This window comes from Streptomyces rugosispiralis (assembly GCF_024505145.1).
Lineage (GTDB): Bacteria > Actinomycetota > Actinomycetes > Streptomycetales > Streptomycetaceae > Streptomyces > Streptomyces rugosispiralis.
In genome coordinates this window covers 113783-170258 of record NZ_JANIAA010000014.1, presented here as the reverse complement: position 1 = coordinate 170258, position 56476 = coordinate 113783, and the positions used below count along the sequence as shown (strand labels likewise).

Sequence of the window (56476 nt, the reverse complement as noted above, 5' to 3'; positions counted from 1 at the left end):
GCCTACGACCTGGGCGCGGACCTGGACCTGAGCTGGCTCGCCGTCTTCCCGCGGCTGGAGGTCCTGCGGCTGAGCCACCGCAACGCGGAGGTGACCGGCGTCCCCGAGGGCGTCCAGGTCATCGTGGCGGGCGCGTGAGGGACCCCCCGGAGGGGAAGCCGTGCCCGGCCTCCCAGGGCGTCACAGGGCCGCTCAGGGCGCGCCTGCCCGGCACCCCGCACAAAGCGAAGCGGCATCTGCGCGAAACGGGCCGCCCCGAAAAGCCGGACCTGCGCGAAACGGGCCCCCGGAAGCGGCACCCGCGCAAAACCGGACCTACGCGAAACGGGCCGCCCGGAAGCGGCACCCGCGCAAAAGGGGCCGCCCCGGACCGGGATACGGTCCGGGGCGGCCCCGAGGCGATGGACGACCGCGCGTCACGCCTCCTTGCTGAGGTTCGGGCCCGCGCCACCGGCGGCGGACTCGATCGGCGGGGTGTCCGGCAGCGCCGACTTCTCCTCGCCGCGGAAGGTGAACTTCTTCTCCTCACCCTCGCCCTCGGTGTCCACGACCACGATGTGGCCCGGACGCAGCTCGCCGAAGAGGATCTTCTCCGAGAGCACGTCCTCGACCTCGCGCTGGATCGTCCGGCGCAGCGGCCGGGCGCCCAGGACCGGGTCGTAGCCCCGCTTGGCCAGCAGCTTCTTGGCCTCGCCACTGAGCTCGATGCCCATGTCGCGGTCCTTCAGCCGCTCGTCCACCTTGGCGATCATGAGGTCGACGATCTGGATGATGTCGTCCTCGGTGAGCTGGTGGAAGACCACGGTGTCATCGACACGGTTCAGGAACTCGGGGCGGAAGTGCTGCTTCAGCTCCTCGTTGACCTTGGCCTTCATCCGCTCGTAGCCGGTCTTCACATCGCCCTGGGCGGCGAAGCCCAGGTTGAAGCCCTTGGAGATGTCCCGGGTGCCGAGGTTGGTGGTCATGATGATCACCGTGTTCTTGAAGTCCACGACCCGGCCCTGGGAGTCGGTCAGCCGACCGTCCTCCAGGATCTGCAGCAGCGAGTTGAAGATGTCCGGGTGGGCCTTCTCGACCTCGTCGAAGAGGACCACGGAGAACGGCTTGCGGCGCACCTTCTCGGTGAGCTGGCCGCCCTCCTCGTAGCCCACGTATCCGGGCGGGGAGCCGAAGAGCCGCGAGACGGTGTGCTTCTCGCTGAACTCCGACATGTCGAGCGAGATCATCGCGTCCTCGTCACCGAAGAGGAACTCGGCGAGGGTCTTGCTGAGCTCGGTCTTACCGACACCGGACGGGCCCGCGAAGATGAACGAGCCACCGGGGCGCTTGGGGTCCTTGAGGCCCGCACGCGTGCGCCGGATGGCCTGGGAGAGCGCCTTGATGGCGTCCTTCTGGCCGATGACGCGCTTGTGCAGCTCGTCCTCCATGCGCAGCAGCCGGGAGGACTCCTCCTCGGTGAGCTTGAAGACCGGGATGCCGGTGGCCGTGGCCAGGACCTCGGCGATCAGCTCCTCGTCGACCTCGGCGACGACGTCCATGTCGCCGGCCTTCCACTCCTTCTCCCGCTTCGCCTTGGCGGCCAGGAGCTGCTTCTCCTTGTCGCGCAGGCCCGCGGCCATCTCGAAGTCCTGCGAGTCGATCGCGGACTCCTTCTCCCGGCGCACATCGGCGATCTTCTCGTCGAATTCGCGCAGGTCCGGCGGTGCGGTCATCCGGCGGATCCGCATCCGGGAACCGGCCTCGTCGATCAGGTCGATCGCCTTGTCCGGCAGGAAGCGGTCCGAGATGTAGCGGTCGGCCAGGGTGGCGGCCGCGACCAGGGCCGAGTCCGTGATCGAGACGCGGTGGTGCGCCTCGTAACGGTCCCGCAGGCCCTTGAGGATCTCGATGGTGTGCGGCAGCGACGGCTCGGCGACCTGGATGGGCTGGAAGCGGCGCTCCAGGGCCGCGTCCTTCTCCAGGTACTTGCGGTACTCGTCGAGCGTGGTCGCGCCGATGGTCTGCAGCTCACCCCGCGCCAGCATCGGCTTCAGGATGCTCGCGGCATCGATCGCGCCCTCGGCGGCACCCGCACCCACCAGGGTGTGGAGCTCGTCGATGAACAGGATGATGTCACCGCGGGTGCGGATCTCCTTGAGCACCTTCTTCAGGCGCTCCTCGAAGTCACCGCGGTAGCGGGAGCCGGCGACCAGGGCGCCCAGGTCCAGGGTGTAGAGGTGCTTGTCCTTGAGGGTCTCGGGCACCTCGCCCTTGACGATGGCCTGGGCCAGTCCCTCGACGACCGCCGTCTTGCCGACGCCGGGCTCGCCGATGAGGACCGGGTTGTTCTTGGTGCGGCGCGAGAGCACCTGCATGACCCGCTCGATCTCCTTCTCGCGCCCGATGACCGGGTCGAGCTTGGATTCGCGGGCGGCCTGGGTGAGATTGCGGCCGAACTGGTCCAGGACGAGCGAGGTGGAGGGAGTGCCCTCCGCGGGGCCGCCGGCGGTGGCGGCCTCCTTGCCCTGGTAGCCGGAGAGCAGCTGGATGACCTGCTGCCGCACCCGGTTCAGATCGGCGCCCAGCTTCACGAGGACCTGGGCGGCGACGCCCTCGCCCTCGCGGATCAGGCCGAGCAGGATGTGCTCCGTGCCGATGTAGTTGTGGCCGAGCTGAAGGGCCTCGCGGAGCGACAGCTCCAGGACCTTCTTGGCACGGGGGGTGAAGGGGATGTGCCCGGACGGGGCCTGCTGGCCCTGCCCGATGATCTCCTCCACCTGCTGGCGGACCGCCTCGAGCGAAATCCCGAGGCTCTCCAGGGCCTTAGCGGCGACACCCTCACCCTCGTGGATCAGGCCCAGGAGGATGTGTTCGGTGCCGATGTAGTTGTGGTTGAGCATCCGGGCTTCTTCCTGAGCCAGGACGACAACCCGCCGCGCGCGGTCGGTGAACCTCTCGAACATCGTTAATCGCTCCTCAGAGCGGTCAGAAAGATCGGGGACGATCCCCTCCCTGTCCTTCCGCATGCTAGTCCCGCAACCCGGGACAGCTCATTCCAACTGCCGACAACCGTCCGGATCACCCCCGCTCGCACGGGGCAAACAGCACTGGCCTCCTGCCCGAACAGCCGACAACTGCTTCAACCCGATGGTGCGAGACGATGTTCCCGCAGGCCAGGCATCTACGCCCACCGTCAGTACGCCGATGGCGAACGCCGCTTTCTCCCGACACGCGGACCGCCCCTCCCCACTAGGGATGTCTTACCCGCAAGCACAGATACTCCATGCCGTGGGGGCCGGTTCCATCCGCTATGGGCGAACAACCTTGCGCCCGTTCACCGGCCCTGCAGGACCCCTTACGGGTACGGGGCGCGCACGATCCGGTACGGAACGTCATCACGCACGGAGATCGCCGCGTACGGAGATCATCACGCATGAACGTCACCGTCCGCGTAACCAAGCGGGCGGGCGGGGAGTTCTGCCGGGCATGATCCTCGGGGCCCACAGCGCGGAGCCGTCCGCACCGGCCGCCAGGTCACGCCGGTACGGCTGGTACGAGCGGGAGCTGGGCTGGCCGACGACCGGCAGCGATCCCGTCGAATTGCTCACGGGGGTGGCCTTCGACGTCATCGAACTGCCGGCCGTGGCCGGTTTCGCGATGCTGCGGCGCGTACCGCGGACCGGTCCGGTCGCGGTGGAGGGCGCCTGGATGCGGCTCCTGGTGGCCGCCGGCAGCGCGGACGAGCTTCCGGGGCTGCTCGACTGGCTGGAGTGGGGCGGTGTGGCCCTGGACCTGGGCGCGATCGGCGCCGGAGGCCGGATCACCGCGCCATGCCCCGTCCGCTCCTGGCCACCGTCCCTGGCCGCCGGGGCGCCCGGTGAGCGATGCCCGCAGGAGGCCGCCGTATGGCTGCGACCTCCCGACGCCAAGGGCGGGGTGGAGCCGACGCTGCCGAGGGCAGGCTTCGGGGGCGATGGGGGCGCCCCCGATCTCGTACGGCTCGTGAGCGCGGCGGCCACGGAATGCCACCGAGCCCGGTTGGTGCGCGCCCTGCCACTGCCCAGGCAGCGGCGAGCCGGGGAAGGGTGACGCGCTCAGCCGTTGGCCTTCTCATACGCCTCACGGACGGTCGCCGGAACACGGCCGCGGTCGTTGACCTCGTAGCCGTTCTCCTTCGCCCAGGCGCGAATCTTCGCGGTGTCCTGACCGGCGCCGCCCGCCGCCGCCCGCGCCTTGCCCCGGCCGCCGGAGGCCCGGCCACCGGTGCGCCGGCCGCCCTTGGTGTACGGCTCCAGGGCGTCACGGAGCTTGTCCGCGTTGGTGGTGGTGAGGTCGATCTCGTAGCTCTTGCCGTCCAGAGCGAACGTCACGGTCTCGTCCGCCTCGCCGCCGTCGAGGTCGTCGACAAGAAGGACCTGAACCTTCTGTGCCATGGGGTTCCTTTCAGGGAAAACGGGGGGCTCGGGGGCGCGGCGTTAGCCGCTGATGACTCACCCCCCAGGTAATTACACTACGGGAGAATAGGAAACCGCTTTTCCCGGAAAAACACAAACCCCCCGCGAAGGTTCGACCGATCCACCAAGCGGGAAGCCTCATGGAAGGTCATGTTCCGGAGCTATGTGATAGGGGAGCGATTCGGACATAGGGCCCGCGATCACAGTTGCAGAAGCATCCGGCTGTTGCCAAGGGTGTTCGGCTTCACCCGTTCGAGACCCAGGAACTCGGCGACGCCCTCGTCATAGGAACGCAGGAGCTCGCTGTAGACATCGCCGTCGACCGGCGTCTCGCCGATCTCCACGAAGCCGTGCTTGGTGAAGAAGTCGACTTCGAAGGTGAGGCAGAAAATGCGCCGCACGCCCAGCCAGCGCGCGGTCTGCAGCAGCTTGTCAAGCACCAGATGCCCTACACCGGTGCCCTTGAGAGTCCGATCGACGGCGAGAGTGCGGACCTCCGCGAGGTCTTCCCACATGACGTGCAGCGCTCCACAGCCAATGACCTCAGCGTCGTCGTCGCGCTCGGCGACCCAGAACTCCTGGATGTCCTCGTAAAGCGTCACGGTGGCTTTGTCGAGCAGGATGCGATCGTCCACGTACGAGTCGATGAGGCGACGCACCGCCCGAACATCGCTGGTCCGGGCGCGGCGGACGGTGACTACTTTTGATAGTGGGGAGGACATGACCGGACGCTATCGCCCCGGGTCATCGCCCCGACTCACCGGGGCTCTCCCCCGGCTCCCCCAGTTGTGCGACACGCATGGCATCCCGTAGTGCGTCGCGCTGCTCTTCGGACATCATCCCGAAGAACGCGACGAGTGCCGCCGCCGGGTTGTCACTGGTCGACCACGCTTCGTTCATCAGTGCGGCCGAGTAGGCGGCGCGCGTGGAGACCGCGGCATATCGATAGGCGCGCCCTTCCACCTCACGGCGCAGCCAGCCCTTGTGATGCAGGTTGTCCATTACGGTCATGACCGTCGTGTAGGCGATCGAGCGTTCCCGCTGAAGGTCTTCCAGGACTTCCCGGACCGTGACCGGGCGGTTCCACTTCCACACCCGCGTCATGACCGCGTCTTCGAGATCTCCCAATGGCCGAGGCACACCGAGAATAATAGTGGTAGATGTCCCGAATGTCCGGAGGATTGGGCGGTTGGACGGGAAAAGCCACACGCCCCGTGGACGCGACGCGTCCACGGGGCGTGTTCCGGCGTGATCGATCCGATCAGGAGGTCTGGCGCTCCGGCGCCGGGCGCTCGGCCTCGGCGTTGGCCGCCAGCGCGGCGTCCACCGCGGCGTCCTCCTTGGACTTGTTGGCGCCGCCCTGGCTCTTCACCATCGTCACGATGAGCGCGGTGAAGGCCACGGCCATCACGATGGGCGGGATCAGTGCGGAGACATAATCCATGGCTCTCGGCCTCCTTTTGCTCGAGACCACCAGATTACGCGGCGCGCCGCGGCCTCCCGGAGCCGGGCACCGGTCCCGGGCGGGGCGCCCCGGGGCCGGCCGGTCAGGCGGAGCGGACCCCGGCGCCGGGCGCGAGCCCCGACTCGCGCTCCGGGGGCGGCGAGGGGCGGCGGCGCTTGGGCGGGAAGACCTCCGCGGGCGTGGGCACCGGACGCCCCGGGCGCGGCGCCCGGCGGCCCGGCTCCCTCCGCTTCGGCTCCTCGCGATCGCCGTGCTCCGGCGGCGTGGGCTTCTTACGGGGCTCACGCCGCTGCTCGTCGGACTGGAGCACGGCCTCCCGGGCGCCCTCGGCCCCCTTCCGGGCGGGCCCCCGCACGGCCGCCCCGGACGCCGCCGAGACCCCGCCGGACAGGGCGCGCAGCCGGGGCGCCGCGGGGCGCGCACGCGGCTCCACGACGGCTCCGGCGCGCTCCGCGAGCCGGGCGCGCACGCCCCGCTCGGCAAGGCGCTCGCAGTGGCTCAGCAGCGCACGCCGGCGCGCCGCCTCACCGCCCCCGGCGGCCGACCCGCACAGCGCGCGGAGCGCGGCCAGATCCTCGGCCAGCGGCTCGTAACCGGCCGCGAGGGCGCCCTGGAGCTGCTCGAGATAGCCGACGGCGGCGCCGGGCAGGGCGGCGCGGTAGCGGGCGAGCTCGTCGAGCACGAACGCTCGCAGCCGCCCGCCCTCGCGGACCGCTTCGTCCATGGCCTCGGCGAGCCGGAGACAGTCCTGGACCTCCTCCGCCCGGTCCGGGCCGAGGGGGCCGGCAGAGGGGGTGACGGGGTCGGGTTGGAGGGCGATGGCGAGGGCGCGTCGGAGCACACGCAGCTCATCCGCACTGAACGCCATTCCGCCGCGGGATCCATATGGCGTGGGCATGGGGCGACTTTAAGTGCTAAGCGGACAAATTTCGCTGAGCGTCGGACGGTGCGGCGCGTTGCGGACGCCGAGCCGCCATATGGGGGAAGCGCCGGACGGGACCGCGCCGAGGCGGTCCCGTCCGGACCCGGCACCCGGGGGCGGACCGTCGCATCCGGGTGCCGGTGCACATGGTCGACGGCCGTTCCGCTTGTCAATACGGAATTCGATGTGCCGTCTTTCTCTTGACCGCTCCTTGACCCATTGGCGAAGAGCGATCAGTTGCGCATGACGAATCCCGAGTGCGGGAATTCGTTTCGGAATGCCGTCAATGCGGTCGAGCACCCGGGTGAAGAGCAGGTGAAGAGCTGATCGCCGGTGCTCAGCCGCGCGAGACGTTCCGCTCGTAGACCAGTCTGAGGCCGATCAGGGTCAACCAGGGCTCATGTTCATCGATCACTGAGGATTCTCCTAGCACCATGGGCGCCAGCCCACCGGTGGCGATCACGGTGACGTCCTCCGGGTCCTGGGCGAGTTCGCGCGCCATACGGCGGACGATTCCGTCCACCTGGCCCGCGAAGCCGTAGAGGATGCCGGACTGCATGGCCTCCACCGTGTTCTTCCCGATCACGCTGCGTGGACGGGCCAGCTCGATCTTGCGCAATTGCGCCCCGCGTACGCCCAGCGCCTCGACCGAGATCTCGATGCCCGGCGCGATCACCCCGCCCACGTACTCCCCGCGCGCACTGACCGCGTCGAAGGTCGTCGCGGTGCCGAAGTCGACCACCACGCACGGACCCTCGTACAGCTCGACGGCGGCCAGCGCGTTGATGATCCGGTCGGCGCCGACCTCCTTGGGGTTGTCCACCAGGATCGGCACACCGGTCTTCACGCCCGGCTCGACCAGGACGGACGGCACATCGCCGTAGTAGCGGCGGGTCACCTCGCGCAGCTCGTGGAGGACGGAGGGGACGGTGGAGCAGATGGAGATGCCCGCGATCCCGTCGCCCAGCTCCTCGCCGAGCAGCGGATGCATGCCCATCAGGCCCTGCAGCAGGACGGCGAGTTCATCGGCGGTGCGGCGGGCGTCGGTGGAGATCCGCCAGTGCTCGACGATCTCGTCGCCGTCGAAGAGGCCGAGCACGGTGTGGGTGTTCCCGACGTCGATGGTCAACAGCATGGGCGGCACCGCTTCCGGTCGGGCTCACGGCCGAGGGCGCGCCCTGGGGTGGTGGGTGGGGCGACGGGCGGGCCGACGTCGATGGTCAGGAGCATCGCTTACTTCTCCTCGGCCTCGCGCAGGTCCAGGCCGATGTCCAGGATCGGGGAGGAGTGGGTGAGCGCGCCGACCGCCAGATACTCGACGCCCGTCTCGGCGTACGTACGGGCGTTGGCGAGCGTCAGCCGCCCCGAGGACTCCAGCGCGGCGCGCCCGGCGACCAGCTCGACGGCCTGGCGGGTCCGCTCCGGGGTGAAGTTGTCCAGCAGGATGAGGTCCGCGCCCGCCGCCAGGACCGGCGGGATCTGCTCCAGGGTGTCGACCTCCACCTCGATCGGCACATCCGGGAACTCGGCCCGTACGGCGCCGAACGCCTCCGCGACGCCGCCCGCCGCGATCACGTGGTTGTCCTTCACCAGCGCGGCGTCCGAGAGCGACATCCGGTGGTTGACCCCACCGCCGCAGCGCACCGCGTACTTCTCCAGGGCGCGCAGCCCCGGGGTGGTCTTACGGGTGTCACGAACCTTCGCCTTCGTCCCGTCCAGGGCGTCCGCCCAGGCACGGGTCGCCGTCGCGATCCCGGAGAGCCGGCACAGCAGGTTGAGCGCGCTGCGCTCGCCGGTGAGCAGGTCGCGGGTGCGGGTGCGGACGCTGAGCAGCTTCTGGCCGGGCTCCACCCGGTCGCCGTCCTCCACATGCCGCTCGACCTCGAACTCGTCCGTGCAGACCACGGACAGGATCGCCTCGGCGATCCGCAGTCCCGCGACGGTGCCCGCCTCACGGGCCGTGAAGTCGCCGGTGGCGAAGGCGTCCTCGGGGACAGTGGCCACGGTGGTGACGTCCACGCCCTGGTCGAGGTCCTCCTCGATGGCCATATGGGCGATGTCCTCGACCTGGATGGGGTCGAGTCCGGCGCGGATCAGCAGCTCGGCCAGATCGGGGTCCAGACCGCACTCCATCGGGTCGAGTTCACCGTCGCCACCGCCGCAGCCGCAGGCGTCGCCGCAGCCGCCCCCCTCATCGGGGCCGCCGATCTGGAGCAGCGGCAGGGACACGGGTGGCTGACGGTCTTGGGAAGTGCTGCTGCTCACGGGCGGGACTCCGTCTCGGCTCGGGGGGTGGTCGATGGGGGAAACGCTTCGGAGTCCGTGGAACGGACATCGAGGGCGCCGTCCGGGCGGAGGGTGACCAGCAGATGGCGGCGCCAGGCGGCGTCGTCGCGCTCGGGGCGGTCCTCGCGCCAGTGGCAGCCGCGGGTCTCCTCGCGGCGGAGCGCGGCGGCCACCAGGACCCGGGCGACGAGGTGGAGGTTGGTGGCCTCCCAGGTCTCGACCCCGGGCTCGGCCGTCTTGCCGTCCCGCCGCAACTGCGCCACGGCGTCGTCCTGGACGCGCTCCAGCCGTTCGGCGGCGCGGGCCAGGCTCTCGGCGGAGCGGAGCACTCCGGCGCCGTGGGTCATGATGTGCTGGATCTCGTAGCGGGCCTCAGAGGCGAACAGGGGCGCCTCCGAGGCGAGCGGGGGCGCCTCGCCGGAGGCGCCGCCGGGAGCCGATGGCCCGGTCTGCTCCGCAGGCGGCTCGCGTCCCGCGGACTCCGCCCCCGCGGTGACGTCCTCCGCGATGCGCTCCCCGATGTCCTCCGCGATGCGCTCCGCGAAGACCAGGCCCTCCAGAAGGGAGTTGGAGGCCAGCCGATTGGCCCCGTGGACGCCGGTGCAGGCGACCTCCCCGCAGGCGTAGAGACCGGGGACCGTGGTGCGGCCGCGCAGATCGGTGCGGACCCCGCCGCTCGCGTAGTGCGCGGCCGGGGCGACCGGGATGGGCTCGGTCACCGGGTCGATGCCATGGGCGCGGCAGGCGGCGAGGATGGTCGGGAAGCGCCGCTCCCACATCGCGGCCCCGAAGTGTCGCGCGTCCAGGTACATGTGCTCGGCGCCGCGCTCCCGCATCCGCCGCATGATGCCCTTGGCGACGATGTCACGGGGCGCCAGTTCGGCCAGCTCGTGCTGCCCCCGCATGAACCGCACCCCGTCGGCGTCCACGAGATGGGCGCCCTCGCCGCGCACCGCCTCCGAGACCAGCGGCTGCTGGCCTTCCGCCTCCGGGCCCAGCCACAGCACCGTGGGATGGAACTGCACGAACTCCAGATCGCTGACCTCGGCCCCCGCGCGCAGCGCGAGCGCGACCCCGTCGCCGGTGGAGACGGCGGGGTTGGTGGTGGCGGAGAAGATCTGGCCCATGCCGCCCGTGGCGAGCACGACCGCGCCCGCCCTTACGGCGCCCACGCCGTCCCGCCGGCCCTCGCCCATGACGTGCAGGGTGACCCCGGCCGCCCGGCCGGAGCCGTCCTTGAGCAGATCGAGCACCAGGGCGTTCTCCACGGTGTCGATACCGGCCGCGCGGACCGCCTCGACCAGGGCCCGGGAGATCTCCGCGCCGGTCGCGTCGCCGCCCGCGTGGGCGATCCGGCGGTGGTGGTGGCCGCCCTCGCGGGTCAGCAGGATCTCGCCCGTGGTGTCGTCGGCGTCGAAGCGGGCGCCGGTGGCGATGAGCCGGCGCACCGCGTCGGGCCCCTCGGTGACCAGTGCCCGCACCGCCTGCTCGTCGCAGAGCCCGGCACCGGCCACCAGGGTGTCGTCCAGGTGCTGTTCGGGGGTGTCGCCCTCGCCGAGGGCGGCGGCTATGCCGCCCTGGGCCCAGCGCGTGGAGCCGTCGTCCAGGCGGGCCTTGGTGACCACGGTGACCTTCGCCCCGGCCGCGGCGCAGCGCAGCGCCACGGTCAGCCCGGCGACCCCGGAGCCGACGACCACGACATCGGCCTCGGTGGCCCAGCCGGGGGCGGGGGCGCGCAGGGCGGGGGCGGCGGCCAGGGCCGCCGGGCGCCCGGTCGGGCGGGTCATCGGGCGGCTCCGATCCACAGGCGGATGTTGTCTATCAGGCGGGTGGCGCCGACCTTGGCGGCGACGGCCAGCACGGCCTCGCCGGTGTGTCCGTCGGAGACCTCGGTGAAGTCGACGGGGTCGACCAGGCCCAGATAGTCCAGGACGAGCGGCGGTTCGAACCCCGCCGCCTCGTCGAGCACCGCCCGCGCCGCGGACCGCACCGCGGCGGGCGACGCGACCCGTATGAGCTCGTGCTCCTCGGCCCCGGCCGCGCCCTCCCCGGCCGCCAGCAGCCCCGCGTCGCGCCCCGCGAACAGCGCGCGGGACAGGGCCAGCGCGGTGTCCCGCTCCTCGGCCGTCAGATAGCGGTTACGGCTGGAGAGGGCGAGCCCGTCGCCCTCCCGGACGGTGGGGACGCCGACGATCTCCACGGGGAAGTTCAGGTCGCGGGCCATCCGGCGGACCAGCGAGAGCTGCTGGGCGTCCTTCTCGCCGAAGAAGGCGATATCGGGACGGGTGAGATGGAGCAGCTTGGCGACGACGGTGAGCATCCCGTCGAAGTGGCCGGGGCGCGAGGCGCCCTCATAGCGCTCGCCGAGGGTCCCGGCGGTGATCCGGACGCCCGGCTCACCGCCCGGGTAGACCTCCTCGGCGGTGGGGGCGAAGACGATGTCCGCGCCCGCCTCGGCCGCGACCTCGAGGTCGGCGTCGAGGGTGCGCGGATAGCGGTCGAGGTCCTCGCCCGCGCCGAACTGCAGCGGATTGACGAAGACGGTGACGGTCACCATGCCCTTGGCGCCCACCCGGGCGCGGGCGGCGCGGATAAGCGAGGCGTGCCCGTCGTGCAGCGCGCCCATGGTCATCACGACGGCCGTGCGCCCCGGCACGGCGAAGTGGGCGAGCGCCGCGTCCAGCTCCCGGCGATGACGGAACAGCTCCACATCCGGCTCCCCTGGAAGCGCCTTGGTCCACAGCCTCGGGCTCATGCCTCACTACCTCCCCGGCCCCGTGCGTCGGTCACGTCCGAGAGCACGCCCAGCAGGTCCTCGGCGAGCTCCGGCTTGAGCAGACCGTGCGCGAGCGCCCGGTCCGCGGTCGTACGGGCCATGGCCAGATAGCCGGCCACGGCGTGCGGGGCGTGCCGCCGCAGCTCGGCCACATGGGCGGCCACCGTGCCCGCGTCGCCGCGCGCGACCGGACCGGTGAGCGCGGCGTCGCCGCTGCGCAGCGCGTTGTCCAGCGCGGCGCCGAGGAGGGGGCCGAGCATCCGGTCGGGGGCCTCGACCCCGGACGCGCGCAGCAGCTCCAGGGACTGGGCGACCAGCGTGGTGAGGTGGTTGGCGCCGATGGCGAGGGCGGCGTGGTAGAGCGGACGGGACTCCTCCGCGATCCACTCGGGCTCCCCGCCCATCTCGATGACCAGCGCCTCGGCCGCCAGCCGCAGCTCCTCGGGAGCGGTGACGCCGAAGGAGCAGCCGGCCAGCCGCTGGACGTCCACCGAGGTGCCGGTGAAGGTCATGACGGGGTGCAGCGCGAGCGGCAGCGCACCGGCCCGCAGCGCGGGCTCCAGCACGCTGACGCCGTACCGGCCGGAGGTGTGCACCAGCAGCTGGCCGGGGCGCACCGCGCCGGTTTCGGCGAGGCCGCCGACCAGCTCGGGCAGGGCGTCGTCGGGGACGGTGAGCAGCACCAGCTCGGCCCGCGCCAGCACCTCGGAGGGCGGCACGATGGGGACTTCGGGAAGCAGCGCGGCGGCCCGGCGCACGGAGGCGTCGGAGACACCGGACGCGGCGACCGGGCGGTGCCCGGCCAGTCTCAGCGAGGCGGCGAGGGCCGGGCCGACGCGGCCCGCGCCGACGACCCCGACGGTGAGCCGGGCAGGTCGGTCCTGCGGCTCAGGCAGTGGTTGAGCGTTCACGCGGCAACGGCCTTCCGTTCCAGTCCTCGGGGGGTACCGGACGATTCCCCGCCATGCTACGCGAGTGTTTCCGGGGGGTTTGGCCGCACGTCCGGGCCTGTGGACAACTCTGTGGTCCGACGGACAGACGTGCGACATGATCAGCTCATGACGGACAGGACGGACGGGACGGACGGGACGGGCGGGACGGACGGGACGGACGAGGCGGACGAGATGGACGGCACGGGCGGCACGGACGGCGAGACGGAACGGGCCGCGCGGGCGCGCCGCCTCGCGGCCTGGCACGGCGCCGAGCGGACGCTCGCGCGCGGGCCCGCCGAGGTGCGGATCGCCGAGCGGCTGGCCGCCCTCACGACCGCCCTTACGGCCGACACCGCGTCGTACGACGGGGACGGCTGGGTGGACATCTACGGCGGCGGCATCGTCGAGGAGCTCGAGCGGCGGGTCGCCGAGCTGCTCGGCATGGAGGCCGCCGCGTTCTTTCCCACCGGCACCATGGCGCAGCAGGTCGCGCTGCGCTCCTGGGCGGGGCGGACCGGCAGTCCGGTGGTGGCGCTGCATCCGCTGGCCCATCTGGACATGCATGAGCGGGACGCGTATCTGACGGTGAGCGGGCTGCGCGCGGTGCGTCCGACGAGCGAGCCGCGGCCGCCCACGGCAGAGGAGATCCGGGGCCTGGACGAGCCGTTCGGCACCCTCGCCCTCGAACTCCCGCTGCGCGACGCCGGATTCGTGCTGCCCGAGTGGGACGAGCTGGTCGCGGCCGTGGCGGCGGCCCGGGAGCGGGACGCGGTGGTGCACTTCGACGGGGCGCGGCTGTGGGAGTGCACGGCGCACTTCGGCCGGGAGCTGCCGGAGATCGCGGCCCTGGCGGACTCCGTCTACGTGTCCTTCTACAAGTCGCTCGGCGGCCTCTCGGGAGCGGCGCTGGCCGGGCCCGAGACCCTGGTGACCGAGGCCAGGGCGTGGCGCCACCGGTACGGCGGCCAGCTCTTCCAGCAGTGGCCGGTGGCGCTGGCCGCGCTGGACGGCCTGGACCGCGAGCTGCCGAGGCTGCCGTCGTACGTGGCGCACGCGCGGGTCGTGGCCGAGGCGCTGCGGACGGCGTTCACGGCCGCGGGGGTGGGGTGGTCCCGGGTGCACCCGGAGGTGCCGCACACCCACCAGTTCCAGGTGTGGCTGCCGTATCCGGCGGCGGTGCTGGACGAGGCGGGGGTGCGGCTGGCGGAGGAGACCCGGACGGTGCTGTTCCGTCGCTGGCGGGAGCCGGGGCCGCCCGGCCTGGCCATGACGGAGCTGACGGTCGCCTCATCCGCACTCGAGTGGACGGCCGACGACGTCACGGCCGCGGCCAACGCCTTCCTCGACCGCGCCCGGGAACTCATGGCGGTCCGCGAGCTCACGGACGGGGACGGCTGACCGGCGCCGCGCGAACACCTCCCGGATCGCCCTTACGGAGCGCAGGGCGTCCGTAAGGCGGCCATGGCGGCCGCCGCGGCGGACCGGGCGGCCCGCCACCACGGCCCGGAAGTCGCGGTACTCCCGCAGCTCCCGGAGGGTGCGCCAGTCGTGCCGGCCCGGTGCGGGCGGGGCGGCTTCGCCGCGCTGGGCGGCCCGGTACAGGTCGAGTGCGTACTGCTCGGTGAGGGACATGGCTCGACCGTCCGCCCGGCCCGGGGCGCCGGTCACGCCGTTTGACGATGGACGTCAAACGAGGGGACGCCGGGCCGGGGCTCCCCGCACCATGGGGTCATGGCCAATGTCATCGACATCGCCGGGCTGCCGCCCGAGCGCATCGTCTTCAGCCCGTCCCCGCTCGCCGAGCTGGGCGCCGCGCTCCATGTGCTGTCCGAGCCCGGCCACCACCCCGGGCTGCACGGCTGGGCCACCGCCACCGCCTCGGCGCTCAAGCCGGACCTGGCGGACCGGCTCTGCGAGGCGGACTTCCTGTGGCGCACCGCCCGCTCCGATCTGCTGCTCCCGGCCGCCCCCGGGGCGACGCTCGCCGAGGAGCTGGACGCGCTGGACCGGATCGACGACGAGACGTTCGTGGCGGCCGCCTTCGAGATCGCCTGCTCCACCTCGTACACCCGGCACACCCCCTCGCCGCTGGTGGACGCGGACGAACGGGCCCGGGTCCGCGAGATGGCGGCCGCCCGGGGGCCGCGGCAGGCGGCCTTCACCGACCGCATGCTGGAGGACCCGGACGGGCTGCGGGTCTGGCTGCGACGGCTGCTGGAGGACTGCGACCAGGCGTTCTTCGCCGACACCTGGCGGCGGGTGCGGATCCAGCTGGCCGCCGACGCCCGCCACAAGGCCGAGCTGCTCCAGCGCAAGGGGCTCGCGGAGGCGCTGGCGGCGGCCTCCGCCGCGCTGTCGCTTTCGGCGGACGGGGACAGCATCCTGGTCGACAAGCTGGCGGGCGGCCGTACGACGGCGTACGGCGACGGCGTCACCTTCATCCCGACCGCCTTCGGCTGGCCGCACCTCATCGTCCTGCACGCCCCCGGCTGGCGCCCGGTGATCCAGTACCCGGTCGCCACGCCCGAGCTGCCCCCGCCCGCCGCCCTGGAGCTCGTCCAGCGCCGCCTCGAGGCCCTGGCCCACCCGATGCGGATGCGGCTGTGCCGCACCCTGGCCCGCGGCCCGCACACCACCGGTGAGCTCTCCGAGTCGTACGGCATCACGCCCCCGGAGGTCTCCCGCCATATCGCCGTGCTGAAGAAGGCCGGTCTGCTCACCACCCGCCGCCGCGGCCGCTATGTGCTGCACCAGCTCGACCTGCCGTCGGTCGCCCGGCTGGGCAGCGACTTCCTGGAGAGCGTTCTGCGCTAGGGCGCCGGCCCCGCCTAAAATGTTCACCGCACAGTGAACGCGGTCGGAACCGGAGCAGCGAGCGGCGGAGGAGCGGCGATGAGCAACCGAAGCCACCGGTCCGCGCCGCGCCACACCCACCCCGACGACGTCCCCGTGCAGACCGCGCTCGCGGCGCTCGCCGACCCCGTACGGCTCCAACTGGTCCGCGAACTCGCCACGGCGGCCGACTGGGAGCACGCCTGCGGCACCTTCGACGTCCCCGTGGGCAAGGCGGCCCTCAGCCACCACTTCTCGGTGCTGCGCGCGGCCGGTCTGATCGAGCAGCGCGACCTGGGCCCCAAGCGGGTCAACCGGCTGCGCCGCCCCGAGTTCGACCACCGCTTCCCCGGACTGCTCGACCTGGTCCTGCGCGAGCGGCCACAGAACGGCGAGGACACACGGTAGGACGGCGGGACGAACGGCAAGGCGACCGCTGCGACCGTAAGGCGGTCGCGCCAACCGTAGGACTGTCGCGGCCCGTAAGACGGTCGCGCCGCCCGTAAGACGGTCGCGCCGCCCGTAAGGACGCCGCCTCGACGTGAAGGACGCCGCCTCAGCGGGCCGGTCCCGCCGACCCCCCGGCCCGGACCAGTCCGGTCTCGTAGGCCATCACCACCACCTGCACCCGGTCCCGCAGCTCCAACTTGGTGAGGATGCGGCCGACATGGGTCTTCACGGTCGCCTCGGACAGCACCAGCCGTGCCGCGATCTCGCTGTTCGACAGGCCCTGCGCGACCAGCAGCACCACCTCGCGCTCCCGGTCGGTGAGCCGGTCCAGCTCCGGGCGGACCCGGCCCCCGGAGCCGCCGCCCGGCAGCATTGGCGCGAACCGGTCCAGCAGCCGGCGCGTCGTGCTGGGCGCGACCACCGCGTCACCGCTGTGCACCGCGCGGATCGCCGCGAGCAGCTCACCCGGCGGCACATCCTTGAGCATGAAGCCGCCGGCCCCGGCCTTGAGCGCGGAGAAGGCGTACTCGTCCAGGTCGAACGTGGTCAGGATGATGACCTTCGGCGCGCCCTCCTGCTCACATATCCGCCGGGTCGCCTCCACCCCGTCCAGCCTGGGCATCCGGACGTCCATCAGGACGACGTCCACCTCGGTGGAGCGCAGCACCCGCAGCGCCTCCACCCCGTCGCCCGCCTCGGCGACGACCTCCATATCGGGCTGGGCCGCGAGCACCATCCGGAAGCCGGTGCGCAGCAGCACTTGGTCATCGACGAGCATGACGCGGATCGACATCCCGGACGGGTCCCTTCCCTCTGGCCTGGCAGCCGGCCTACAGCATCTATCAGATGGCTCAACGAACCGGTGGCTCAACGAACCGGCTTGAGCGGCAGCAGCGCACTGATCCGGAAGCCGCCGCCCGGTCGCGGGCCCGCGTCGAGCGTGCCGCCCACCATGCCGACGCGCTCCCGCATCCCGATCAGACCATGGCCGCTGCCGTCCGCGCCGCCGTCCTCGTACATCTCGCGCTGCGCACCCCGCCCGTCGTCCTCGACCAGCAGCCCGAGCCCGTCGTCGAAGTAGGTGAGGCGGACGCTCGCGCCCACGTCCGGGCCGCCGTGCTTACGGGTGTTGGTGAGCGCCTCCTGCACGATGCGGTACGCGGTCAGCTCGACCCCGCTGGGGAGCTGGCGCGGACTGCCCACGACCTTGAAGTCCACCGGGAGCCCGGCGCCGCGCACCTGCTCCACGAGCTCGTCGATCTGCTCGACGTCCGGCTGCGGGACGTAGTCGTTCTCCTCGCCCGGCTCCCCGGTGCGCAACACGCCCAGCAGCCGCCGCATCTCGGCGAGCGCCTGGCGGCCGGTGCCGGAGATCGTCTCCAGCGCCTGCCGGGTCTGCTCGGGCGAGGAGTCCAGGACGTACGCGGCGCCGTCCGCCTGCACCACCATCACCGACACGTTGTGCGCCACGACATCGTGCAGCTCCCGCGCGATCCGGGCGCGCTCGGCGGCCACCGCGACCTTCGACTGCGCCTCGCGCTCCTTCTCCAGCCGGGCGGCCCGCTCCTCCAACTGCGCGTAGTAGGCGCGGCGGGTGCGGATCGAGTCGCCGAGCACCCAGGCCAGCACGAAGGGGATGCAGACGAAGACCGCCGAGACCACGTCCTCCCACCAGCCCTGCTGGGAGTGCGGCCAGCGGAGGGTGGCGAGGGGGGCGGCGCTGATCGCCACGCCCAGCGCGAAGCGGGAGGCCGGGCGCGAGGAGGCGACCGCCACCGTGTAGACGATCACCAGCATGGCGAAGTCGGCCACATTGGGCTGGACGTTCCCGGCCATCTGGGCGAGACCGCACAGGATGGCGAGCACCAGCATCTTCTCGGGGGCCCGGCGGCGCAGCGCGATCGTCGCCCCCAGCGCCAGGACGATCGGCACGCCCGCGACGCGGGAGCCCCGGCCCAGCGACGCCTCCACGAGCCACAGGAACCCGGAAGCGACAAGGAGGACGGCCCAGAAGGTGTCCACCCCTGTCGGATGCCTGCGGAGAAATTCGTAGAGGCGCTGCACGTCACCCAGCGTAGGCATCGCCGGACCCCTCCCGGGTCAGCCCGAGGGGCGATCCGCGACCCCCGGCCCTACTCCCCAAGGTGGAGACCACTCCGCATAGCGTGTCGGTGTGGCGAGTGAGAAGCATGAGTGGAGCGGATGGCGTACGGCGGCCGAACGCGCGCTGTACGGAGGGGGCGGCTTCTTCCGCCGCCCGGAGGGCCCGGCCGGGCATTTCCGTACGTCGGTGCATGCCTCACCGCTGTTCGCGCGGGCGGTCGCGGAGTTGCTGTGCCGGGTGGACGAGGCGCTGGGGCGCCCCGCCGAGGTGGCGCTGGTGGACCTGGGCGCCGGCCGCGGCGAGTTGCTCACCCGGGTGCTCGCGCTGGCCCCCGGTCTGCCGCACGGGCTGGGCCGGCGGCTGCGTCCGTACGCGGTGGAGCGGGCGGAGCGGCCGGCGGGCCTGGACGGGCGGATCATCTGGCTCGACGCCCCGCCGGAGGGGTGCGCGGGGCTGCTGTTCGCCAATGAGTGGCTCGACAACGTGCCCGTGGACGTGGCCGAGACCGACGCGGACGGCGTGCCCCGCCGGGTCGAGGTGGATCTCGCCTCCCCGGACGGCACCGAGCGGCTGGGCGGCCCGGTGGACGGCGAGGACGCGGCCTGGCTGGCCCGCTGGTGGCCCCTGGCGGGCGCCGAACCGGGGCTGCGCGCCGAGATCGGACATCCGCGCGACGCGGTCTGGGCGCGGGCCGTCGGCTCCCTGCGGGCGGGCCTCGCGGTCGCCGTCGACTACGCCCACGAACGCGCCACCCGGCCCCCCTTCGGCACGCTCACCGGCTTCCGCGAGGGGCGCGAGGTCCGGCCCGTCCCCGACGGCTCCTGCGATCTGACGGCGCATGTCGCGATGGACGCGTGCGCCGCCGCGACGGCGGCGTCCACCGCCGCGACGGGCACGTCCACCGCCCCGGCGGCCGCATCCGCCGCCGCGTCCACCGCGTCCACCGCCGCGGCCGCTGCCGCGGCCGGACCCGGCGCCGGGCTGATGACCCAGCGCGAGGCCCTGCGCGCCCTGGGCGTCGACGCCCGCCGTCCCCCGCTCGCCCTGGCCTCCACCGACCCCACCGGCTACGTCCGCGCCCTCAGCGCGGCGGGCGAGGCCGCGGAGCTGACCGACCCCGCGGGCTTCGGCACCTTCACCTGGCTCCTGCACCCGGTGAACCTGCCCCACGACGTGCTCCGGACGTAGAGGGTGTCCACGGGGCCTGACGCCCGCGGCGGGCCGTTTCCCCTACCCGCCCCTCCCCACAACTGGGGCTCCACCCCAGACCCCCGGCCCCACCACGCAGCACATCGATACGCGGCCCCACCACCGGACGGGACTCCGCCACCGGGCGGGACTCCACCACCGGACGCGGCTCCACCACTGGGCGGGACTCCACCACCGGACGCGACTCCACCACCGGGCGGGACTCCACCCGGACGCGGCTCCGCCACCGGACACGGCTCCGCCGCCGGACCCCGGGGTCCAGGGGTGGAGCCCCTGGTTCGGGGAGGGGCGGGTAGGGGAAAGGCCCGCCGGGCGGCTGAGAGACTGGTACGCATGACGGAGACGACAGTCGGCATCGGCGGCGCCGCCGAGAGCACGGACATGGTGCTCAACATCGGCCCACAGCACCCCTCCACCCATGGAGTGCTACGGCTGCGGCTGGTCCTCGACGGCGAGCGGATCCAGAGCGCCGAGCCGGTGATCGGCTATATGCACCGGGGCGCGGAGAAGCTCTTCGAGGCGCGCGACTACCGCCAGATCATCATGCTCGCCAACCGTCACGACTGGCTCTCCGCCTTCTCCAACGAACTCGGCGTCGTGCTCGCCGTCGAGCGGATGCTGGGCATGGAGGTCCCCGAGCGCGCCGTGTGGACCCGTACGCTGCTCGCCGAGCTCAACCGGGTCCTGAACCACCTGATGTTCCTCGGCTCCTACCCGCTGGAGCTGGGCGGCATCACGCCGATCTTCTACGCGTTCCGGGAGCGCGAGGACCTCCAGCACGTCATGGAGGAGATCTCCGGCGGCCGGATGCACTACATGTTCAACCGGGTCGGCGGCCTCAAGGAGGACCTCCCGGCGGGCTGGCTGGGCCGGGCCCGGCAGGCCGTGGCCGAGGTGCGCTCGCGGATGGGCGTGTACGACGACCTGGTGCTCGGCAACGAGATCTTCCGGGGCCGCACCCGCGGCGTCGGCGTCCTGACCCGCGAGACGGTGCACGCGTACGGGGTCAGCGGCCCCATCGCACGGGCCTCGGGCGTCGACTTCGATCTGCGGCGCGACGAGCCGTATCTGGCCTACGCCGAGCTCCAGGACGTCCTCGAGGTCGCCATCCGTGAGGAGGGCGACTGCCTCGCCCGGTTCGAATGCCTGCTGGAGCAGACCCACGCCTCGCTGGCGCTGGCCGACGCCTGCCTGGACCGGCTGGACGAGCTCCCGCCGGGGCCGATCAACCAGCGGCTGCCGAAGGTGCTCAAGGCGCCCGAGGGCCACACCTACGCCTGGACCGAGAACCCGCTCGGCCTCAACGGCTACTACCTCGTCTCCAAGGGCGAGAAGACGCCGTACCGGCTGAAGCTCCGCTCGGCGTCGTACAACAACATCCAGGCGCTCACCGAGCTGCTGCCGGGCACTCTCGTCGCCGACATGGTGGCGATCCTGGGGTCGCTCTTCTTCGTCGTCGGCGACATCGACAAGTAGTTCGGCGAGGCCGACGAGCGGGCGAGCCGCGCGGGCGATCCCTCATGAGATCGCGCTGCGCAGCTCCCCGAGGTCGATCTGCTCCGTCTCGTCGTGCTCGGTCAGGTCGATGACCTCGCCCACCGCGCCCTTCCTGGTCTCCGCCAGGGTCTCGTCGCCGATCACATCCGCGAGGTCCTCCTCGGCGGCCGGTTCGGGCTCACGCTGCTGCTTCTTCGATTGCTTCTTCTGGGTGCCGAAGTAGTCGAAGCCGCTCTCCGAACGGGAGGCGGCCCGGCGTGCCGCGGCATACGGCACCACCGCCGAGGCGGCCGTACGGGCGTGGGCGCGCGGCTCCTGCGGGCCGTCGCCGTCCTGCCCGCCGGCCGCCGGGGGCTTCCCCAGCGTGGCGGCACCGTCCTTGTCCGGGCTCTCGCGCGGGCCCTTACGGTCGTCACGCTCCGCGTCCTGCTCCGCGTCCCGCTCCGAGGTCTCGGTCCGGGCGGCCGCGGCTTCGGCCTGCTCCCGCCGCTCCTTCTGCCGCCGGGCGCTCTCCCTGAGCCGGCTCAGCGCCTCGTCGGCCTTGGCGTACGCGGCGGCCGACAGCAGCCCGGCGGGGAGTTCGTCCGGCTCGTCGTCGGAGCCGACGGATACGGTGGGCCCGGCGGCCTCCAGCGCCTTCGCCGGGGACGCGGCCTCCAGCGCGAGCCGGCGGCGGCCCTCCAGGGCGCTGGCCCGCTCGGTCTCGGCCGTGGCGTAGCGGCGCAGCAGCTCGGCGTGTTCGTTGCGCAGCCGGGCGAGTTCGGCGCGCTTGGCGCGCAGCCGGGTGTTGAGCGCGCCGCGGAGCTCGCTCGCCTTCTCGGCGTCCGCCTCGAGCTCCGCGATCCGCTCCTCGTACTTCATCTCCTGGCGCGCGGTCTCACTCGCGGCCTCCGCGACCCGGCGGCCGGCCGAGCGGTCCCAACGGCGCATCAGGACGGCGCCGACGACCGCGGCGCCGGCCGCGGTCGCGGCAAGCCCACGGATCACGACCGTATCGCCGACCAGCCAGGCACCGGCGGCGCAGGTTATTGACGCGACTGCGACCGAAGCGGAAGGGAGGAGCCTGTGCAGGGGTGGGGATTGGCGGTGGCGTCCACGTGGCATGGCCCGAAACTTACCGTGCTAAGGGGTCGCTTGGGTGCCCGCCGGGCCAGATCTGTTGTCAATCCGTTGGCAAATGCGGCGGTTGCGCGGCCGAGATCCCTCACCGCGCCCCGCCAAGCCCTCCCGAGCGGGGATTTGATCCTACTTCACCAGCCCCTTGTCCTTCAGGTAGCCGTCGGCGACATCCGCCGGCTTGAGCCGCTCGGCGTCAACTTTCTTGTTGAGTTCCCTCAGATCGGCTGTCGTCAGCACCTTGGTGAGCTTGTTCAGCGACTCCGCGATCTTCTGTGCGCCGGCGGACTTCGCATTCACCACGGGAAGTACGTTGTCGGCATTCTGCAGATTTTTGTCATCGCCGAGCAGCACGAGCCCGAACTGATCCAGCGTGCTGTCCGTGGTCGTGGTCAGGACCATCTGGTCCTTGCCGTCCTTGACGGCCTGCTTGGCCTGGACGCTGCCGATGTCCAGCGGGTCGATCCCGGCGATGTCGATGCCGTACTTCTTCTCCAGACCCGGCTGGCAGAAGGGCCGCTTGGGGCATTCGTCGCCCGCCGCCAGGGTGACCTTCTGCTTGGACTTCCCGAGGTCGGAGAGCGTCTTGAGACCGTGTTTCTTCGCGAAGTCGGCACTGACCGCGAAGGCGTTCTGGTCCACGGCCTTGCCGGGCTCCAGCACCTTCAGCCCGCGCGGTTCGGCGAGCTTCTTCAGCGCCGCGACCGTCTTGGTCACGTCCGAGGAGGCCACCGGGGCGGCATTCGACCCGTTCTTCTTCTGGTTGAGGAATTCGGCCAGCGTCGCCGCGTACTCCGGCACGACATCCATCTGGCCCTTCTCCAGGGCCGGTTCATACAGCTCACGGGCGTCCACCGTCTTGATCGAGGTGGAATAGCCGGCGTCCTTCAGAACCCCCGCGTACAGCTCCGCGAGGATCTTCGACTCGGAGAAGGAGGCGGATCCGATCACCAGCGAACCCTTGCCCGGCTTACCGGAGCTGTCGCCGCCGTTCGACTTCTCCAGGCTGTCCCCGCCACAGGCGGTCAGCCCGGCCGCCAGCGCCGCGACCCCCGCCACGGCGGCCGCCGCCCGATTGATCTTATCCATGGTTCCCCATCCGTAGTTGTGGCCGCGGTTGTGTGGCCGCGCTGTCGGCGCGTTCCGCGTCATCCGCGCTTTCCGCGTCATCCGCGATCTATGCGTCAGCCGCGCTTCCGCGCTGTCCGCCCTGGGTTTCCGCACGCCTGGCGCCCGGTCGCGGGAGGGCTCGGCCCGCGGGTTCTACGTCGTGAGCGCCGGCGAGGCCGGCGCCTGGTCGGTGGGCGGGCGCCGGGCGGCGGTCGACCGCCGCCCCGTCCTGCGCCGCATCGGGTCGAGCACCAGGCCCAGAGTTACGAAGACGCCCTCGACCACCAGCGCGAGGGCCGCGACCAGCACCGCGCCGGCCACCACCTGCGGGGTGTCGGTGAGCCGGAAACCCGCCGTGATGATCCGGCCGAGACCGCCGCCGCCCGGCAGCGCGGCCAGCGTCGCGGTGGCCACGACCTGCACCGCGGCCGTCCGTACGCCCGTCATGATCAACGGGAACGCCAGCGGCAGCTCGACCCGGCGGATCAGCTGGCCGCCGGTCATCCCCATGCCGCGGGCCGCCTCCACGACCTCCCGGTCCGCCTCGCTCACCCCGACATAGGCGTTGGTGAGCAGCGGCGGGATGGCGAACAGCACCAGCGCGATGATCGTGGGCCACTGGCCGTGCGTCCCCAGCGGGCTGAGCAGCAACAGCACCAGTACGGCGAAGGTGGGCACGGCGCGCCCCGCGTTGGAGATGTTCACCGCGAGCGCGCCGCCCTTGCCGATGTGGCCGAGGGCCACGGCGATCGGCAGCGCCACCGCGCAGGAGATCGCCAGGCAGACGAAGGTCAGGAACAGATGCTGGCCCAGCCGATGCCACACCCCGTCGGGGCCCGCCCAGTGCGACCCGGTGGCCAGCCAGGTCCACGCCTTGGCGACGACGTCCATCAGGTGGTGCCCTTCCGACTCTTGCGTGCCCATGGCGTCAGCAGCCGCTGGAGGCCGAGCAGCAGCAGATCCGCCACCACCGCCAGCGCCACGCACAGCACCGAGGCGGTGAGCACCTCGGCCTTGAAGAAGCTGCGCATGCCCTCGTAGATGAGGTTGCCGAGGCCGCCGTACCCGATGATCGCGCCCACCGTGGTGAGCGAGACCGTGGAGACGGTGGTGATCCGCAGCCCGGCCATCAGCGCGGGCAGCGCGAGGGGCAGCTCCACGCCGAAGAGCAGCCGCAGCGGGCCGTACCCCATGCCCCGGGCCGCCTCCCGCGCCTCCTCGGGCACCGAGGCGAGACCGGCCATGATGTTGCGCACCAGGATCGTGAGCGAATAGAGCACCAGACCGGTGATCACCACCGCGGCCGATACTCCGAACACGGGCAGCAGCAGCGAGAACATCGCCAGCGACGGCACCGTGTAGAGGATCGTGGTCAGCCCCAGCACGGGGCCCGCCACCGATCGCCAGCGGCGGGCCAGCAGCGCCAGCGGAAAGGCGACCAGAAGGCCGATCGCCACCGAGGCGAGCGTGATCCATACATGTTCGAGCGTCGCGTCCGTCAGCTCTTGACCGCGTGTGCGTACATACTCACCGCATATCCACTCGTTACTGATCAGACAGTTTCCGTCGGCCATACGCTCACCTCCCCCGTCGGGTCGCGGGCCGGTTGCTCATCACAATTTCCAGGTGACCCTAACCCCGGGAGATGACAATCTCGTCCGATCGCCACACAACAGCAACAATGTCTGCCACGAATGCGGCAACAATGGGGAGCCATGATCCGTTTCGAGCATGTCACCAAGCGCTACGCCGATGGCACGACGGCCGTGGACGACCTCTCCTTCGAGGTGTCGGAGGGCGAGCTGGTCACCCTCGTCGGCCCCTCGGGCTGCGGCAAGACGACGACGATGAAGATGGTGAACCGGCTCATCGAGCCGACATCGGGGCGGATCCTGGTGGACGGCGAGGACGTGGCCGAGGCGGATCCGGTCGCCCTGCGCCGCCGTATCGGCTATGTCATCCAGCAGGTCGGGCTCTTCCCGCACAAGACCGTGCTGGAGAACACCTCGACCGTGCCGCATCTGCTGGGCTGGCAGCGGAAGAAGGGGCGGGAGCGCGCCGCCGAGCTGCTGGACCTGGTCGGCCTCGACCCGTCCGTCTACGGCGACCGCTACCCCGACCAGCTCTCCGGCGGTCAGCGGCAGCGCGTCGGCGTGGCCCGCGCGCTGGCCGCGGATCCGCCGGTGCTGCTGATGGACGAGCCGTTCGGCGCGGTCGACCCGGTCGTCCGCGAACATCTGCAGACCGAATTCCTGCGACTTCAGTCACAGGTACGGAAGACCGTGCTCTTCGTCACCCATGACATAGAGGAGGCGGTCCGGCTCGGCGACCGCATCGCGGTCTACGGCTCGGGGCGGATCGAGCAGTTCGACACCCCGGCCACCGTGCTGGGCGCGCCCGCCACCCCGTATGTGGCCGACTTCGTCGGCGCGGACCGTGGGCTGAAGCGGCTGTCGGTCACCCCCATCGAGCCCGGGGACCTGACCCAGCCGCCCGTGGTCCACCTGGACGACCCGCTCTCCAAGGCGGCCGCCCGGCTGGCCTCGGACGGGGCGCGCTGGGCGGTCGTCCTGGACGACGCGGAGCGGCTGCACGGCTGGATCCCGTCGGAGGCGGCCGACGGCGCGCGGGGGACCGTACGGGACCACGCGCGCCGGATGGAGGCGTGGCTGCCGGTGGGGGCGCCGCTCAAGCAGGCGTTCAGCACGATGCTCCAGCACGACGCGGGCTGGATCGCGGTGCTGGACGAGGACCGCTTCCTCGGCGTCCTCACCCCGGCCCGGCTCCACGAGGCCCTCCGCCGCTCGATCGACGCCGACGCGGGCGGCATCGCCCGCGGCGATGTCCACCTGCAGACCGTCGCCGACGCGTAGGGGGCTTCGCCCCCATTGACCGGGGCCCGCTCCTCAGCCGTCCCCCGGTCCTGGGGTTCCCCGGCGAAGGCTCACGCGCCCTGCCTCGGGGCCGGCCTCGGCGCGTCGCGCGGACAACGCCTTCCCACGCGGCGGAGCCGCACGGGAAGGCGTCATGCGGTGGAACCGCGCAGACGGACGGGGCGGGGCGGAAGCATCCGCGCTCAGCGGTCGGCGAGGCGGCCGCCAAGCCACTCCAGGGCGGCGGGGACCTCCCGCTTCCAGGTGTTGAAGTTGTGGCCGCCGGTGCTCAGGATGATCGACGAGACCCGGGTCGGCTCCCCGCGCCGGTTGAGCCGCTGCACCTTGTTCACGAAGCGCACGGTGTCCTTGTAGTTCTGCTCACCGTGCTCGCTGCTGGACACCAGCAGCGAGACCGGCGGCGCCGGTTTGTGGTCCAGCCGCCACATCAGGTCGTTCTCCCGCTCCAGCCGCCGGCTGCCGCCGAAGAGATCGCCCGTGGTCGCGTCGATCGGAGCCTTGTACGACGGGGAGAGCCCGGCCGCCGCCGAGAACGCGTCCGGGTGACGCATCGCCATCTTCAGGGCGCAGTAGCCGCCGGTGGAATTTCCGATGACGCCCCAGTTACGGGCCCGCTTGCCCACGCGGTAGTGGTCGGCCACCGCCTTGGGCAGGTCCTTTGTGAAGAAGGTCTCGGTCCGTGGCCCGCCGGGCACGTCCACGCACTCGGTGTCGCGCGGCGGCGCGACCGTCGGCCGCATCATCACCAGGACGAGGGGCTGCATTTTCCCCGTTTTGACCAGCTTGTGCGACTGCTGCGGATACTTCAGGCCATTGATGAGCGACTCGGTGGTGCCCGGGTACCCGGTCAGCACCAGCGCGGCGGGGAAGGTCCGCCGGGCATACTCGGGCCGGAAGTACTCCGGCGGCAGATAGATGTACGCGGGGCTGGCGATCCCGGAGACCGGCCCCTGGATGTTCACCTTCTCGACACGTCCGGCCGCCCTGGGCGAGGAGCCGCCGTCCACGGCCAGATGGCGGGTCTCGGTGACCCGCACCCGGGTGCCCGGGGTGTCGTGGTCCACTACGACACCCGGCTCGTCCTGCGTACCGAAGAGGTCGGACCAGGATCCGTAGAATCCGAAGGACTGATTGGCGAACAGCCCGAACGCCATGAACACGGTCAGCTGCGTGCCCAGTAGCATGCCGACCCGGCCGAGCACGGGAGCCACGCCGCGCCCGGCCAGCCGAGGCCACAGCCATACAGTGGCCGCGAACAGCAGCAACGCCGCGACGGCAGCCGCGATCACGATGTTGTTGCTCGTGAGACCCATCACTATCTTTCTGCCGGGCGGCCGGCCCCCCCGTGCCGCCGGGGGAAACCTCCCAGCCGTTGGCCGGGGAGTGAACCCCACTCCTTCAAACGCCGTCTTACTGGGCGCAAATCGTGTGGATGCCGCGCAACAGAACCGAAGATCCTCTTGACCGAAGCGACGGGAATACAGATGTCTGACAGTCAAGATGCCGAAACATCCGGGAAGGTTCCCACCCGGATACGGCGCCTGCCACGCGGCCCCAGGCCGGAGGCGGTGCCCACCGCCGTCGGCACCGCGTGCACGCTGATCGGGCTGATGGACATCGTCTTCCCCCGGCTGCGGCACAGCAGGGTGCACGCGCTGGCGGAGCTGCTGCCGGGCGCCGTGAGCTCCCTGGCGGCCGCCGCCTCGATCGTGGTCGGTCTGCTGCTGCTGATGCTGGCCCACGGCCTCAAACGGCGTAAGCGGCGGGCCTGGGTCGCGGCCGTGGGGCTGCTGCCGGTCGGCGCCGCCGCACAGCTGCTCTACCGGCACTCGGTCATCGGCATGGTCCTCTCCCTCGTGCTGATGGGGGTGCTGCTCCGCTACCGCGCCGAGTTCGCGGCGCTGCCGGACCCCCGCAGCCGCTGGATGGCGCTGGCCAACTTCGTGGTCATGGGCGCGGTCAGCGTCACCGTGGGACTGCTCATCGTCCGGTCCCATCCGGACGCCATCGAAGGAGCGCCGTCGCTCGGCGAGCAGCTGGAGCACGTCCTGTGGGGCCTGTTCGGCTTCGAGGGGCCGGTGGGCTACCGCCACGGCGCGGACTACACCGTCGGCTACTCCCTCGGCGCGCTGGGCCTGCTGACCGTGGCCACCACCGCCTATCTCGCCTTCCGCCCCGAGCACCCCGCCGCCCGCCTCACCGCCGAGGACGAGGAGCGGCTGCGGGGCCTGCTCGCCGCCCACGGGCGCCGCGACTCGCTCGGCCACTTCGCGCTCCGCCGCGACAAGGCCGTGGTCTTCTCCCCCACCGGCAAGGCCGCGGTCTGCTACCGCGTGGTCTCCGGGGTGATGCTGGCCAGCGGCGACCCGGTCGGCGACGTGGAGGCGTGGCCCGGTGCCATCGCCCGCTTCATGGAGGAGGCGCGGGCCCACTCCTGGACCCCGGCGGTGATGGGCTGCAGCGAGACCGGCGGCGAGGTGTGGACCCGCGAGACCGGCCTGGACGCGCTGGAGCTCGGTGACGAGGCCATCGTCGATGTGGCGGACTTCACCCTCTCCGGGCGCGCCATGCGCAATGTGCGCCAGATGGTCAAGCGGATCGAGCGGGCCGGGTACCAGACCCGGGTGCGGCGCGCGAGCGAGCTGAGCCCCGAGGAGCTGGAGACCATCCGGCGCGCCGCCGCCGACTGGCGGGGCACCGACACCGAGCGCGGCTTCTCGATGGCGCTGGGCCGGATCGGTGACCCGGCGGACGGGGACGCGGTCATCGCCACCGCCCACAAGGCCGCCGACGAGGGCACGGAGGAGGGCCCGTACGGCGATCTCAAGGCGGTGCTGCACTTCGTGCCGTGGGGCCGGGACGGGATGTCGCTCGAGCTGATGCGGCGCGACCGGAGCGCCGACCCGGGCATGAACGAACTGCTGATCGTGGCCGCCCTGCGGGCCGCCCCGGACCTGGGCGTGGAGCGGGTGTCGCTGAACTTCGCGATGTTCCGCTCGGCGCTGGCGCGCGGCGAGAAGCTGGGCGCGGGACCGGTCCTGCGGGGCTGGCGGGCGCTGCTGGTGTTCCTCTCCCGCTGGTTCCAGATCGAGTCGCTGTACAAGTTCAACGCGAAGTTCCAGCCGCGCTGGGAGCCGCGCTTCGTGGTCTTCCGCAACACCCGCGACCTGCCCCGGATCGGCCTGGCCGCGATGCAGGCCGAGGGGTTCGTCTCGCTCGCCCTGCCCCGGCTGCTGCGCCGCGGCCGCCACCCAGAGCCCCGGCCCTGCGCCCATCGGCACCCGAAGGAGGGCCGGGAGCTCCAGCAGGCGGCCTGATCCAGAAGCCGCCCCCCTACGCCTAGGCTGGGCACATGAGCACGTTGCATGGGCGGGGACGGGTGGCCGGACTGCCGGGGTGGGACCGGTGCGCGGTAATGGGTGTGGTGAACGTCACGCCCGACTCCTTCTCCGATGGCGGGAAGTGGTTCGACACCGAGCTGGCCGTCAAGCACGGTCTCGACCTGGTCGCCGCCGGGGCCGATCTGGTGGACGTCGGCGGCGAGTCGACCCGGCCCGGCGCGGCGCGCGTCGACGAGGCCGAGGAGCTGCGCCGGGTGATCCCGGTGGTCCGGGAGCTGGCCGCGGCCGGGGCCGTGATCAGCGTGGACACCATGCGGGCCGCGGTGGCCGAGCGGGCCGTGGCGGCCGGGGCCCGGCTGGTCAACGACGTCAGCGGCGGCGGCGCCGACCCCGCGATGGTGCCCATGGTGGCCGCGGCGGGGGTGCCGTTCGTGGTGATGCACTGGCGCGGCCAGTCGATCGACATGAACAACCGGGCGGTGTACGCGGACGTGGTCGGCGAGGTCGTCACCGAACTGCGCGCCGCCCTGGAGCGGGCGGTCGCGGGCGGTGTCGACCCGGAGCGGATCGTGCTCGACCCGGGCCTGGGCTTCGCCAAGGACGCCGACCACGACCTGGCCCTGGTGGCCCATCTGTCCGCGCTGCGGGAGCTGGGCCGGCCGCTGCTGGTGGCGGCCTCCCGTAAACGGTTCCTGGGGCGCGTCCTGGCGGGCGACGGGGGCAGCCCGCCGCCCGCCCGGGAGCGGGACGCCGCCACGGCGGCGGTCTCCGCCCTCGCGGCGCGCGAGGGCGCCTGGGCCGTCCGGGTGCACGAGGTACGGGCCAGCGCGGACGCGGTGCGCGTGGCGCGGGCCATCGAAGCGGCCGAGACCACGGCGGGAGCGCTGTGACTTCCCTTACGGACAACGAGCGTGTGGCGCTGGTGAACACCGCTCTGTACGACGCCATGGAGCAGGGCGACCACGCCACGCTGCAGCGGCTCTGGCTGGACTCCCCCGACACCGAGGTGTCCTGTGTCCACCCGGGCTGGCCGGTGCTGCGCGGCCGGGGCGAGGTGCTCCGGTCCTACGCGCTGATCATGGCCAACACGGACTACATCCAGTTCTTCCTGACGGATGTCGAGGTGTCGGTGATGGCCGACACCGCCCTGGTGACCTGCACCGAGAACATCCTCAGCGGCGCCCCGGCGGAGGAGGAGGGCCAGCTCGGCCCGCTGGTGGGCCAGCTGGTCGTGGCCACGAACGTGTTCCGCCGGACGGAGGACGGCTGGAAGGTCTGGGCGCACCACGGCTCCCCGGTGCTCGCGGAGAGCGACGACGAGGAGCCGGGCGGCCCCGAAGGCCCCGCCGACGACGGACTGCTGCCGGGCTGAGTTCACCCCGTTCGAGCCCCGCGAGGTGGGGGTAAGAGGCTGTGGCGCGGAGCGTCGGCTGCGAGCGCCGCCCACCCCATGGGCGAGTGCCGCCGGAGCTCGCAGGTAGATTCGAGGCAGGTACCCCCGCATACGGCAGGGGACGGGTGGTGCGTTCCGGCTGGGACGTGCCCGCGTACCGACAACCAGCAGGAGTGGTTCAGGTGGATCGTGTCGCGCTGCGCGGCCTGCGGGCTCGTGGGCACCACGGTGTGCTGCCCCATGAGCGCGAGGAGGGCCAGGACTTCGTCGTGGACCTCGTGCTCGGCCTGGACACTCGGCCCGCCGCGGCCGACGACGATCTCGGCAAGACCGTCCACTACGGCGTGGTGGCGGAGGAGGTCGTGGACGTGGTACGGGGTGAGCCGGTCGATCTGATCGAGACGCTGGCCGAACGGATCGCCGACCGGTGCCTCAAGCACGACGTGGTGCGGGAGGTCGAGGTCGTGGTGCACAAGCCGCAGGCCCCGATCACCGTGCCCTTCGACGACGTGACCATCACCATCACCCGGAGCCGAGTATGAGCAGCAGCGACCCGACCGTGCAGCCCGTTCCCGCCTCCGTGGTGGAGCAGGTGGACGCCGCCGATGTGACGTTGAGCAACCCCAAACGGGCGGTGATCTCGCTCGGCAGCAATCTGGGCAACCGCCTGGAGACCCTCCAGGGCGCGATCGACGCGCTGGAGGACACCCCGGGCCTGCGGGTCAAGGCCGTGTCACCGGTGTACGAGACGGATCCGTGGGGCGTGGAGCCCGGCACCCAGGCCACGTACTTCAACGCGGTGGTGCTGATCAAGACGACGCTGCCGCCGTCCTCGCTGCTGGAGCGCGGCCACGCCATCGAGGAGGCGTTCGAGCGGGTGCGGGACGAGCGCTGGGGCCCGCGCACCATCGACGTGGACATCGTGGCGTACCAGGACGTGGTCTCCGACGACCCGCAGCTGACCCTGCCGCATCCGCGCGCCCATGAGCGCGCCTTCGTCCTGGTGCCGTGGAACGACGTGGACCCGCAGGCCGAGGTACCCGGGCGCGGGACGGTCGCGGGGCTGCTGGCGGCGGTGGGCCTGGACGGGGTCCGGGTCCGCGCCGATCTGGAACTGCGACTGCCCGAGTAGACGTTGATCCGGATAGGTTCCGGGAGACGCTGGCACGTACTGGATTGAGGGGCGACCGCTCGGTGAAGCAACTTCGGATCGGGGTGCTGGTCGGGCTGTTCGCCGTGGCCGGTGTGGTGTCGTGGGCGGGGGCCCGGCTGTGGGACACCTTCGGGTCGCTGCCGAGCGTCCCGGTGGCCGCGCCGATCGTGCTGGCCCTGATCGCGGTCGTGCTGGCCGCCACCGCGCTGTCGCTGCGGTCCCGGCTGCGCGCCCAGCGGGAGCGGCAGCCCGGCGCCAAGGGCGTGGACCCGATGGTGGCCGCCCGTGCGGTGGTCTTCGGGCAGGCCAGCGCGCTGGTGGCGGCGCTGGTCGCGGGGATGTACGGCGGCGTGGGCGTCTTCCTGGCCATGGAGCAGCTCGATGTGCCCGCCCGCCGCGATCAGGCGTTCTACGCCGCGGGCTCGGTCCTGGCGGGCGCGGGGGTGGTGGCGGCCGCGTTCTTCCTGGAGCGGGTGCTCAAGCTCCCGGAGGACGACGACAACGACGGCAACGGCCCGAGCGCGGCGGCCCGCGCCTAGGCGCGCTCGAGGGGCCGTCGTACGCGGCCTGAGAGGGTGTGCGGAGCCGGGAGAGCCGCTCAGCGGGCCATGATGAGGCTCATCCTCAGCGGGCCATGATGAGGCTCATCGCCTCCGCCCGGGTGGCCGGGTCGCGCAGCTGGCCACGGACGGCCGAGGTGAGGGTCTTGGCGCCGGGCTTGCGCACCCCGCGCATGGTCATGCACATGTGCTCGCACTCGACCACCACGATCACCCCGCGCGGTTCCAGTATCCGCATCAGGGAGTCGGCGACCTGGGTGGTCAGCCGCTCCTGGACCTGGGGGCGGCGGGCGTAGACATCGACCAGCCGGGCCAGCTTGGACAGCCCGGTGATCTTGCCGTCGTGGGACGGGATATAGCCCACATGGGCCACCCCCACGAACGGCACCAGGTGGTGCTCGCAGGACGACATCACCTCGATGTCCTTGACCAGCACCATCTCATCGTGGCCCAGGTCGAAGGTGGTGGTCAGGACGTCCTCGGGCTCCTGGCGCAGCCCCGCGAAGATCTCCTTGTACGCCCGGGCCACCCGGCCGGGCGTCTCGCGCAGCCCCTCCCGGTCGGGGTCCTCACCGACGGCGATCAGCAACTCGCGGATCGCGTTCTCGGCACGCTTCTCGTCGAACACGCCAATGGGGCTCTCGCCGTCCAGCGTCACCGGGTCGGTCATGGACTGCCTCGTTCCTCACATACGCACACGAACGCGAAAATGCCGCGTCCAACAGGCTAGAACCTGATGGACGCGACATTCATTCCGGGGCCACCGGGAGCGGACGCCGCCCCCGGTGGCCGGGATCAGTTCTCCGAGCCGGAGCCCGAGCCCTCGGGACGCTCGGCGCTGTCCTCCGGGGCGGTGCTCTTGGTCAGCGAGGCCGCCGAGGTGGGCTGGGCGCCGTTGGCCGGGGCCAGCTCCTTGGGGGAGAGCACCGGCGGACGGGTGGAGGGCGTACGCCGCGAGGAGCCGGTCCACGCCGGGCGGGCCGGGCGCTTGACGATCGGGGCGAAGATCTCGGCGATCTCCTCCTTGTTCAGCGTCTCCTTCTCCAGCAGCGCCAGCACCAGGTTGTCCAGGACGTCCCGGTTCTCCACGAGGATCTCCCACGCCTCGTTGTGCGCGGCCTCGATGAGCTTCTTGACCTCCTCGTCCACCAGCGCGGCGACCTCTTCGGAGTAGTCGCGCTGGTGGGCCATCTCACGGCCGAGGAACGGCTCGGAGTTGTCGGAGCCGAACTTGATCGCGCCGAGCCGCTCGGTCATGCCGTACTGCGTGACCATCGCGCGGGCCGTGGTGGTGGCCTTCTCGATGTCGTTGGACGCACCGGTGGTCGGGTCGTGGAAGACGAGTTCCTCGGCCGCCCGGCCGCCCATCATGTAGGCGAGCTGGTCCAGCATCTCGTTGCGCGTGGTCGAGTACTTGTCCTCGTCGGGCAGGACCATGGTGTAACCCAGGGCCCGGCCTCTGGAGAGGATCGTGACCTTGTGCACCGGATCGCTGTTCGGAGATGCCGCCGCGACCAGGGCGTGACCGCCCTCGTGGTACGCGGTGATCTTCTTCTCCTTGTCGCTCATGATCCGGGTCCGCTTCTGCGGACCGGCCACGACCCGGTCGATCGCCTCGTCCAGGAAGTGGTTGTCGATCAGCTTCTTGTCGCTGCGGGCCGTCAGCAGGGCGGCCTCGTTCAGCACGTTCGACAGATCGGCACCGGTGAAGCCGGGGGTGCGGCGGGCGACGGCCGAAAGGTCGACGTCCGGGGCGACCGGCTTGCCCTTCTGGTGGACCTTGAGGATCTCCAGCCGGCCCTGCATGTCCGGGCGGTCGACGGCGATCTGCCGGTCGAAGCGGCCCGGACGCAGCAGCGCCGGGTCGAGGATGTCGGGCCGGTTGGTGGCGGCGATCAGGATGACCCCGCCCTTCACATCGAAGCCGTCCATCTCGACGAGCAGCTGGTTCAGCGTCTGCTCGCGCTCGTCATGGCCGCCGCCCATGCCGGCGCCGCGGTGCCGGCCGACGGCGTCGATCTCGTCGACGAAGACGATGGCCGGGGCGTTGGCCTTGGCCTGCTCGAACAGGTCGCGGACGCGGGAGGCACCCACACCCACGAACATCTCGACGAAGTCGGAGCCGGAGATCGAGTAGAACGGGACACCCGCCTCGCCCGCGACGGCACGCGCGAGCAGCGTCTTACCCGTACCGGGCGGGCCGTAGAGCAGCACACCCTTGGGGATCTTGGCGCCCACGGCCTGGAACTTCGCCGGCTCCTGGAGGAACTCCTTGATCTCCTGGAGCTCCTCGACCGCCTCGTCGGCCCCCGCCACATCGGTGAAGGTCGTCTTCGGCGTGTCCTTGGTGATCAGCTTGGCCTTCGACTTCCCGAAGTTCATCACCCGGGAGCCGCCGCCCTGCATCTGGTTCATCAGGAACAGGAAGACCACGACGATCAGCACGAACGGGAGCAGCGAGAGCAGGATCCCGACGAACGGGTTCTGCTTCGACGTCGAGACGTTGTACCCATCGGGGATCCCATTGGGCTTCTGAGCGTTGGCCTGCAGAGTCTTGGCCAGATCCACGCCCTGGTCACCGATGTAGGTGGCCTGGAGCTTGTTGCTGCCCGAGATCTTGGCGACGTTGTCCTTGAGCTCGATCTTTACCTTGTGCTCGTCGCCGGTCGTCAGTTCGGCGGACTGGACCTGGTTCTGGTTGATCGCCTTGACGACCTGACTGGTGTCCACCGACTTGTAGCCGCCGGACGAGCCGACGACCTGCATCAACACGACCACGGCGAGGACGGCCAGCACGATCCACATGACCGGCCCACGGAAGTAGCGCTTCACGTCCATCCATACGGGGCGAAATCGCCCCGTCCCTCCTGCCACAGTGAGGCACGGCAGCCCTGGAGGGGCGCCTGTGCGTGCGGTGTATTTGCGGTGTATGAGCTGTGTAATCCTCAGTCTTGAAAAAGACTGACCTTCGGACGGTACCCCAGCATTGTCACCCGACGCCGCCGTGGACTGTTAACAAAACCGCCTTCCCCTGCTCCAACGGCGGAAAACCCCGCCAGGTTCCCAGGGGGCGGCGGCGCCCGTCAGCCGCCGTAGACGTGCGGGGCCAGGGTGCCGACGAACCGAAGGTTCCGGTACTTCTCGGCGTAGTCCAGGCCGTAGCCGACGACGAACTCATTGGGGATGTCGAAGCCGACCCACTTCACCTCGATGGCGACCTTGGCCGCCTCCGGCTTGCGCAGCAGGGTGCAGACGTTCAGCGAGGCCGGCTCGCGCGAGCCCAGGTTCGACAGCAGCCACGACAGCGTCAGTCCGGAGTCGATGATGTCCTCGACGATCAGGACGTGTTTGCCCTTGATGTCGGTGTCCAAGTCCTTCAGGATACGCACCACACCGGAGGACTGGGTGCCCGCGCCGTAGGACGACACGGCCATCCAGTCCATGGTGACGGGCGTGGAGAGGGCACGCGCCAGATCCGCCATCACCATGACCGCGCCCTTGAGCACGCCGATGATCAGCAGATCCTTGTCCGCGTACTCCTCGTCGATGGCGGCGGCCAGCTCGGCCAGCTTCGCGTTGATCTCTTCCTCGGTGATGAGGACCGACTTGAGGTCGGTGCCCATGTCCTTGTCGTCCACCCGCGCCACTCTCGTTCGACTACCGGCTCAACTGGCTCGGGCGGATCAGCCCTGCCGGATGACCAGTCTGCCACCCTCCCGGCGGACCTCGACCCGGCCGGGGAGGTTGATGGCCCGCTGCCCCCGCCAGCCGGTGATCAGCCGGTCCACCTCTTCGATGTGGCGGGCGAAGAGCGAACCGGCGGGCGCGCCCGCGGCGATGGCGGCCCGGCGCAGCACCCGGCGGCGGACGGCGGTGGGCAGTCCGTGCAGGCCGACGGTGTCGAGGTGCACGGCCTGCGCGCCACCGGCCGCCGCCGGTGCGGTGGTCATCACATCGGCCTCGGCGCGGGCGGCCCAGGCGTCGAGGGCGTCGGCGTCGTCACGGGAGAGCTGGGCGGTGCGGGCGAGCGCCTCCACGACGCCCTTGCCCAGCGCCTTCTCCAGGATGGGCAGCGCCTCGTGGCGGACCCGGGAGCGGGTGTAGGAGGGGTCCACGTTGTGCGGGTCGTCCCAGACGGGCAGCGACTGGGCCAGGCACGCCTCGCGGACGGTGTGCCGGTCCAGTTGGAGGAAGGGGCGGCGATAGCGGCCGCCGGTGCCGGAGACCCAGGCCATACCGGACAGCGAGCGGGTGCCGGAGCCGCGGGCGAGGCCCAGCAGAACCGTCTCGGCCTGGTCGTCACGGGTGTGGCCGAGCAGCACGGCGGCGGCGCCGTGGCGCTCGGCGGCGGCGTCCAGCGCGGCATAGCGGGCGTCCCGGGCGGCGGCCTCGGGGCCGCCGCTCCGGCCGACGGCCACGACGATCGCCTCGACCGGTGCCAGGCCGAGGGCCCGCATCCGGTCGGTGACCTCGGCGGCGCGAACGTCGGACCCCTGCTGGAGACCGTGGTCGACGGTGACCCCGCCGGCCCGCAGCCCGGCCCGCGGGGCCTCGAAGGCGAGGGCGGAGGCAAGCGCCATGGAGTCGGCGCCGCCCGAGCAGGCGGCGAGCACGAGCGGTGCGTCGTCCCGCGGGGCGGAGCCGCGGGGGACGGGGGCGGAGGACGCCGGGGAGAGGGAGGGCGGAGCGGAGGGCGACGAGGCGGCCGGGGGCGCGGCCGAATGGGCGACGAGGATGTCGTGGAGGACGCGGCGGACCGCGAGGCGTATCGCGGCGACCGCTGGATGGGGACCCATGTCCGTTTCCCATCTGTCATTCGAGGGGGTGCCTCGGGGGGTGCGAGGAGTACGAGCGGTACGAGTCTTTCGTCACGCTGCGTATGTCGATGGTGACAGAAGCGAGCTGTTCCCCGAGCATCGCACGCCTACCCGTCGCCAACGGTCCCTCGGACGAGTGATTAAAGGGGGCGTTCGTCCGTTTTCGCGTGTGCCGGGGGTGTGCCGGCTCTAGGACTCCGCCTTGCGGTGCACCCGCGCGACCCACTCGGCGGGTTTGCTGATCTCCGCCTTGGTCGGAAGGGTGTTGGGCGAGGTCCAGACCCGGTTGAAGCCGTCCATCCCGACCTGGTTCGCCACGGCCCGTACGAACCGCTCCCCGTCACGGTACTGCCGCAGCTTGGCGTCGAGCCCCAGCAGCTTGCGCAGCGCCTGGTCGAGCCGGCCGGCGCCGCTCGCCCGGCGCTTCTGGAACTTCTCCCGGATCTCCGCGACGGACGGCACGACCTCCGGCCCCACCCCGTCCATGACGTAGTCGGCGTGCCCCTCCAGCAGCGACATCACCGCGGTCAGCCGGGCCAGGATCTCCCGCTGGGCCGGGGTCTGGACGAGCTCGATGATGCTGGGCGCGCCGCGCCCGTCCCCCTCGTCCTCGTCGGCGGGACGGCCGCCGCTCAGCGACTGGACGGCCTCGCGGACCCGCTCCAGCAGGGTGGCCGGGTCCACGTCGGTCTCGCCGAGGAACGCCTGGATCTCGGACTCGATGTGGTCGCGCAGCCAGGGCACGGCGGTGAACTGGGTGCGGTGGGTCTCCTCGTGCAGCGCGACCCACAGCCGGAAGTCGTGCGGGGCCACGTCGAGTTCGCGCTCGACGTGGACGATGTTGGGCGCCACCAGCAGCAGCCGGCCGCCGCCCGGGGAACCGGGCAGCTCGCGGGTCGAGGGCGCGAAGGTCTCGTACTGGCCGAGCACCCGGGAGGCCAGGAAGGACAGCAGCATCCCCAGTTCGACCCCGGTCACCTTGCCGCCGACCGCGCCCAGCACCGCCCCGCCGGGCAGTCCGCCGCGCCGGTCCTGCACCTTGCCGAGCAGCGGTTTGAGGATCTGCCGGAAGCCCGCCACGTTCGCCCTGATCCAGCCCGCGCGGTCCACGACGAGGACGGGGGTGTCGGAGGCCGGGCCGCCGGAGGCGGCCATCCGGGTGAAGGCGCGGACGTGCTCCTCCGAGGACTTGGCGTGCCGGCGCAGCTCAGCGACGACCGCACGCGCCTCCTCGCGGCTCACCTCGGGCCCGGGGCGCACCAGCCGGGTCGCGGTCGCGACCGCGAGATTCCAGTCGACCATCTCCACACCACCGATGCTCGTCATGGCTTCACGGTACGTGGCCCGCGCCCCATCCGGGAGGACACCGGGGTCGCACAGGCGGCCGTCCCGCGTCCGGGCCACTCCCTCCGCTCAGCGGCAGCCGCAGTTGGCGAGGGCCGAGGCCATCCGGTCCAGGGCGCGCTGGGCGCCGTCGGCGTCGGTGGTGCCGTTGGTCATGAACGCGAAGACCAGCAGCCGGCCGTCCGCGTCCACGACCGAGCCCGCGAGGGTGTTGACCCCGGTGAGGGTGCCGGTCTTGGCGCGGACCACGCCCCGGCCGACCGCGTCCTGGGCGTAGCGGGTGCGCAGGGTGCCGGTGAATCCGGCCACCGGCAGCCCGGTGAGCAGCGACCGCAGTTCGGGGTGGTCGCGGTCGGCGGCGCGCACCAGCACCTGGGCGAGCAGCCCGGCGGAGACGTGGTCGGCGCGGTCGAGCCCGCTGCCGTCCGCGATCCGGGCACCGCCCAGCGGCAGCCCGAGCTTGCGCAGCCGCTCGGTCACGGCCTTCGCGCCGCCCGCGAAGCTCGCGGGCTCGCCCGCGGCGAGGGCGGTCTGCCGGGCCAGGGCCTCGGCGATGTCGTTGTCGCTGGTGGTCAGCATCCGCTCGACGAGCGAGGACAGCGGCTGGGAGCGGACGGAGGCCACCGTACGGGCGCCCTTGGCGGCCCTGCCCGCCCCGGGCTCGCCCTTCACCTCGACGCCGCGGTCGCGCAGCATCGCGGCGAAGGCGCCGGCCGTGTCGGCGGCCGGGTCCTCGGCGCGCGGGGCCGTGCCGTGGTCGCTGTCGTCCTTACGGCCCTCATCGGCCATCAGGGGGACGACGGGCGAGAGGTTCTCGTTGGGGCCGATGGTGTGGAGCTTCGGCCCGGAGTAGAGCGAGGTGTCATAGCCGAGCCGGTAGGGGCCCGCGCCGCGCTTCTCCAGGGCGCGGGCGGTGTCGTCGGCCAACTGGCGGAGCGCGGCGGGGTGGTCGTCCCCCTTGACGGCCCGTGCGGTGAGCGTCGGGTCGCCGCCGCCGACCAGCACGATGTCGTGTCCGCCCGCGCCCGCCACGACGCTGGTCCTGATGCGGTGGTCCGGGCCGAGTGCGGAGAGGGCCGCGGCACCCGTCGCGAGCTTGATCGTCGAGGCGGGGACGGTGGCCGTGCCCGCCTTGGCGCCGAACACCTGCTGACCGGTGGTCACGTCCATCACCGCCACCGAGCGCTCACTGCCCAACGCGGAGTCCTTCAGCAACGGTTCGAGCGTGTCGGCGAGCCCCGCCCCGGTGGGCGGCGGCACGGCGTCGTCGCCGCTGTCCGGCGACCGGGGCGCGGGCCGCGTGCCGAGCGCCGCCAGGACGGGCGCGGCGCTGGGCGCGGGCCGCCCCGGGCCGCCGTGCCGCTCGCCCGGGACACCGTCCTCGGTGGCGCGGGCGCGTTCGGCCGTCCGCCGGCCGCCGTCCCAGGGCCCGGCCACCAGCACCGACACCACGGCGACGACCAGGCCGGTCGCCGCGGAGACCGCCACCAGCTGCCACGTCCGCTGCTGCTCCCGGGGCGTACCGCGCCATTCGCGCCGGACACGGGCGCGCACGCGGTTCCACTCGCGCAGCCCACGCCCGCGCATCCGGTCCAACTCGCGTCGCCCACGGCTCAGCCGGTGGCTCAGCCACTCCCTGACCTGCCACGATCGGGCTTCAGGCACGACCGACCAGCCCCTTTCGCCACCACACACCTGCGTGGGGGACACTTAATCACCAGACGTATGTGTTGATCATGGAGGAGCCACCCGTGGAGTTCGACGTCACCATCGAGATCCCGAAGGGTTCGCGGAACAAGTACGAGGTGGACCACGAGACGGGTCGCATCCGCCTTGACCGGCGACTCTTCACGTCGACCAGCTACCCCGCGGACTACGGCTTCGTCGAGAACACCCTCGGCGAGGACGGTGATCCGCTGGACGCACTGGTCATTCTCGACGAGCCGACGTTCCCCGGCTGCCTGATCAAGTGCCGCGCGATCGGCATGTTCAGGATGACCGACGAGGCGGGCGGCGATGACAAGCTGCTTTGCGTACCGGCCTCCGACCCCCGGGTGGAGCACCTGCGTGATATTCACCACGTTTCAGAGTTCGACCGCCTGGAAATCCAGCACTTCTTCGAGGTCTACAAGGACCTGGAGCCGGGGAAGTCGGTCGAGGGGGCCAACTGGGTGGGCCGCGCCGAGGCCGAGGCCGAGGTGGAGGCGTCCATCAAGCGCCTCGAGGCCGCCGGCGGCCACTGAGTCCTCAGCGGCGGCCGCTGAGTCCTGAGCGACAGATCCACGCCGGGAGGGCGGGGCACCACGCGGGTGCCCCGCCCTCCCGGCGTTTCCGGGCCCGGGGCGGCGGCCCCGCCGAGCCCGGAGCGGCGGCCCCGCCGGGCCCGGGGCCCGGTCAGAAGCCCCGGGTGCGCTTGGCGGCGCGGCGGCCGGAGGGGTCGGTGTCCGTGCCGGGCATTCTCAGGAAGAGGCGCGCGGCCTCGCCTCCCAGGTTCACCCCTATGGCGATCGCCAGGGCCAGTGCCGCCGCCTGGGTGAGGTGCGGAATACCGCGGTCCAGGTTGCCCTGGGCCAGCGCGAGCAGCCCGAAGTAGGTCGCGCTACCGGGCAGCAGGGGCCCTATCGCCGCCGTGACGTACGGCAGCGCCGAGGCGTATCTATACCGGGAGAGCAGCTGGCCGAAGAGGCCGACCAGCCCGGCGGCCACGGTCGTGGCGGCCACCGGTGGCACGTTGGCGGTGTCGGCCAGCGCGCCGTAGACCACCCAGGCGACCCCGCCGTTGAGCGTGGCGAACAGCACGGTGTGACGTTCCTGCTGGAGCAGGATGCAGAAGGTCAGCGCGAGCAGCATCGCCGCCAGGGTCTGGATGTACGGCCGCTCCACATGGCGCAGCGCCGCCTCCGGGTTCAGCTTGGCGTCGAGTTGGAGGCCCCCGTAGAGCACCGTGAGCACCCCGCAGACGATGCCGACGATCAGATAGCCGACCTCCAGCAGACGCGCCGCCGCGGTGATGTAGTAGCCGGTCAGCCCGTCCTGGACACCCGCGACCAGCGCCCGCCCCGGGATCAGCGCGAACAGCCCACCGGTGATCACGGCGGACGCCTGGAGCCCGGAGTTGGCGAGGCTGAGCGCCACCCCGATCGCGGCGGGCGGCATCGCCGCGGCCACGAACTGGTAGAACTCCGGAAGCCCGCGCCCGGAGGCCAGCCACGCCAGCCGGTCGCCGAGCATCGCGCCGAGGGCCGCCGCGAAGAAGACCGGCCAGTCACCGCCGACCAGCATGCTCGCCGCGCCGGCCAGCCCGCCGCCGGCCACGGTGAGCGCCCAGCCGGGGTAGGGGTGGCGGTTACGGCGTATCTCGGCGAGCCGCCGGTACGCCTCCTCCAGCGTGAAGTCGTCCCGCGAGGTGATGTCGTCCACGAGCCGGAAGACCGCGGACAGCCGGGTGTAGTCGGTGCCCCGGCGCCGTACGGTCCGGCTGGCGGTGACCGGGTCGTCGACCAGCGAGGGCTGGTAGCTGACCGACAGCAGGGTGAAGGTGACGGTCGGCTCGCAGCGGTCGAGCCCGTACGCGTGCGCCACGCCGAGCATCGCCGCCTCGACGTCCTCGGCCCCCTCACCGCCCGCGAGCAGCAGCTCGGCGATGCGGAGGGTGAGATCGAGCACACGCGGCACGGCCGGGCCCGTGTCGTCCTGCCGCTCGACGCGCTCGGGCGTCGGGCGCTCGCTGATCGGCATGCGCAGCATCGTGCGCATCCGGTCCTGCCAGGGGGCGTCCTTGGTCAGCCGGACGACGGGGATGCCGTTCGGCGGGGTGATGACGGGGAAGCCGCCGGTGGTCTGGTTGTTCGAGGGGGTCTTCACCCCGGCGGGCGACACGAACGCCGAGCCCTCGGGCTCGATGGCGGCCTCCGCCGTCAGTCCGTCGGGGACGGCGAACTCCGATGTCGGGTGCTCGTCCTCGGGCGGCGGCGGCAGGGGTATGCCCAGCGGCGGGGTGAAGGCGCTGTGCGCCTCGTCGGACAGCGGCTTCTGCTGCTCCCCCGTGTCCGTCTCCGCCGCGCCCATGGCACGCGGCGTCTGCTGACGGTCCGACCTCACGTCTTCTCGCTCCTCACCAGCCCTCCCCGTACGTTTCCCAGCAGCCAAGGATGCAACACCGGCGGCCACCGGAGCCCATTGTGCGGGGCGGTGACCGCCGAGTGGGAGGTGGGGGCGGTGTGTGACGGATGTGAAGCCTGGTGAAGGGGCCGCTCAGCGCTTGGCGTGGCGCCCGCGCGGCCCCTGGGCGGGGGAACCCGCGCCCTGGGCGGGGGAACCCGCGGCCGGGCCCTGCGGCTCCGGCTGCGCGGCGGCCTCCTTCTTCGCCTTGCCGCGGGCCCGGAGGAACTCGATCACGATCGGGACGATCGACAGCAGCACGATCGCGATCAGCATCAGCTCGATGTGCTGATGCACGAAGTCGACCTTCCCGAGCGCCGAGCCGAGCAGGGTGACGCCGGTGCCCCACAGCACACCGCCGATGACGTTGAAGACGATGAACGAGCGGTAGTTCATCCGGCTCACGCCCGCGATGATCGGCGTGAACGTCCGCACGATGGGCACGAAGCGGGCGAGGATCAGCGACTTCGGCCCGTGCTTCTCGAAGAACTCATGCGCCTTCTCCACGTTCTCCTGTTTGAAGAGCTTGGAGTCGGGGCGCCGGAACAGCGACGGCCCCACCTTGCGGCCGAAGAGATATCCGGCCTGGTCACCGATGATCGCGGCGACCGCCACGGCCACACACACCAGCCACAGATCCTGCTTGATCACATTGGTGGTCACCAGCAGGCCGGTGGTGAACAGCAGCGAGTCGCCCGGCAGGAAGAAGCCGATGAGCAGGCCGGACTCCGCGAAAACGATGGCCAGGACGCCGAGCAGACCGAAGGTCTCGATCAGATAGTCCGGGTCCAGCCACTGAGGGCCGAGCGCGAGGGTGGTCACGGATGAGGCTCCTGGGTCGAGGAATGCAGGCTCGTGCGAGGCCCGGCCGCAGGTTCGGGGCGGACTGAGTGTTCTTCGCAGTGTGCCGCCCAAAGCTATCAACGCCGTGTGGGTGCCCTTGGTTCCCGCCGCCCGGGGAACCCCTAGCCGTGCCGCTCCGCGTTGGCCAGGATCGCGTCCCGGAGGTAGACGGCCAGCCCCGGCCCGGCCTTGTCGATGTTCTCCGTGAAGCGGTGGTCCGAGACGTACATCCGGCCCAGGCAGGTGTGCAGCTCATGGCCGCACTCGTAGTGGTTCCGGCTGATCCACCGCCGGTGCTCCTCGGCCAGGTCCATCGCCGCCTCGGACTCCGGCGGGGTGCCCGTGCCCATCAGCGCGACGAAGCGGTTGTCGATGTCGTCCCCCTCCTCCTGGATCCGCTTCCAGTCCTCCTTGGTGTACGAGGCCGCCCGGCGCTGGGACTCCTTGTACGCCTCGGTGTCACCCCAGCGCCGCTCGACCTCCTCCTGGTGTTCGTCCGGGTCGAAGTCCCCGAAGACCTCGAACTTCTCCTCGGGGGTCAGATTGATGCCCATCTTCCGCGCCTCCATGGCCTGTTCGACGGCGGCGGCCATCTTCTCCAGCCGCTCGATCCGGTCGGTCAGCAGCCGGTGCTGACGCCGCAGGTGGGCCTGCGGATCGATATCCGGGTCGTCGAGCAGCACCGCCACCTCCTCGAGCGGAAAGCCGAGCTCCCGGTAGAACAGGACGCGCTGCAGCCGGTCGAGGTCGGCGTCGTCGTAACGCCGGTGCCCCGCCGCGCTGCGGGCGCCGGGGCGCAGCAGCCCGATCTCGTCGTAGTGGTGCAGCGTGCGCACCGTGACGCCGGCGAAGCCCGCCACCTGTCCCACGGAATAGCTCATGGCCGAATCCGCTCTCCTTCTGTTCGGTACGGGTTCCACGGTGCTCCCTCACGTCGCGTGAGGTGCAAGTCCGGATGGCGAAACCGACTGGGCGGCGCGGCGGACCGCTGTCATCCTGCCGATCGTGCTGGGGATAACCGATCTTTCGACCTATCTGGCCGGTCTGGCGCTGATCATCCTGCTGCCGGGCCCCAATTCGCTGTATGTGGTGTCGGTCGCGGCCCGCCGCGGCCCGCGTACCGGCTATCGGGCCGCGGCCGGGGTGCTGTGCGGCGACGCCGTGCTGATGGCGCTGTCGGCGGGCGGGGTGGCCTCGCTGCTGCACGCCAGCCCGGTGCTCTTCGCGGTGGTCAAGTTCGCGGGCGCGGGCTATCTGACCTGGCTGGCGGTGGGCATGCTGCGCGGGGCGCGGGCCCTGTGGCGCCGCCGCCCGGGGACCGCGGAGGCGGCCCGGAGCGCGGCGGAGGCGCGGGGCGCGGACGGGGCCCTCGACGGGGCCGCGGATACCGCCACGGGGTCCGCGGAGGGCGAGCGTCCGTACCGCCGGGCGCTGGTCATCAGCCTGCTCAACCCGAAGGCGATCCTCTTCTTCATCTCCTTCTTCGTGCAGTTCGTGGACCCGGACTACGCCCATCCCGCGCTGTCCTTCGTGGCGCTGGGCGCCTGGGCGCAGCTGTTCAGCATCACCTATCTGACGGTGCTGATCTTCAGCGGTACGTATCTGGCGGCCACCCTCCGGCGGCGCCGGAGGCTGCGGGCGGGGCTCTCGGCGGCCGCGGGCACGGCCTTCCTCGGCTTCGCGGCGAAGCTGTCGCTCAGCAGCGCGGGGTAGCCGCTACGCGGTGGCGCGGGGCAGGGGGCACGGCGCGGGGCCGGGGTTTATCGGTGAAATGCCCCTAATTTAACGAAGGTGGCACTTCACAAAGGCACTCACGGCCGACGCGACCTCGACGAACGCCCCGGGTTCTCCATCAATCCGATCTACGGCGAGGCCAATCCGGCCAGCGGAATGACCGGCAGGCCCCCGCGCCACTGCCTCCCGGACGAGCCGATGGCGCCCACGACGGCGTATCAGTTCGTCCATGACGAGCTGATGCTGGACGGCAACGCCCGCCAGAATCTCGCCACGTTCGTCACCACGTGGATGGAGCCGCAGGCGGGCAGGCTGATGTCCGACTGCCTCGCCAAGAACATGATCGACAAGGATGAGTATCCGCGCACCGCCGAACTGGAGCGGCGGTGCGTGACGATGCTCGGCCATCTGTGGCACGCCCCCGATCCGGACGCGGTCGTGGGCTGCTCCACCACGGGGTCGAGCGAGGCCTGCATGCTGGCCGGAATGGCCTTCAAACGGCGCTGGGCCAAGCGGAACCCGGTGAGCTATCCGGCCACCGCCCGCCCCAATCTGGTCATGGGCACCAATGTCCAGGTGTGCTGGGAGAAGTTCTGCGACTTCTGGGAGGTGGAGGCGCGGCAGGTGCCCATGGAGGGCGACCGGTTCCACCTCGATCCCCGGGCCGCCGCCGAGCTGTGCGACGAGAACACCATCGGGGTCGTCGCGATCCTCGGCTCCACCTTCGACGGCTCCTATGAACCCGTCGCCGAGGTGTGCCGGGCGCTGGACGACCTCCAGGAGCGCACGGGCCTGGACGTCCCGGTGCATGTGGACGGCGCCTCGGGCGCGATGGTCGCGCCGTTCCTCGACCCGGACCTGGTGTGGGACTTCCAGCTGCCGCGGGTCGCCTCCATCAACACCTCGGGCCACAAGTACGGCCTGGTCTACCCCGGGGTGGGGTGGGCGCTGTGGCGTACGGCGGACGCGCTGCCCGAGGAGCTGGTCTTCCGCGTCGACTACCTCGGCGGCGACATGCCCACGTTCTCGCTCAACTTCTCCCGCCCCGGCTCCCAGGTGGCCGCCCAGTACTACACCTTCGTACGGCTGGGCCGGGAGGGCTATCGCGCCGTTCAGCAGCAGACCCGCGATGTGGCGCGCTCGCTCGCCGAGCGGATCGAGGCGTTCGGGGACTTCACCATGCTCAGCCGCGGCGATCAGCTCCCGGTGTTCGCGTTCACCACGGCGGAGGGGATCGGCAGCTTCGACGTCTACGACATCTCCCGGCGGCTGCGCGAACGCGGCTGGCTGGTGCCCGCGTACACCTTCCCGCCCAACCGGGAGGACCTGTCCGTACTGCGGGTGGTGTGCCGCAACGGCTTCACGGAGGACCTCGCCGATCTCTTCCTGGACGACCTGGGCTCGCTGCTGCCGGAGCTGCGGTCACAGCCCTCGCCCATGGGGAAGGTCGTCAAGGCGTTCCACCACTGAGCCCGGTGTCTCCGGTCCTGGGGACGACGGCGGTCAGTGGCTCCGGGCCGGAGGCGACGGCGGTCAGCGCGTGCGGGCCGGGGCCCTGAGCAGCTCGGCCCGGCGCCGTACCGCCTCCAGCGCACCCGGTCTGCGGCCGGGCACCCGGCCCCGCAGCTCGATCAGCAGCGGGGCGAGGGCACCGGCCCTGGTCCGGTCCGTCACGAACTGCCACTGGTGGTGCGCCCGGTCCACGGCCCCCTCGACCTCGGGGTGCTCGGCCGGTTCCCCGTTGCCCAGCCGCGCGTCGGCCACCGCGAGCCACAGCTCGCAGGCGCGGGCCGGGTCCCCGGCGATACGGGAGAGATCGGCGCGGACCTCCAGCCAGTGGATCGCCTCGTCGGACCGGGGACCGGCCGTCCGGAACGCCTCCTGCTCCCAGGCGGCCGCCATCGAGGCCGCCTCGCTGTGCCGCCCCGCGTTGGCCGCCTCGAATATCGCCGCGTGCGTGGCCGCGAGCGGATCGGCCACGGGCGCCCGCCTGGGTGGTGGGGGCAGGGGGGCGTGGGCCGGCTGGGGCGGGCGCAGTGAGGGCGGCACCGGTCGGGGATCGGCGGGAAGGAACGATTCGGGAGGGCCCGGCGGCATGGGCGGCGGGGAGGCCGCGACCGGCCCGGTGGCCCCGGTCTGCCCAGCCGATACGTTCTGCCCGGTGGCCCCGGTCTGCCCGGTTGCCCCACTCGGCCCGGTCGGCCGGATCTCTCCGGTCTCCCCAGCCGATATGGCCTGCCCGATCGGCCCGGTGGCCCCGGCCTGCCCGGTCGGCCCAGCCGGAACGGCCTGCCCGGCCCATGCGGCGGCGTCCGGGGGCGGGTACGCCTCGCCCGGCCCGGTGCCGTCCAGGAGCAGTTCGGGGCCGGTGCCCAGCCCGGCCTCCAGGGCGGCGCGCTGGTGGAGCAGGGCGAGTGGTGGGCGTTGGGCGGCGGACCGCAGCAGTCCGGCGAGCGCTCGGCTGTAGTCCGGTGTCGCCAGCCGCCGCTTGGGCGGGGCCGGTGCCACCGTGCCGTAGAGGGTCAGCCCGGCCGCGAGTACGGACGGGCCCGCGGTGGTCAGCGGTGGCCAGGCCGTCTCGTCGGCCACCAGGTCGGCGACCACGACGGTGCTGCCCGGCGGCCGCAGGCCCAGCTCGGCGGCCAGCCAGTGCCAGGGCAGCGCCGTGTAGCGGGCGGTCCGTGAGGTCGTACGGGCCAACGCCAGGTGCGGCAGCCGCTGTTTGGCGTCGAGGGTGAGCTGGCCCGCGAGATGGACCAGCACCGGGCCCGGGTGCGCGGCGGCGGTCCGCAGATGTGTCAGTACGGTCTGCGGGTCGACCGGGTCCACGAGCTGGACGACGCTGGCGCCGCCGGGCGTGCCCAGCAGCGCCGCCGGTGGCACGGCGGCGAGCTGGGGCAGCGCGGCGGCCGCGTCCATCAGTCGCTGTTTGCCGGCCGGTCCGGCGGCGAGCAACAGGGCGTATCCGGGCCCGCTCACCGTCTCCGCCCCCGCGCCCGACCTGTCGTTCCCCATACCTGCACCGTATCCGCAACCGGCGACGACCGGTGGAGGTGTGACCGGCGCGGCATCCGGATCCGGGGGCCGCCGTCAGCGGCTGAGCCGCCCGTAACGCCGCACCGCGACCGGGAGGAAGACCGCGATCAGCGCCAGCGGCCAGCAGACGGCGAGGAGTTGGGCGTGGTCCGCCGCCCAGGAGCCGCCACCACCGCCGGGGCCGCCGAACAGGTCGCGGATCGCGGTGGCCGTCGCCGACATCGGGTTCCAGACCGCGAGGGCGCCGAGCCAGCCGGGCATGGTCTCGGGCGAGGCGAAGACGTTGGAGAGGAAACCCAGTGGCCAGACCAGGATCTGCACGACCTGCACCATCTCCGGGCGCCCGGCCGCCATGCCCAGGAAGATGCCGAGCCACAGCATCGCGAAGCGCAGCCACAGCAGCAGCGCGACGGCGAGCAGCGCGTCGCCGAACCCGCCGTGCCAGCGCCAGCCCATCGCGAGTCCGACCCCGAGGAGGACGAGCAGCCCGAACGCCGACTGGAGCATGTCCAGCACACTGCGCCCGACCAGGACCGCCGAGCGGGCCATCGGCATCGAGCGGAAGCGGTCGATGACGCCCTTGTTGAGGTCCTGGGTGATGGCGAGCATCGTCCCTTCGAGGCCGAACACCATGGTGAGCGCGAACGTGCCCGGCACCAGGTAGTCCTTGTAGTCGCCGCCGCCCGGGACGGTCATCCCGCCGCCGAGGAAGTACGCGAACATCAGCAGCATCATCACCGGGAAGACCAGTTGGACGGCCACCTGGACGGGCTGCCGGGCCCAGTGGGCGAGTCCGCGGCGGGTCATGGTCCAGGAGTCGACGAGGGTCGCGGTCGTCATACGAGGGTCTCCTCCTCGGCGGTTTTCGTCGTGGCCGGCTCCCCGGTCAGGTGCAGAAAGACCTCGTCGAGCGTGGGTCGGCGCAGCACGATGTCCTCCGCCTCGATCCCGGCCGCCGCCAGCGCCCTTACGGTCTCTGTCAGCGCGGCCACCCGGTCGGTGACCCGCGCGCCGAGCCGCCGCCGGTCGGGGTCGGTCCCGACCTCGGCGGCGCCGGTCGCCCTGCCCACGACCGAGGCGGCGGCGGGCAGTTGGCCCGCGTCGCGCAGCACCACCTCGATCCGGTCCCCGCCGAGCCGGGCCTTGAGCTGGTCGGCGGTCCCGTCGGCGATGGCCCGCCCGCCGTCGATCACGCAGACGCGGTCGGCGAGTTGGTCCGCCTCCTCCAGGTACTGGGTGGTGAGCAGCACGGTCGTACCGCCGTCCACCAGCGAGCGGACCGCGTTCCACACCTCCGTACGGCCCCGGGGGTCGAGTCCGGTGGTCGGCTCGTCCAGGAAGAGGATCCGCGGCCGCATGATGAGGCTCGCCGCGAGGTGCAGCCTGCGGCGCATCCCGCCGCTGTACCGGCCGACGGCCTTGGTGCCGGTTTCCTCGAGGCCGAACCGCTCCAGCAGTTCGTCCGCGCGGGCCGCCGCCCGGCGGCCGCCCAGGTGGTAGAGGCGGCCGAACATCTCCAGGTTCTGCCGTCCGCTCAGCTCCTCGTCCACCGCGGCGTGCTGGCCGACCAGGCCGATGCGGTAGCGGACCTCATCGGGGTCGCGCAGCACGTCGTACCCGGCGACCTCGGCCCGGCCGCCGTCGGGCCGCAGCAGGGTGGCCAGAATCCGTACGCAGGTGGTCTTGCCCGCGCCGTTGGGGCCGAGCACGGCGTGCACGGTGCCCTGCGGGACGGTCAGGTCGAGTCCGGCGAGCGCCTGTTTGTCCCGGTAGGTCTTCCGCAGTCCCTCGACGACGATCGCGGGATCGCTGTCGGCCAAGGTCTTCCCCTCTCCCTCACTGCATCTTCTCCGCACCACGTAGTCAAGTTTGACTACGCATGCCCGGAAGGTACTGCCCGAACCCGAGCTAGTCAAACTTGATTAACGCGGGCGGCCGCCGTCAGCCGCCCTCGATCGGCATGGTGGTCCTCAGTGCCTCAGTGCCTCAGTGCCTCAGTGCCTCAAGTACCTCAGCGCCTCAGCGCCTCAGCGCCTCAGTCCGCGCCCGGCGCGGCGTACGGATTGGTGACCCCGTCCGGCAGCACGTCCACCGAGCGCTCCCCCTCGCCCGCCATCACATACGCCCCGCCCTCGAGCCGCTCGATCAGCCCACGGGTCCACTCCGCCCCGCTGTTCGCGGAGTGCACCCAGAACTTCATGATCTCGCCGATATGGCCCCATTCATCGGGGGTGCCGTCCGGTGGCGTCCAGTGCCGGGTCACCTCGGCCCGCCACTCCTCCAGCGCCGCCACCCGCCGCTTGAGCAGGGCGATCGCCTCGTCCCTGGGCAGGTCCACGATGAAACCCACCCCGGCCGTCAGCTCGTCGATCTTCTGGTCATGGCGCAGCAGCGCATCCCGCAGCAGCCGGAGGTACTCCTCCTCGCCCGCCTCGGTCAGCTCGTACTCGGTGCGCGGCGGCCCGCCGACCGTGCTCGGCGCGACATCGTGCGCCCGCATCAGCCCCTGCTTCGCCATCTGCTTGAGCGCGTGGTAGATGGACCCGGGTTTGGCGTTGGACCACTCGTGCGCGCCCCAGAACTCCAGGTCGTTACGGACCTGATAGCCGTGCGCCCGCCCGTGCTGGCGCACGGCCCCCAGCACCAGCAGCCGGATCGCTGACATCGCCCGCTCGTCTCCATCCTGGTCCCGACCCCCGCGACGACCAGGCTAGGGGGTCGGCGGACCGGACGGATCACCGCTCCAGGACCGACCAGTCGGGCTCCGGCATCGCCCCCGTCTCGAAGACGAGGTCGAAGGCGCCCTTGCCGTCGATCGTCTCGCGGATGATGTCGGCGTGACCCGCGTGCCGGGCCACCTCCTCGACCAGGTGCAGCACCGCCCAGCGCCAGGTGCGGGTGCCGCCCTCGTCCCAGGGGAGCCGGAGCGCCTCGAACGTCTCGTCCAGCGACGACAGGGCCCGTACGGCCTCCTCGGTCTCGCGCGCCACCTCGTCGTACAGGGCGAGCAGCGCCTCCACCGTCTCGTCCTCGGTGGGCTCGAAGGTGTGCTCCCACTCGGCCATCTGGTCCTTGGGGTCCCCCACCTTGCCCTGGAGGACGCGCAGCCAGCCGCGCTCGCCGGTGACCACGTGCTTGAGCACCCCGGCCAGCGAGAGCACGCTCGCGCTGGGGACGGTGCGGGCCTGCTCCTCGGTCAGGCCGTACACCGAGCGCCGGATGGCGCCGCGCTGTGCGTCCAGGTACGCCAGCAGCGCGCCGCGCTCGTCCTGACAGGCCTCGGGGTTCACGATCACGGGCATGGCTGCCGCCTCTCATCTGGAGGGCGCCCGGGTCCGGCGCCCTTCGATGAACCCCACGCTAGGAAGGCTTGCGGTCAGCTTCTGTCCGCGAGCCGAGCCGACCTCGTCCTCACCTACTCAGAACGGGAACTGGCTCCGGCCGTGCTGGATGGAGATCCACTTGGTGGTGGTGAAGTCCTCGATCATCGACTCCCCGTTGAGCCGGCCGAGACCCGAGTGCTTCTCGCCGCCGAACGGCACGATCGGCTCGTCGTGGACCGTGCTGTCGTTCACATGGATCATGCCGGTGTGGATCCGCCGGGCGAACCGCACCCCGCGCTCGATATCGGCGGTGTGCACGGCCCCGCTGAGCCCGTAGTCGGTGTCATTGGCGATCCGTACGGCGTCGTCGTCGCCGTCGAACGGGATCAGCGTCACCACCGGGCCGAAGATCTCCTGGCCGAGGATCGCCGAGCCCTCCGGAACCCCGCTGAGCACGGTCGGCCCCATCAGGGTGCCCTCGGTCCGCCCGCGCACCAGCGCGGTGGCGCCCTCGGCGAGCGTCTGGTCGACGAGCTGGGTGATCGCCTCGGCCTGGCCCTCGTTGATCAGCGGGCCGATATGGGTGGTGGGGTCGGCCGGATCGCCCACCTTCAGCGTCTCGACCTTGGCCACGAACTTCTCGGTGAACTCCCGCTCGACCGCCCGGTCCACCAGCACCCGGTTGGCCGCCATGCAGACCTGCCCCTGGTGGACGAAGCGGCTGAAGACGGCCGCGTCCACCGCGTAGTCCAGGTCGGCGTCGGCCAGCACGACCAGCGCGCTGTTGCCGCCCAGTTCCAGGACCGTGCGCTTGAAGTGGGAGGCGGCCACGGTGGCGACGTGCCGGCCGACCTTGTCCGAGCCGGTGAAGGAGATCACCTTCGGTATGGGGTGCTCGATCAGGGCGTCGCCGATCTCCGCGATGTCGGTGATCACGACATTGAGCAGCCCGGCGGGCAGCCCCGCCTCCTCGAAGATCTTGGCGACCAGACCGCCGCCGCACACCGGGGTGTTCTGGTGCGGCTTGAGGACGACGGCGTTGCCGAGGGCCAGCGCGGGGGCGACCGACTTCAGCGACAGCAGGAAGGGGAAGTTGAACGGGCTGATGACGCCGACCACGCCCACCGGCAACCGGTAGAGACGATTCTCCTTGCCGTCCACCGGCGACGGCAGGATGCGGCCCTCGGGCCGCAGCGCCAGCTGGATCGCCTCGCGCAGGAACTCCTTGGCGAGGTGCAGCTCGAAGCCCGCCTTCACATGGGTGCCGCCGCACTCCGCGATGATCGTCTCGGTGAGTTCCTTGTCCCGGTCCTCGATGATCCGCAGCGCCCGCTCGAACACCGCCCGCCGGGCGTAGGGGTTGGTGGCGCCCCACTCCGGCTGCGCCCGCTCGGCCACCCGGTAGGCCAGGTCCACCTCCTCGACGGTCGCCACCGTGATGGAGGCCAGCTTCTCCCCGTTGTAGGGGTTGAAGTCGACGATGTCCCAGGAACCGCTTCCGCCGCGCCACTCGCCGTCGATGAACTGAAGGGCCAACTCGGAGAAGTAGGACATGCCATCCCTATCTGCAGGACGCGGTGCCGGTCCCCGACAGCCGCGCACATGTGGGGGGTATTCCTGACAGGACGTCATCCTACTGACGGGTCACGCTTCGCGTAGGAGCCCCCGGAGCAAATCCCGGCTCTCCTCGGGAGAGAGGCTGTCCGCGCTGAGCCGCTCCAACACCCGCTCGTACAGCGAGACTTCATCGCGCTTGTCCAGATAGAGCGCGCTGGTCAGCTGCTCCAGATAGACGATGTCGGGGAGGTCGGACTCCGGGAAGCGCAGCCGGGTGAACGCCCCGCTCTCGCCCGCGTGGCCGCCGAAGGAGAACGGCATCACCTGGAGCGTGACGTGCCGATGCTCGGAGACCGTGATCAGATGGCGCAGCTGGGCGGACATCACGCCGCGCCCGCCGTACGGGCGGTGCAGCGCGGCCTCGTCCAGGACCACGTGGAACGCCGGGGCACGCTCCGAGACCAGCAGCTTCTGCCGCTCGAGCCGCAGCGCCACCCGCCGGTCCACCTCGTCGGAGCACGCCCGCGGCTGGCCGCGGGTGACCACGGCATGGGCGTAGCCCTCGGTCTGCAGCAGACCGTGGATGAACTGGACCTCGTAACAGGCGATATCGGAGGCGGCGCCCTCCAGGCCGACATAGGTCTGGAACCAGCCGGGGAGCACATCTCCGTAGCTGTGCCACCATCCGGCGACATTGGCCTCGCGGGCGAGCCCGAGCAGTGCCCCGCGCTCCGCCTCGTCGGTGACTCCGTACAGCGTCAGCAGATCCTCGATGTCCCGCGCCTTGAAGCTCACCCGGCCCAACTCCATCCGGCTGATCTTGGATTCGGAAGCCCGGATCGAATAGCCCGCCGCCTCGCGGGTGATGCCGCGGCCCTCGCGCAACCTCCTGAGTTGAGAGCCCAGGAGGATGCGGCGCACCACCGATCCACTCGACTCGCCTGCGGCCATTTCCGCGATCCTCCCTGTACGGAAAGCATCCTTGCGAACGGCGCCCCCGCAGCCCCTGGGGGCGAAGTCTGCCACTGTTCAGGCTTCACGCCGTAGGCGCGTCGTTACTCAACCCGATGATGCCCGTCAGTGTACGGAGTCAGAAATCCCAGCAAAAGCGAGCGGATCGGACCAACCAGCCCGCGTGCACGTGCATTTGCCCTTGCATCTGACGTGCGCATTCGGAACCATAGGGTGTGCGCACGTGCTAGCTGGTACGAAATCTGGCCAGAGTTCGTCACGGCCACGGATGCAGGAGTGCTCGCATGGGGAGCGAAGGTTCGACCCTGCTGGAACCCTTGTGGCAAGGGCTTGCCGCCATCGATCCCTCAGCCGTCTCCGGATCCGTCTCCTGCGCCCTGCCCGCCCGCTATGAGGCGGTCAAGGGGGCCCGGCAGTTCACCGGCTCCACGCTGCGGCAGTGGAACATCCCCGAACTCCTCGACGAAGTGGCGCTCGTCGTCTCCGAACTGGTCACCAACGCCCTCCGGCACGCCCTGTCCGGGGCCGCGGCGACCGGTGAGCCGGAGCGGCCGGTGCGGCTCCATCTGATGCGCGGCCCCTCACGGCTGATCTGCGCCGTACGCGACCCCAGCGAGGTGGGGCCGGTGGCCGGCGAGGCGGGCTGCGGCGAGGAGTCCGGGCGCGGGCTCCATCTGGTGGAGTGCTTCACGGACGGCTGGGGCTGGCAGCCGCTGGCGGGCACCCCGCGCGGCAAGATCGTCTGGGCCGCCTTCCGGCTCCCCGACGCGTAGCGGTACGCCCCCGCCCGTCCCGGACGCCCCGCCCGTCTCGAACGCCACCACCCCACACACGAACGCCACGCCCCCCACGAACGCCATGGCCCGTCACGGGCGGGTGGACTCCGGCGGGGCCGTGGTGATGCCCAGGCCGTGCAGCTGGAAGAGCCGGTTCACATCGTGCATCGTGACGATCCCCTCCAGCCGCCCGTGGTCCACCACCAGCACCGGCAGCGCGCCGCCGCCCGGACGGGCCCGCTCCAGCACCTCGCTCAGCAGCTCATGGGGCTCGGCCACGGTGCACCGCGCCAGCGGTATCGCCACCTCGCGCACCCGCCGCTCCGCTCGGGCCTCCAACGGCACCGACGCGAGCGCACGCAGCTGGACGATCCCGCTGGGCCGTCCCTCGAAGTCCAGCAGTGGCACCACCGAATGCCGGGCGTGGGCCGCCACCTCGTCGATGAACCGCCCCACGGTCAGCCAGTCGGCCCCGGCGGCCACCGGCGCCGTCATCGCGTCCGCCACCCGCACCCCGCGCAGCGCCGTGTTGACCCCGGCCCGCTGCCGCTCCGCGTTGGCGATGATCACCATGAAGAGGCCGATGAGCGAGAGCCACAGCCCGCCGTTGTTCCCGCGCAGGAAGGAGACCCAGCCGGCGGCGATGAGCAGCACGCCGAGGATCTGACCGCTGCGCCCCGCCGCCCGCTCGGCGCGCTCCCGGTCCCCGGTGCGCCACCAGATCACCGCCTGCACCACCCGCCCGCCGTCCAGCGGCGCGGCGGGCAGCAGATTGAAGACACCCAGCAGCAGATTGGCCCAGCCCAGCCAGATCAGCACGGCCGTGGGCACACCCCATCCGGTGAGCGTGTGCACCCCGATCCCCGCGCCGATCGCGACACCGCCGATGACCAGGCTGGTGAGCGGCCCGATGACGGCCACCCAGAACGCGACCCCGGCGGTGCGGGGCCGTCCCATCTTGGTCATGCCGCCAAGCGCCCAGAGCGTCACGTCCTCCACCGAGACGCCCCTTCTGCGCGCGGCGACCGCGTGCGCGGCCTCGTGCAGCAGCAGGCTGCCCATCAGCAGCACGGCGCCGACGACGCTGGCGGCGGCGTAGACGGCACTGGTCCGGCCGGGGGTCCACGCGGGCAGCGTCTCGTGGCCGAGCCCGTAGGCGAGCAGCACGATCAGCACCGGGACGCTCCAGTGCATCCGCAGTGGTACCCCGAGTACACGTCCGACGCGGACCGAGCCGTTCATCGCCGTCTCACATGGGTCGGGTCCCCCCGATCGCCACTACCAGTGTCGCGCGTCCGCGGCGATCAGCCCAGACCTGCCGGATCGTGCGCCAGATGGTCGAACTCGCCGTCCTTGGCCCCGAGCAGCATCGCCTCGACCTCGGCCGGGGTGTAGATCAGCGCCGGTCCGTCGGGGAACCGGGAGTTGCGGACGGCCACG

At 71.7% G+C, this 56476-nt stretch carries 55 protein-coding genes (2 of these 55 cut by a window edge); 18 read left to right on the top strand and 37 right to left on the bottom strand.

Features of this window, described 5'->3' with window-relative positions; translation table 11 throughout:
- On the top strand, positions 1-138 hold the end of the coding sequence (locus NP777_RS22460; protein ID WP_256651958.1) for an NACHT domain-containing protein. Its footprint begins 2337 nt before the window's first position; 138 of the gene's 2475 nt are visible here — the last part of the coding sequence; its start codon lies beyond the left edge, outside the window; it ends in the stop codon at positions 136-138.
- 278 nt (positions 139-416) lie between these two features.
- Here the strand turns inward: NP777_RS22460 and NP777_RS22455 are convergent, their stop codons facing one another.
- A complete protein-coding gene (locus NP777_RS22455; protein ID WP_256651957.1) occupies positions 417-2942 on the bottom strand; it encodes an ATP-dependent Clp protease ATP-binding subunit in 2526 nt (841 codons plus the stop codon).
- 523 nt (positions 2943-3465) lie between these two features.
- Here NP777_RS22455 and NP777_RS22450 point away from each other — a divergent pair.
- Complete coding sequence (locus NP777_RS22450; protein WP_256651956.1) at positions 3466-4068, top strand: SCO3374 family protein; 603 nt, start codon at positions 3466-3468, stop codon at positions 4066-4068.
- 5 nt (positions 4069-4073) lie between these two features.
- On the opposite strand, the gene NP777_RS22445 is transcribed toward NP777_RS22450, so the two are convergent.
- The 10 genes from NP777_RS22445 to NP777_RS22400 all read right to left on the bottom strand — a co-directional run bounded on the left by NP777_RS22445 (position 4074) and on the right by NP777_RS22400 (position 12793).
- A complete protein-coding gene (locus tag NP777_RS22445; protein WP_037960512.1) occupies positions 4074-4412 on the bottom strand; it encodes a histone-like nucleoid-structuring protein Lsr2 in 339 nt (112 codons plus the stop codon).
- Positions 4413-4633: 221 nt separating this feature from the next.
- Complete coding sequence (locus tag NP777_RS22440; protein WP_256651955.1) at positions 4634-5155, bottom strand: amino-acid N-acetyltransferase; 522 nt, start codon at positions 5153-5155, stop codon at positions 4634-4636.
- Positions 5156-5177: 22 nt separating this feature from the next.
- Positions 5178-5573: a BlaI/MecI/CopY family transcriptional regulator gene (locus NP777_RS22435; protein WP_075200364.1), complete on the bottom strand. Its 396-nt coding sequence runs from the start codon at positions 5571-5573 to the stop codon at positions 5178-5180.
- A 121-nt stretch (positions 5574-5694) separates the two neighbouring features.
- Positions 5695-5877: a hypothetical protein gene (locus NP777_RS22430; protein WP_256651954.1), complete on the bottom strand. Its 183-nt coding sequence runs from the start codon at positions 5875-5877 to the stop codon at positions 5695-5697.
- A 103-nt stretch (positions 5878-5980) separates the two neighbouring features.
- Entirely contained in the window at positions 5981-6796 is an 816-nt protein-coding gene (locus NP777_RS22425; RefSeq protein ID WP_256651953.1) for a hypothetical protein, read from the bottom strand.
- 361 nt (positions 6797-7157) lie between these two features.
- Entirely contained in the window at positions 7158-7955 is a 798-nt protein-coding gene (locus NP777_RS22420; protein WP_020870373.1) for a type III pantothenate kinase, read from the bottom strand.
- 98 nt (positions 7956-8053) lie between these two features.
- Positions 8054-9085 carry a carboxylating nicotinate-nucleotide diphosphorylase gene (gene nadC / locus NP777_RS22415; protein WP_256651952.1) on the bottom strand — a complete coding sequence of 344 codons (1032 nt, stop codon included), beginning with the start codon at positions 9083-9085 and terminating at the stop codon, positions 8054-8056.
- A complete protein-coding gene (locus tag NP777_RS22410) occupies positions 9082-10893 on the bottom strand; it encodes an L-aspartate oxidase (RefSeq protein ID WP_256651951.1) in 1812 nt (603 codons plus the stop codon). Before NP777_RS22410 ends, nadC begins: the two co-directional genes overlap by 4 nt.
- On the bottom strand, positions 10890-11861 hold the full coding sequence (gene panC, locus NP777_RS22405; RefSeq protein ID WP_256651950.1) for a pantoate--beta-alanine ligase: 972 nt from the start codon (positions 11859-11861) through the stop codon (positions 10890-10892). The genes NP777_RS22410 and panC overlap by 4 nt, the downstream gene beginning before the upstream one ends.
- Positions 11858-12793, bottom strand: coding sequence for a Rossmann-like and DUF2520 domain-containing protein (locus tag NP777_RS22400; protein ID WP_037960486.1), 936 nt, complete (start codon positions 12791-12793; stop codon positions 11858-11860). Before NP777_RS22400 ends, panC begins: the two co-directional genes overlap by 4 nt.
- Before the next feature lie 147 nt (positions 12794-12940).
- Here NP777_RS22400 and NP777_RS22395 point away from each other — a divergent pair, with 147 nt between their 5' ends.
- Positions 12941-14212 (top strand): threonine aldolase family protein, encoded by a 1272-nt coding sequence (locus NP777_RS22395; RefSeq protein WP_391858550.1) that lies wholly within the window; start codon positions 12941-12943, stop codon positions 14210-14212.
- Here the strand turns inward: NP777_RS22395 and NP777_RS22390 are convergent.
- Complete coding sequence (locus NP777_RS22390; protein WP_256651997.1) at positions 14102-14446, bottom strand: hypothetical protein; 345 nt, start codon at positions 14444-14446, stop codon at positions 14102-14104. The two genes, NP777_RS22395 and NP777_RS22390, sit on opposite strands and share 111 nt — an antisense overlap.
- Positions 14447-14545: 99 nt before the next feature.
- Between NP777_RS22390 and NP777_RS22385 the strand changes: the two genes are divergently transcribed.
- On the top strand, positions 14546-15628 hold the full coding sequence (locus NP777_RS22385) for a DUF5937 family protein (RefSeq protein WP_256651949.1): 1083 nt from the start codon (positions 14546-14548) through the stop codon (positions 15626-15628).
- 78 nt (positions 15629-15706) lie between these two features.
- Complete coding sequence (locus NP777_RS22380; protein WP_256651948.1) at positions 15707-16054, top strand: ArsR/SmtB family transcription factor; 348 nt, start codon at positions 15707-15709, stop codon at positions 16052-16054.
- A 148-nt stretch (positions 16055-16202) separates the two neighbouring features.
- Here NP777_RS22380 and NP777_RS22375 read toward each other — a convergent pair whose 3' ends face one another.
- Positions 16203-16889: a response regulator transcription factor gene (locus NP777_RS22375; RefSeq protein WP_256651947.1), complete on the bottom strand. Its 687-nt coding sequence runs from the start codon at positions 16887-16889 to the stop codon at positions 16203-16205.
- Between the two features lie 74 nt (positions 16890-16963).
- Positions 16964-18160 (bottom strand): sensor histidine kinase, encoded by a 1197-nt coding sequence (locus tag NP777_RS22370; RefSeq protein ID WP_256651995.1) that lies wholly within the window; start codon positions 18158-18160, stop codon positions 16964-16966.
- Between the two features lie 109 nt (positions 18161-18269).
- On the opposite strand from NP777_RS22370, the gene NP777_RS22365 reads away from it, so the two are divergent.
- A complete protein-coding gene (locus NP777_RS22365; protein ID WP_256651946.1) occupies positions 18270-19388 on the top strand; it encodes an SAM-dependent methyltransferase in 1119 nt (372 codons plus the stop codon).
- Between the two features lie 354 nt (positions 19389-19742).
- On the top strand, positions 19743-20885 hold the full coding sequence (locus NP777_RS22360; protein WP_256651945.1) for an NADH-quinone oxidoreductase subunit D: 1143 nt from the start codon (positions 19743-19745) through the stop codon (positions 20883-20885).
- 42 nt (positions 20886-20927) lie between these two features.
- Here NP777_RS22360 and NP777_RS22355 read toward each other — a convergent pair whose 3' ends face one another.
- From NP777_RS22355 to NP777_RS22340, 4 genes are all read right to left on the bottom strand, one after another.
- The gene (locus NP777_RS22355) at positions 20928-22010 is read right to left on the bottom strand and encodes a hypothetical protein (RefSeq protein ID WP_305890009.1); all 1083 of its coding nucleotides are present in this window, start codon (positions 22008-22010) and stop codon (positions 20928-20930) included.
- A 141-nt stretch (positions 22011-22151) separates the two neighbouring features.
- Positions 22152-23111 (bottom strand): ABC transporter substrate-binding protein, encoded by a 960-nt coding sequence (locus NP777_RS22350; protein WP_256651943.1) that lies wholly within the window; start codon positions 23109-23111, stop codon positions 22152-22154.
- 174 nt (positions 23112-23285) lie between these two features.
- Complete coding sequence (locus NP777_RS22345) at positions 23286-24023, bottom strand: ABC transporter permease (RefSeq protein ID WP_256651994.1); 738 nt, start codon at positions 24021-24023, stop codon at positions 23286-23288.
- A complete protein-coding gene (locus NP777_RS22340) occupies positions 24023-24706 on the bottom strand; it encodes an ABC transporter permease (RefSeq protein ID WP_256651942.1) in 684 nt (227 codons plus the stop codon). Before NP777_RS22340 ends, NP777_RS22345 begins: the two co-directional genes overlap by 1 nt.
- A 141-nt stretch (positions 24707-24847) precedes the next feature.
- Here NP777_RS22340 and NP777_RS22335 point away from each other — a divergent pair, with 141 nt between their 5' ends.
- Positions 24848-26005: a betaine/proline/choline family ABC transporter ATP-binding protein gene (locus NP777_RS22335; protein WP_256651941.1), complete on the top strand. Its 1158-nt coding sequence runs from the start codon at positions 24848-24850 to the stop codon at positions 26003-26005.
- A gap of 203 nt (positions 26006-26208) precedes the next feature.
- Here the strand turns inward: NP777_RS22335 and NP777_RS22330 are convergent, their stop codons facing one another.
- Positions 26209-27339 carry an alpha/beta hydrolase gene (locus tag NP777_RS22330; RefSeq protein WP_256651940.1) on the bottom strand — a complete coding sequence of 377 codons (1131 nt, stop codon included), beginning with the start codon at positions 27337-27339 and terminating at the stop codon, positions 26209-26211.
- A gap of 171 nt (positions 27340-27510) precedes the next feature.
- On the opposite strand from NP777_RS22330, the gene NP777_RS22325 reads away from it, so the two are divergent.
- The 6 genes from NP777_RS22325 to NP777_RS22300 all read left to right on the top strand — a co-directional run bounded on the left by NP777_RS22325 (position 27511) and on the right by NP777_RS22300 (position 32452).
- Positions 27511-29343, top strand: coding sequence for a phosphatidylglycerol lysyltransferase domain-containing protein (locus NP777_RS22325; RefSeq protein WP_256651939.1), 1833 nt, complete (start codon positions 27511-27513; stop codon positions 29341-29343).
- Between the two features lie 35 nt (positions 29344-29378).
- Positions 29379-30257, top strand: coding sequence for a dihydropteroate synthase (gene folP, locus NP777_RS22320; protein WP_256651938.1), 879 nt, complete (start codon positions 29379-29381; stop codon positions 30255-30257).
- Positions 30254-30739 carry a nuclear transport factor 2 family protein gene (locus tag NP777_RS22315; RefSeq protein WP_046087121.1) on the top strand — a complete coding sequence of 162 codons (486 nt, stop codon included), beginning with the start codon at positions 30254-30256 and terminating at the stop codon, positions 30737-30739. Before folP ends, NP777_RS22315 begins: the two co-directional genes overlap by 4 nt.
- Positions 30740-30942: 203 nt before the next feature.
- Positions 30943-31302 (top strand): dihydroneopterin aldolase, encoded by a 360-nt coding sequence (gene folB, locus NP777_RS22310; RefSeq protein WP_372461967.1) that lies wholly within the window; start codon positions 30943-30945, stop codon positions 31300-31302.
- Positions 31299-31892 (top strand): 2-amino-4-hydroxy-6-hydroxymethyldihydropteridine diphosphokinase, encoded by a 594-nt coding sequence (gene folK / locus NP777_RS22305; protein ID WP_256651937.1) that lies wholly within the window; start codon positions 31299-31301, stop codon positions 31890-31892. The genes folB and folK overlap by 4 nt, the downstream gene beginning before the upstream one ends.
- Positions 31893-31954: 62 nt before the next feature.
- Positions 31955-32452, top strand: coding sequence for a DUF3180 domain-containing protein (locus tag NP777_RS22300; protein ID WP_256651936.1), 498 nt, complete (start codon positions 31955-31957; stop codon positions 32450-32452).
- Between the two features lie 85 nt (positions 32453-32537).
- Here NP777_RS22300 and folE read toward each other — a convergent pair whose 3' ends face one another.
- From folE to dacB, 6 genes are all read right to left on the bottom strand, one after another.
- Positions 32538-33143, bottom strand: a complete 606-nt coding sequence (gene folE, locus NP777_RS22295; RefSeq protein ID WP_256651935.1) for a GTP cyclohydrolase I FolE — start codon at positions 33141-33143, stop codon at positions 32538-32540.
- Positions 33144-33268: 125 nt separating this feature from the next.
- Positions 33269-35311, bottom strand: coding sequence for an ATP-dependent zinc metalloprotease FtsH (gene ftsH, locus NP777_RS22290; RefSeq protein ID WP_256651934.1), 2043 nt, complete (start codon positions 35309-35311; stop codon positions 33269-33271).
- A 245-nt stretch (positions 35312-35556) separates the two neighbouring features.
- Positions 35557-36096 carry a hypoxanthine phosphoribosyltransferase gene (gene hpt / locus NP777_RS22285; protein ID WP_256651993.1) on the bottom strand — a complete coding sequence of 180 codons (540 nt, stop codon included), beginning with the start codon at positions 36094-36096 and terminating at the stop codon, positions 35557-35559.
- Between the two features lie 60 nt (positions 36097-36156).
- Positions 36157-37269 carry a tRNA lysidine(34) synthetase TilS gene (tilS, locus tag NP777_RS22280; RefSeq protein WP_256651933.1) on the bottom strand — a complete coding sequence of 371 codons (1113 nt, stop codon included), beginning with the start codon at positions 37267-37269 and terminating at the stop codon, positions 36157-36159.
- Positions 37270-37479: 210 nt separating this feature from the next.
- A complete protein-coding gene (locus NP777_RS22275; protein WP_256651932.1) occupies positions 37480-38616 on the bottom strand; it encodes a zinc-dependent metalloprotease in 1137 nt (378 codons plus the stop codon).
- A gap of 87 nt (positions 38617-38703) precedes the next feature.
- Positions 38704-40299: a D-alanyl-D-alanine carboxypeptidase/D-alanyl-D-alanine endopeptidase gene (gene dacB, locus NP777_RS22270; RefSeq protein ID WP_256651931.1), complete on the bottom strand. Its 1596-nt coding sequence runs from the start codon at positions 40297-40299 to the stop codon at positions 38704-38706.
- A gap of 86 nt (positions 40300-40385) precedes the next feature.
- On the opposite strand from dacB, the gene NP777_RS22265 reads away from it, so the two are divergent.
- The gene (locus NP777_RS22265; protein ID WP_014061662.1) at positions 40386-40877 is read left to right on the top strand and encodes an inorganic diphosphatase; all 492 of its coding nucleotides are present in this window, start codon (positions 40386-40388) and stop codon (positions 40875-40877) included.
- Between the two features lie 151 nt (positions 40878-41028).
- On the opposite strand, the gene NP777_RS22260 is transcribed toward NP777_RS22265, so the two are convergent.
- From NP777_RS22260 to NP777_RS22250, 3 genes are all read right to left on the bottom strand, one after another.
- Positions 41029-42702, bottom strand: coding sequence for a threonine/serine exporter family protein (locus NP777_RS22260; protein ID WP_256651992.1), 1674 nt, complete (start codon positions 42700-42702; stop codon positions 41029-41031).
- Between the two features lie 186 nt (positions 42703-42888).
- Positions 42889-43617 (bottom strand): DedA family protein, encoded by a 729-nt coding sequence (locus tag NP777_RS22255; protein WP_256651930.1) that lies wholly within the window; start codon positions 43615-43617, stop codon positions 42889-42891.
- A 143-nt stretch (positions 43618-43760) separates the two neighbouring features.
- Positions 43761-44519 (bottom strand): MerR family transcriptional regulator, encoded by a 759-nt coding sequence (locus NP777_RS22250; RefSeq protein ID WP_256651929.1) that lies wholly within the window; start codon positions 44517-44519, stop codon positions 43761-43763.
- A gap of 124 nt (positions 44520-44643) precedes the next feature.
- Here NP777_RS22250 and leuE point away from each other — a divergent pair, with 124 nt between their 5' ends.
- Both leuE and NP777_RS22240 read left to right on the top strand, forming a co-directional pair.
- Positions 44644-45351, top strand: coding sequence for a leucine efflux protein LeuE (gene leuE / locus NP777_RS22245; RefSeq protein WP_256651928.1), 708 nt, complete (start codon positions 44644-44646; stop codon positions 45349-45351).
- Between the two features lie 78 nt (positions 45352-45429).
- Complete coding sequence (locus NP777_RS22240; RefSeq protein ID WP_256651927.1) at positions 45430-46842, top strand: glutamate decarboxylase; 1413 nt, start codon at positions 45430-45432, stop codon at positions 46840-46842.
- A gap of 63 nt (positions 46843-46905) precedes the next feature.
- Here NP777_RS22240 and NP777_RS22235 read toward each other — a convergent pair whose 3' ends face one another.
- The 7 genes from NP777_RS22235 to NP777_RS22205 form a co-directional block, all read right to left on the bottom strand.
- Positions 46906-48387 carry a hypothetical protein gene (locus NP777_RS22235; RefSeq protein WP_256651926.1) on the bottom strand — a complete coding sequence of 494 codons (1482 nt, stop codon included), beginning with the start codon at positions 48385-48387 and terminating at the stop codon, positions 46906-46908.
- 75 nt (positions 48388-48462) lie between these two features.
- Positions 48463-49248, bottom strand: coding sequence for an ABC transporter permease (locus tag NP777_RS22230; protein ID WP_256651925.1), 786 nt, complete (start codon positions 49246-49248; stop codon positions 48463-48465).
- A complete protein-coding gene (locus tag NP777_RS22225) occupies positions 49245-50228 on the bottom strand; it encodes an ATP-binding cassette domain-containing protein (RefSeq protein WP_256651924.1) in 984 nt (327 codons plus the stop codon). Before NP777_RS22225 ends, NP777_RS22230 begins: the two co-directional genes overlap by 4 nt.
- A gap of 215 nt (positions 50229-50443) precedes the next feature.
- Positions 50444-51073 (bottom strand): PadR family transcriptional regulator, encoded by a 630-nt coding sequence (locus tag NP777_RS22220; RefSeq protein WP_256651923.1) that lies wholly within the window; start codon positions 51071-51073, stop codon positions 50444-50446.
- A gap of 70 nt (positions 51074-51143) precedes the next feature.
- On the bottom strand, positions 51144-51710 hold the full coding sequence (locus NP777_RS22215) for a DinB family protein (protein ID WP_256651922.1): 567 nt from the start codon (positions 51708-51710) through the stop codon (positions 51144-51146).
- 117 nt (positions 51711-51827) lie between these two features.
- A complete protein-coding gene (locus NP777_RS22210) occupies positions 51828-53285 on the bottom strand; it encodes an aldehyde dehydrogenase family protein (protein ID WP_256651921.1) in 1458 nt (485 codons plus the stop codon).
- A gap of 90 nt (positions 53286-53375) precedes the next feature.
- Positions 53376-54239 carry a helix-turn-helix domain-containing protein gene (locus tag NP777_RS22205; RefSeq protein ID WP_256651920.1) on the bottom strand — a complete coding sequence of 288 codons (864 nt, stop codon included), beginning with the start codon at positions 54237-54239 and terminating at the stop codon, positions 53376-53378.
- A gap of 305 nt (positions 54240-54544) precedes the next feature.
- On the opposite strand from NP777_RS22205, the gene NP777_RS22200 reads away from it, so the two are divergent.
- The gene (locus tag NP777_RS22200; RefSeq protein ID WP_256651919.1) at positions 54545-55033 is read left to right on the top strand and encodes an ATP-binding protein; all 489 of its coding nucleotides are present in this window, start codon (positions 54545-54547) and stop codon (positions 55031-55033) included.
- Between the two features lie 93 nt (positions 55034-55126).
- Here the strand turns inward: NP777_RS22200 and NP777_RS22195 are convergent, their stop codons facing one another.
- The gene (locus NP777_RS22195; RefSeq protein WP_256651918.1) at positions 55127-56278 is read right to left on the bottom strand and encodes a site-2 protease family protein; all 1152 of its coding nucleotides are present in this window, start codon (positions 56276-56278) and stop codon (positions 55127-55129) included.
- Between the two features lie 62 nt (positions 56279-56340).
- On the bottom strand, positions 56341-56476 hold the 3' portion of the coding sequence (locus NP777_RS22190; RefSeq protein ID WP_044573220.1) for a DUF397 domain-containing protein. 146 nt of this gene lie beyond the right edge of the window; the window shows 136 of its 282 coding nt (coding positions 147-282); the start codon falls outside the window, past its right edge; the stop codon is at positions 56341-56343.

Coding starts and splice junctions, on each gene's coding strand:
- NP777_RS22455 (WP_256651957.1), bottom strand. CDS start 2,942: ATGTTCGAGAGGTTCACCGACCGCGCGCGGCGGGTTGTCGTCCTGGCT.
- NP777_RS22450 (WP_256651956.1), top strand. CDS start 3,466: ATGATCCTCGGGGCCCACAGCGCGGAGCCGTCCGCACCGGCCGCCAGG.
- NP777_RS22445 (WP_037960512.1), bottom strand. CDS start 4,412: ATGGCACAGAAGGTTCAGGTCCTTCTTGTCGACGACCTCGACGGCGGC.
- NP777_RS22440 (WP_256651955.1), bottom strand. CDS start 5,155: ATGTCCTCCCCACTATCAAAAGTAGTCACCGTCCGCCGCGCCCGGACC.
- NP777_RS22430 (WP_256651954.1), bottom strand. CDS start 5,877: ATGGATTATGTCTCCGCACTGATCCCGCCCATCGTGATGGCCGTGGCC.
- NP777_RS22425 (WP_256651953.1), bottom strand. CDS start 6,796: ATGCCCACGCCATATGGATCCCGCGGCGGAATGGCGTTCAGTGCGGAT.
- NP777_RS22420 (WP_020870373.1), bottom strand. CDS start 7,955: ATGCTGTTGACCATCGACGTCGGGAACACCCACACCGTGCTCGGCCTC.
- NP777_RS22410 (WP_256651951.1), bottom strand. CDS start 10,893: ATGACCCGCCCGACCGGGCGCCCGGCGGCCCTGGCCGCCGCCCCCGCC.
- panC (WP_256651950.1), bottom strand. CDS start 11,861: ATGAGCCCGAGGCTGTGGACCAAGGCGCTTCCAGGGGAGCCGGATGTG.
- NP777_RS22395 (WP_391858550.1), top strand. CDS start 12,941: ATGACGGACAGGACGGACGGGACGGACGGGACGGGCGGGACGGACGGG.
- NP777_RS22390 (WP_256651997.1), bottom strand. CDS start 14,446: ATGTCCCTCACCGAGCAGTACGCACTCGACCTGTACCGGGCCGCCCAG.
- NP777_RS22385 (WP_256651949.1), top strand. CDS start 14,546: ATGGCCAATGTCATCGACATCGCCGGGCTGCCGCCCGAGCGCATCGTC.
- NP777_RS22380 (WP_256651948.1), top strand. CDS start 15,707: ATGAGCAACCGAAGCCACCGGTCCGCGCCGCGCCACACCCACCCCGAC.
- NP777_RS22375 (WP_256651947.1), bottom strand. CDS start 16,889: ATGTCGATCCGCGTCATGCTCGTCGATGACCAAGTGCTGCTGCGCACC.
- NP777_RS22360 (WP_256651945.1), top strand. CDS start 19,743: ATGACGGAGACGACAGTCGGCATCGGCGGCGCCGCCGAGAGCACGGAC.
- NP777_RS22355 (WP_305890009.1), bottom strand. CDS start 22,010: ATGCCACGTGGACGCCACCGCCAATCCCCACCCCTGCACAGGCTCCTC.
- NP777_RS22350 (WP_256651943.1), bottom strand. CDS start 23,111: ATGGATAAGATCAATCGGGCGGCGGCCGCCGTGGCGGGGGTCGCGGCG.
- NP777_RS22345 (WP_256651994.1), bottom strand. CDS start 24,023: ATGGACGTCGTCGCCAAGGCGTGGACCTGGCTGGCCACCGGGTCGCAC.
- NP777_RS22340 (WP_256651942.1), bottom strand. CDS start 24,706: ATGGCCGACGGAAACTGTCTGATCAGTAACGAGTGGATATGCGGTGAG.
- NP777_RS22335 (WP_256651941.1), top strand. CDS start 24,848: ATGATCCGTTTCGAGCATGTCACCAAGCGCTACGCCGATGGCACGACG.
- NP777_RS22330 (WP_256651940.1), bottom strand. CDS start 27,339: ATGGGTCTCACGAGCAACAACATCGTGATCGCGGCTGCCGTCGCGGCG.
- NP777_RS22325 (WP_256651939.1), top strand. CDS start 27,511: ATGTCTGACAGTCAAGATGCCGAAACATCCGGGAAGGTTCCCACCCGG.
- folP (WP_256651938.1), top strand. CDS start 29,379: ATGAGCACGTTGCATGGGCGGGGACGGGTGGCCGGACTGCCGGGGTGG.
- folK (WP_256651937.1), top strand. CDS start 31,299: ATGAGCAGCAGCGACCCGACCGTGCAGCCCGTTCCCGCCTCCGTGGTG.
- folE (WP_256651935.1), bottom strand. CDS start 33,143: ATGACCGACCCGGTGACGCTGGACGGCGAGAGCCCCATTGGCGTGTTC.
- ftsH (WP_256651934.1), bottom strand. CDS start 35,311: ATGGACGTGAAGCGCTACTTCCGTGGGCCGGTCATGTGGATCGTGCTG.
- hpt (WP_256651993.1), bottom strand. CDS start 36,096: ATGGGCACCGACCTCAAGTCGGTCCTCATCACCGAGGAAGAGATCAAC.
- tilS (WP_256651933.1), bottom strand. CDS start 37,269: ATGGGTCCCCATCCAGCGGTCGCCGCGATACGCCTCGCGGTCCGCCGC.
- NP777_RS22275 (WP_256651932.1), bottom strand. CDS start 38,616: ATGACGAGCATCGGTGGTGTGGAGATGGTCGACTGGAATCTCGCGGTC.
- NP777_RS22260 (WP_256651992.1), bottom strand. CDS start 42,702: ATGGGCGCGGCGGAGACGGACACGGGGGAGCAGCAGAAGCCGCTGTCC.
- NP777_RS22250 (WP_256651929.1), bottom strand. CDS start 44,519: ATGAGCTATTCCGTGGGACAGGTGGCGGGCTTCGCCGGCGTCACGGTG.
- NP777_RS22235 (WP_256651926.1), bottom strand. CDS start 48,387: ATGGGGAACGACAGGTCGGGCGCGGGGGCGGAGACGGTGAGCGGGCCC.
- NP777_RS22230 (WP_256651925.1), bottom strand. CDS start 49,248: ATGACGACCGCGACCCTCGTCGACTCCTGGACCATGACCCGCCGCGGA.
- NP777_RS22220 (WP_256651923.1), bottom strand. CDS start 51,073: ATGTCAGCGATCCGGCTGCTGGTGCTGGGGGCCGTGCGCCAGCACGGG.
- NP777_RS22215 (WP_256651922.1), bottom strand. CDS start 51,710: ATGCCCGTGATCGTGAACCCCGAGGCCTGTCAGGACGAGCGCGGCGCG.
- NP777_RS22210 (WP_256651921.1), bottom strand. CDS start 53,285: ATGTCCTACTTCTCCGAGTTGGCCCTTCAGTTCATCGACGGCGAGTGG.
- NP777_RS22205 (WP_256651920.1), bottom strand. CDS start 54,239: ATGGCCGCAGGCGAGTCGAGTGGATCGGTGGTGCGCCGCATCCTCCTG.
- NP777_RS22200 (WP_256651919.1), top strand. CDS start 54,545: ATGGGGAGCGAAGGTTCGACCCTGCTGGAACCCTTGTGGCAAGGGCTT.
- NP777_RS22195 (WP_256651918.1), bottom strand. CDS start 56,278: ATGAACGGCTCGGTCCGCGTCGGACGTGTACTCGGGGTACCACTGCGG.